The following is a 52,859-nucleotide window of genomic DNA, read 5'->3' as shown; positions in this document are numbered from 1 at the left end:
CCGCGACCAGCGTGCGCAGCGCCACCTCCTGCTCGCCCGCCATCCGGCCCAGCTCGGCCGCCTCACCGCCGATCTCCGCGCCCCGCCGCTGCACCATGGCGAGCACCTGGAGCACGCTGTCGTGGATGTCGCGGGCGAGCCGCTCCCGCTCCCGCGTCGCGGCCTCGACCTCCAGGGCCCGCGCGAGGGTGCGCTCACTGGCCCGGGCGACCTCGGTGACGTAGCCGATGGCGACGCTCGCTATCCAGACCAGCAGGACGTTGTGCACGGTGTCCTGGGCCGGGGCGCCGCGCTCGATCAGGTTCGCGACGCCGACGACGGCGGAGGTCACGGCGGCCCAGCGCCAGCCGAACTTGATGGCGAAGCCGAGCACCGCGCCCGCCGTCCAGATGGACGGCAGGGTGTGGCCGCCGGCCTCGATCCGCTCGGCGGTGTCGACGAGGGGCGTCAGCAGGATGCCGATGACGGCGATGGTGAGGTCGGTGACGAGGAAGCGCCTGGTGCAGCGCTCGGCCGAGCTGACGCTGCGCACCGTGACGAGCGTCCAGGCCGCGAGCACCGCCAGATAGGCGGCCGCGGCGAGCGGGCGGGTGTACTCGTCGTGGGAGTGGCCGAAGAGGGCGAGGGCGTAGACCGCGGTCAGCACCCGGTAGCCGGTGAGGGCCTGCCAGAGCGGTTGCTCGACGGACATCCGCAGCGGGCGGGCCCGGCGCTTCTCCTGTCCCGCGCGCCCTCCGGGTCCGCTCGCGCCGCCGGAACGTCCCCGCGTGTCCGTACGCGGTCCCGAACGCAGTCCCGAACGCAGTCCCGAACGCAGTCCTGAACCCAGTCCCGAACGCAGTGCCATGACCCCCACCCCTCGCCCGGACCGCCGCGGCGATCCGGGACCGGCCCTATCCGGCCTTGTCCGACTCCCCGGCCCTGTCCGACTCCCCGGCCTGCTTCGGCTCCACGGCCCGGTCCGGCCGGCCGGACTGCTGTGGCTGCCCGGCCTTCCGTGCCCGCTGTGCCTGCTCCTGCTTCGCCGCCTTCTCCTCCTCGGCGCGCCGCTTGGCCTCGTCCGCGATCTGCCGCTTGGCGACGGTCGCGTAGATGTCGACGTACTCCTGGCCTGACAGCTTCATGATCTCGTACATGACCTCGTCGGTCACCGAACGCAGGATGAACCGGTCGCCGTCCATGCCGTGATAGCGGCTGAAGTCGAGCGGTTTGCCGATCCGCATGCCGGGCCGCATCAGCTTCGGCAGCACCTTGCCGGGCGGCTGGATCTTCTCGGTGTCGATCATCGCGACGGGGATCACCGGCGCCCCGGTGGCCAGCGCGATCCGGGCCAGGCCGCCGGGCTTGCCGCGGTAGAGACGGCCGTCCGGCGAGCGGGTGCCCTCGGGGTAGATCCCGAACAGCTCGCCGCGCCGGATCACCTCGATGCCGCTCCTGATGGCCGCCTCGCCCGCGCCCCGGCCGCCGGAGCGGTCCACCGGCAGCTGCCCGACACCCTTGAAGAACGCGGCGGTGAGCCTGCCCTTCACCCCCGGGGAGTTGAAGTACTCCGCCTTCGCGATGAAGGTGACCTTCCGGTCCAGCATCGCGGGGAAGAAGAACGAGTCCGAGAAGGAGAGATGGTTGCTCGCGAGGATCGCCGGGCCGGACTCCGGGATGTTCTCCAGGCCCTCCGCCCACGGGCGGAAGGCGAGCTTCAGCGTCCCGCCGATGGACAGCTTCATTGCGCCGTAAAGCAACCGAGGACCTCCTGTGTTCCGGCCACCGACTTTAGCCTGCCGCCCCGCGGCCGGACGGTGCGGGCGGCGCGGGGCCCCGGGGGATCTACCCGGTGTCGGCGCCGTCGCGTACGGTGAAGTACGCTCCGCGCCGCAGCCGTACGCTCGCTCCCGGCCCCGGGTCCGGACCGGTCCCGGACGCCGGCGGACCGGCGCGAACACCCCGACCCCTCCGCGACGACTCGCGGGACCGACGAACAGGAGTCCCCGGTGCAGCTCCTCCCCGGAGCCGAGCCTTTCCGCCACGAGGGCGGCGAGGTCGGCGTCCTCCTCTGTCACGGTTTCACCGGCTCCCCGCAGTCCCTGCGCCCCTGGGCGGACCACCTCGCCGAGCGCGGCCTGACCGTCTCGCTGCCGCTGCTGCCGGGGCACGGCACGCGCTGGGAGGACATGCAGCTCACCGGCTGGCAGGACTGGTACGCCGAGGTGGACCGCGAGTTCCGGCAGCTCTCGGCCCGCTGCCGGCAGGTCTTCGTCTGCGGTCTCTCCATGGGCGGGGCGCTCGCGCTGCGCCTCGCCGCCCGGCACGGCGACGCGGTCTCCGGACTCGTCCTCGTCAATCCGGCGAACAAGGTGCACGGCCTGTCGGCGTACGCCCTTCCCGTCGCCCGCCATCTGGTCCGCACCACCAAGGGGCTGGCGAGCGACATCGCCAAGGAGGGCACCCAGGAGGCGGCCTACGACCGGGTCCCGCTGCACGGGGCGCACGCCGTGCGCCAGTTGTTCCGGATCGTCGACGCGGAGCTGCCGCGGGTCACCCGGCCGGTGCTGCTGATGCACAGCCGTCGCGACCATGTCGTGCCGCCCGCCGACTCGGCCCGCATCCTCGACCGGATCTCCTCCACCGACGTCACCGAGACGTGGCTGGAGCGCAGCTATCACGTGGCGACCCTGGACCACGACGCCGAGCGGATCTTCGCGGACTCGTACGCGTTCATCGGCCGGCTCGCGCCGAGCGCCGCCGACCGGGAAGGAACGACGACGGGTGGCTGAGCGGAACGCCGGGGCGGGGCGCGACGGGGAGAGCCCGGAGCCGTTCGACGAGGAGGCCGCGTGGGCGGCGATCGTCGCGGGCTACGGCGAGGAGCCGGTCTTCCCGGGCGAGGACACGGGCGGCGGGAGCGCGAAATCCGGCCGGGACCCGGGCAAGGGCTCGGAAGCGGATCCGGAAGCGGACTCGGGCTCCGGCTCGGGGACGGACTCGGGCTCGGGGACGGGCTCGGGTCCGAGGTCCGGCTCGGGCAGGGCCTCCGGCCCGGGGGCGGCCGAGGACTCGGGGAGCGGCGGCTCGCGGCCCGGCGACTCGGGTGCGGACGCGGGTACGGCCCGGGGCCCCGCCACGGGCTCCGGGGCGGACACGGGCGCAGGCGCGGGTGAGGGTCCGGGCGCGGCAGCGGCTGCGGAGCCGGGCGGCACCCGAGGTCCGGATGCCGGCGGCGCGGCACGGGGCGGCGGCGCGGTTTCCGGTGGCGACACGGATTCCGACAGCGGCGCGGTTTCCGGTGGCGGTTCGGACGGAGCAGGGTCGGGCGCCGACCCGTCCGGGAATTCCCCCGGGCCCGCCGCCACGGGCCCCGAGGCGTCCGACAAGACGTACAAGCCGCTCAAGCCGTCGCTCGGCGGCGGCGGGTCGGCGGACCGCAGCCCCGGCGCCACGAGCGCCCCCGCGGACCAGGGCACCAACAACGCCGGCGGCAGCGGCGACGCGTCCGGCGACGGCCGGGAGCCCGGTGCGGCGGACGGCGCGGGTCCCGCGGGCCGCCGTCCGCTGGGCTCCAGCGTCATCTTCCCCGCGGGGACGGGCCCGCGGGACTGGGTCCCCAGCGAGCCGCCCCCGGCGAACGCCGCCGAGGACGACGAGGACCACTTCGTACCTCCCGAGCCGCCGCCGCTTCCCTCGGCCGACCCCACGACGAAGTTCGCGTGGCTGGCGGTGCTGGGCGGGCCGCTGCTGCTGCTCGTCATGGTGCTGGCCCAGGAGCCGATCACCTGGTGGATCGCGACGCTCGGCGTCGGCGGCTTCCTGGGCGGCTTCGCGACGCTGGTCGCCCGGATGCGGGAGGACGACGACGACGAGTACGACGACCCGGGCCGCGGCGCGGTGGTCTGATCAGCGACGGCCCCCTTCCCGTTCGTGCTCCGGGGCGGATTCCCTTGCTCCGGGGCGGGCGCTTCGGGACGGGGCGCCTGTGGTGCGCGGTCCGGGCGACGGCGCGCGAGCCGGGGCCCCTCCCGGCCGGGACGTCCCCGTCACCGGGTCTGCGCGAATCGCCATCTGTGGAAATCGACGGCACTCGGCTCCGTCGACCCGGCCGTTCACCGGCGGGCTGAAGCGCTCAGTCACAGGCGCTCACCCACCAGTACGCTCGCCACCAGTACGCCCGGTCCCTTCGCCCCGGGCGGTCCCGCTACCGGCCGGGTCCGGGGTCCGCTGCCGGGATCCGCAGGGCGGCCAGGACCGGCAGATGGTCGGTGGCCGCCCGGAGGTCCGCGTCCGTCACGCCCGGGAGCCCGGCGGGCACCCCGCACCCCAGGACCTCGATGCCGTCCGTGGTGAGGATCGCGTCGATGCGCTGGTGCGGGTCCCCCGGTGTGGAGGTGTGCTCGCCTCCCCAGGGCGTGGCCGCCCAGGCGTCGCGGAGTTCTCCGGTGAGCCTGCGGAAGGCCCGTCCGCCGGGCCGCTCGTTGAGATCGCCGCCCACGACCGCGTGCGGCACCTGTGACCGGACCCGGTCCAGCCGCTCCAGCAGCAGGCCCGCCTGCGCGTAGCGCTCCGCGGCCGCCAGGCTCAGATGACAGCTGACCACCGCCAGGCGCGCACCGCCGACCCGTACGACCGCGGTCGCGAGGCCGCGCCGGTGCAGACCCGGAGTGTGCGGCAGCAGGACGTCCTCGGTCCGTTCGACCCGCACCCGGAGCGAGGAGAGGATCAGCGGGCCGGTGGCGGTGGCGCCGCCGGTGACGTACACCAGCCCGGAGGCGCGGGCGAGCCGGGCCGCGGCCTTGCGCCAGCGGAAGAACCGCGGCGCCTCCTGGATCAGCGCGAGGTCCGGGGCACAGGCCCGGACGACGCGGGCCAGCGCCGCCTCGTCGTCGCGCAGGGAACGGACGTTGTAGCTGAGGACCCGGACGACGGCGGAGCCGTCCGCCTCGGTACGGGAGGCGGGCAGCCCGGCCGGAGCCGTGCCGCCGGCCGGCTCGGCGCTTCCGGAAGCCCGCCGGTAAGTCTCCGCCGCTCCCCGGTCAGCCGCCCCGGGAGCCGGCCGGGATGTCTCCGCCATCGTCCGCCGACACCTTCCACTCGCGCCTTCGTCCGTCCGTCGCCCGCCCCGGCGGGCCCGGGTCCCTCCCGCCGGACGCCGCCGGTCCCCCGCACACGGGTGGCGGCGGGGAGGCCGGGCGTCGCGGGATGCCGTCCGGGGTCAGCCCTGGCGGGCCAGGTCCGCCGCGCCGACCAGTCCGGCCTTGCCGCCCAGCTGAGCGGCGAGCACCTGGGCGTGCGGCCGCCACTGGCTGCCGACGAGCCAGCGGCGGAAGGACTTCCGGATCGGGTCGAGGACGAGGTCCCCCTCGTCCGAGACACCGCCGCCGATGATGAACGCCGACGGGTCGAACAGCGAGGCCAGATCGGCGAGGCCCGAACCGGCCCAGCGGGCCAGCTCGCGGAAGGAGTCGACGGCGACCTTGTCGCCCTGCCGGGCGGCCTGGCTGACGTGCTTGCCCTCGATGGCCTCCGGGGTGCCGTCACCGAGGCCGAGCAGGATCTGGGCGTTCTCCGGCGTCGCCACGGCCCGCTGTCTCGCGTACCGCACGAGGGCGCGCCCGGAGGCGTACTGCTCCCAGCAGCCCTGGCTGCCGCAGCCGCACAGCAGGCCGTCCGGGACGACCCGGATGTGCCCGAACTCGCCCGCGACGCCGAAGCGGCCGCGCCGCAGCTTGTTGCCGATGATGATGCCGCCGCCGAGGCCGGTGCCGAGGGTGATGCAGATGACGTCCTCGTGGCCGGCGCCCGCACCGAACTTGTACTCGCCCCAGGCGGCGGCGTTGGCGTCGTTCTCCACGACGACGGGGAGACCGACGCGCTGTTCGACCTTGTCCTTGAGCGCCTCGTGCCGCCAGTTGATGTTGGGGGCGAACAGCACGGTGGCGCGCTTGTCGTCCACATAGCCCGCGGCTCCGATGCCGACCGCCTCGACGGAGTGGTCGGTGCTGACGGTGCGGACCGCTTCCGCGATGGCGTCCACGACGCCTTCAGGGGTCGGAGGCGTCGGCACCTTGCACGTCTCGAGAATCGAGCCCTCTTCGTCAACCACGCCAGCCGCGATCTTGGTGCCGCCGATGTCGACGCCGATGGTGAGTCCCATGTGTCCCTCAGTTGTCCGGTCGATCCCCGCTGCGACCAACCGTACCCGAGGGGTGGTCAGTCGAGGTCGATGTGTTCACTTCCCGAACAACCCTCGGGCCCATCGGTTCGTTTCTTGTCACCGGAGTCGCTCGCGGGACCACTCTTCCCGGCGTCACCGCCCGGGGAGTTGGCGCCTCGCGTCCAGTCGCGCTCGCGGCTCTCGACGGCCGAACGGTAGGCGGCCAGCAGCTCGGATCCGGCGGCTGCCAGGTGGTCGAAGACGTCCGGGTTGCGCTCGACGACCGGCTCGACGGCGGCCCGCGCCCGGTTCACGAACTGCTGCACGGCGCCCTGCGCCGCCATGCCGGCCAGCGGACCCTGGAGCGAGGCGAGCTTGTCGGTGACGGCGCCGGCGAGCCTGCGCAGTTCCTCGGCGGCGCTGCCGGGCGGCACACCGTACCGCTCACGACGGCGGGCCCGCTCCGCGGCCAAGTCCTCGGCACAGGCCGTGGCCCAGGCGTCGGCGTCGGTTGCGGCGGGTGCTCCGGCGCGGTCGGCGGCGGGGCGCTCGGTGGGATCGCTCATGGCGGACTCCTGCGGCGAGATCATGGCGGAAGCGCCTCGGCAGACGCCCCCGGTTCCGACGTTACCCGAACGGGCGCCCGGCGTTCAGACCGCTGCGGCCACGGGCCGGGCACCGCGCGATCCCCGGCCACCGGGCCCGCGGCCGTCCCGGCCGGGCCGTCCGGACAGAGCCGTCCGGACTGAACCGTCCGCACGAGGCCGTCCGGACCGAGTTCGTCAAGCCTGTCGTCGTCTGTCGTCGTCTGTCGTCGTCTGTCGTCGTCTGTCGTCGTCTGTCGTCGTCGGGCCTTCGGCCGTACGGCCCGCCGCCATCCGGTCCACGGTCGTCGAGTCCACCGCCGTCCGGCCCGCGGCCGTCCAGTCCGGTCCGGTCCACGGTCGTCCGACCGCCGCCGCCCGGTCCGGTCCGGTCCGGTCCAGTTCGGTCCAGTTCGGTCCAGTTCGGTGAAGTCCACCACCGTCCGGCCCGCCCCGACCGGTCCGGTCCGGTCCAGTCCACGGTCGTCCGGTCCGGCCCACGGTCGTCCGCCCCGCCGCCCCCGCCGTCCAGCTCTCAGCTGCCCGGCCCCAGCCGCCCGGTCCGCAACCTCCGGTCCGCCGTTACGACGTCCTCGGCCACAGCGCCGGGTCGGGCGTGAAGCGCACCCGCAGCTCACCGTCGGCCAGTGCCGCGCCCGAGACCGTGCAGCGGCGCAGCGCGGACGGCAGCGGCAGGATGCGGCGGAACGGCCCGACAGCGACGACGAGTTCGTCGCCGCGCCGGATCAGGTCGACCTCGCCGCGCTCGGCCGCGGGCAGCGGAATGTGCCACACCAGCGTGCCGTCGGCCTCCCGCCGGTCCGCCACGGCCGGCCCCGGACGGCTCCCGGCGGGCGCCGCCACCGGGGGCGCCCCGAGGGCCGCCAGGTCGGCCGTCCCGCGGGGGGCGCGGCCCAGGTGCGGCAGCTCGTACAGCGGAGCGGTGCCGGACCACTCCTCCCGCAGGGCCTTGAGCGCGGCCTGCTGCTCCCCCGACGCGGCCCCGAGCCACGGGTCGGCCGAGCCGGTCGGCAGCGTCCGGCCGGCGAGCACCGCGTCCACCCGGTGGCCGTAGAGGGCGACGGCGGGGCGGATCCGGCGCAGCGCCGCGCGACCCGCCGGGCCCGGTTCGGCGACCAGCCGGAGCGTGGTGGACTCCGCGCCGACCACGGCCTGTGCGGCGGCGAGTTCGCTCCGCGCCCGGTCGGCCGTCTCGTACAGCCAGCGGGCGGGCATCGGCACCCCGGCGAGCTGCGCGAGCAGCGGCCGCAGCGCGCGGGCCGCCTGCCGCTCGGGCGGCAGCAGCCGGTCGAGGTAGCGCAGCAGTTGTTCCGGCAGCGCGAGCAGGGCCAGGGCCTCCTGCGCGGGCGGCAGGTCGAGTACGACGAGGTCCCAGTCCCCGTCCGGCCCGGTGACCGTCTCGGACCCGGATCCGGACCCGGTGGCCGCCGCGGAGGCGGCCGGCAGGGTGTAGAGCGCGCTCAGCGTCCGCAGCAGGGCGAGTTCCGCGGCGCCGGGGAGCGGGGTCAGTTCCTCGCGTTCCAGCGGGGCGGCGCCGAGCAGGTCCAGGCCCGAGGAGGCCCGCTGCTGGAGGCCGAGAAAGGCGTCCCGCAGCCGCTCGCCGGAGTCGGCGCGGGCGGCCCGGAGGTTCCGCTCGACCCGGACCGGCGGGGTCCAGGGGGCTTCCGCCGCCCCCGCCCCGGCCGAGGCGGGTCCGGGGTCCCGCGGCGGGCCTGCCGGCCGGGACGGGAGGGCGACACCGAGGACCGCTTCCGGGGCGCCGGTCCGGTCGGCGGTCAGGAACAGCGTCCGCCGTCCCTCGCGGGCCGCGGTGAGCGCGGTGGCCGCCGCGGCGGTGGTCCGGCCGGAACCGCCCGGGCCGGTGACCAGGACCGTGCGTACGACAGCGCTCACGTCAGGCCTGCGCGCCGCTCTCGACGCGCTTCTTCAGCCCCGCGAGGGCCCGGTCGATGATGACCTTCTCGGCCTTGCGCTTGATCATGCCGAGCATCGGGATCTTGACGTCGACGGTCAGCTGGTAGGTGACCTCGGTGCGGCTGCCGTCGCCGGCCGGGGCCAGCCGGTACGAGCCGTCGAGGGCGCGCAGCATCTGCGACTTCACCAGGGTCCAGCTGACCTCGCGGTCACCGGTCCAGGTGTAGGCGAGGGTGTGGTCGTCCTTGATCGCACCGGCGTCGAGGAGCAGCCGCACCTGCTCGGCCCGGCCCTGGTCGTCCTTGGCCAGGACCTCGGCCTCCTTGACCTCGCCGGTCCACTCGGGATAGCGGTCGAAGTCGGCGATCACCGACATGACCTCGGCCGGTGCCGCCTCGATCGTGATGCTCGAGCTGGTGTGTTCCGCCATCGCGGTGGCTCCTCCACTACGGTCCGGTCCCCTGCTGTCCCCGCCGCTGAAGGCTACCGCGCGTGAGCGCCGCCTCCGACCGCGGCCTCCCGCGGGTGCGCCTGCCCGATGCCCGCGCTCACCACTCCAGCACCCAGGGCGTGCCGTGGGCCGCGAAGTGCCCGACGTTGACGCACTCGGTGGCGCCGACGCGCATCCGGCGGGACAGCGGCTGGTGGACGTGGCCGAAGAGGGCGTAGCGGGGCCGGGTGCTGCGGATGGCGTCCAGCAGCGCGGAGCTGCCGCGCTCGAAGCGGCGGGCCACGGTGTCGTAGCAGAGTTCGGGTACCTCGGGCGGGATGTGCGAGCAGAGCACGTCGACCTCGCCCAGGGCCGCCACCTTCTCCGCGTACGTCTCGTCGTCGATCTCGTACGGGGTGCGCATCGGGGTGCGCAGTCCGCCGCCGACGAAGCCGAAGACGCGGCCGCCCATCTCGACCCGCTGGCCGTCGAGGACGGTGGTGCCGGGCCGGGCGTACTCGGGCCAGAGCCGGGGGACGTCGACGTTGCCGTAGGTGGCGTACGTCGGCTGCGGGAAGGCCGCGAACAGCTCGGCGTACTGCTTGCGGACCGCTTCCTCGATCATCCGGTGCCGCGCCGCCCGCCGCCGTTCCTCCGCGTCACCGTCCGTGCCGCGCGCCCCGCCGGCGGCGCCCTCGGAGCCCCCTGGGGCCTCACCGGCCTCACCGAGGAGACGGTCCCACAGCCGGGCGCCGAACTCGCGGGCCTCCGCGAAGCGCCGCGCCGTGCGCAGCTCGACGAGGCGGCCGGCGTTCTCCGCCCCGAAGAGGTCCGGGAATATGCCGCGGCCGTGATCCGCGTAGTCGAGGAAAAGCACCAGGTCCCCGAGGCAGACCAGAGCGTCCGCGCCCTCCCCGGCCCGCGCGAGGTCGCGGCTGTTGCCGTGCACGTCACTGACCACATGGACTCGCATGGGTGGGACCCTACGCCGTCCCGCCCCGGTCCCGGGAGACGCCGCCGACCTGCGGTTACTTTCGTACCGGTCGGGAAGGGGACTACCCTGCTCCGTACGGCCCGGAGCCCGGCCAAGGATGTGTGACAGATAAAACATCTGGGCCGACCCCCTACCCGGAAGCGCTTACCGGTGGGTAACGTCCGGGCCGACCCCAGTGTCAACTCACACCGGCCCACCACCCCACCTCACCCCTGATCACGGACCGCAGCCGCCGCGGCACGCCGGACACGACGTCACTTGGCCCCGGCGCTCGATGAGGAGCAGCAGTCTTGCGCGAGTTCAGCCTTCCGGCCCTGTACGAGGTCCCCGCGGACGGCAATCTGACGGATCTCATCCACCGCAACGCGGCCCAGCACCCGGATGTCGCCGTCCTCGCCCGCAAGCGCGGCGGCCGCTGGGAGGACGTGACGGCGACCGACTTCCTCACCGAGGTCCGCGACGCCGCCAAGGGTCTCATCGCCGCCGGTGTGCGCCCCGGCGACCGGGTCGCCCTGATGTCCCGCACCCGTTACGAGTGGACGCTGCTGGACTTCGCGGTGTGGAGCGCCGGCGCCGTCACCGTCCCGGTGTACGAGACCAGCTCCCCCGAGCAGATCGCCTGGATCCTCGGCGACTCCGGCGCGGTCGGCGCGATCGTGGAGACCGAGGCGCACGAGGCCGCGGTCGAGTCCGTGCGCGGCCGGCTGCCGGAGCTGAGGAACATCTGGCAGATCGAGCGGGACGCCGTCGAACTGCTGCGCGCCAAGGGCTCGGACATCTCCGACGCCCAGGTCGACGAGCGGGGCTCGCTGGCCGACGCCGACTCCCCCGCGACCATCGTCTACACCTCCGGCACCACGGGCCGCCCCAAGGGCTGTGTGCTGACGCACCGCAACTTCTTCGCGGAGTGCGGCAACATCGTGGAGCGGCTGCGCCCGCTGTTCCGCGCCGGCGAGTGCTCCGTACTGCTCTTCCTGCCCGTCGCGCACGTCTTCGGCCGGCTGGTCGAGGTCGCCTCCGTGCTCGCGCCGATCAAACTCGGGCACGTCAGCGACATCAAGAACCTCACCGACGAACTCGCCGCCTTCCGGCCGACCATGGTCCTCGGCGTGCCGCGCGTGTTCGAGAAGGTCTACAACTCCGCCCGCGCCAAGGCCCAGGCCGACGGCAAGGGCAAGATCTTCGACAAGGCCGCGGACACCGCCATCGCCTACAGCCGCGCGCTGGACACCCCGTCCGGCCCCTCGCTCGGCCTGCGGATCAAGCACAAGACCTTCGACAAGCTGGTCTACAGCAAGCTGCGCGCGGTCCTCGGCGGCCGGGCCGAGCACGCGATCTCCGGCGGTGCCCCGCTCGGCGAGCGGCTCGGCCACTTCTACCGCGGCATCGGCTTCACGGTGCTGGAGGGCTACGGCCTCACCGAGTCCTGCGCGGCGACCGCCTTCAACCCGTGGGACCGGCAGAAGATCGGCACGGTCGGCCAGCCGCTGCCCGGCTCGGTGGTGCGGATCGCCGACGACGGCGAGGTGCTGCTGCACGGCGAGCACATCTTCACCGGCTACTGGAACAACGAGGCCGCGACCGCCGAGGCGCTCTCCGACGGCTGGTTCCACACCGGTGACGTCGGCACGCTGGACGAGGACGGCTATCTGGCGATCACCGGCCGCAAGAAGGAGATCATCGTGACGGCCGGCGGCAAGAACGTCGCCCCCGCCGTCATCGAGGACCGCATCCGCGGGCACGCCCTCGTCGCCGAGTGCATGGTCGTCGGCGACGCCCGGCCGTTCGTCGGCGCGCTCGTCACCCTGGACGAGGAGTTCCTGCCGCGCTGGCTGGAGGAGCACGGCAAGCCCGCGAGCAGCACGGCCGCGGACCTGCTGCACGACCCGGAGCTGCTGGCGGCGGTGCAGCAGGCGGTGGACGACGGCAACGCGGCGGTCTCCAAGGCGGAGTCGGTGCGCAAGTTCCGGATCCTGCCGGGACAGTTCACGGAGGAGTCCGGGCATGTCACGCCGTCCCTGAAGCTCAAGCGGAACGTCGTCGCGCGAGACTTCGCGAACGAGATCGAGGCGCTCTACGCCAAGTAGCGGCCCGCGGCCGCAAGACGGGTGTACGCGGCCCGCGGCCCGCACGACGGGTGTACGCGGCCACCGGCCCGCTCGACGGGTGTACGACGGCGGGGCGGTCCGGGAGTCCGGGGCCGCCCCGCGTTCCGTCAGAGCAGCGCTTTGAGGCGTTCGGCGAGCAGGTCCCAGCGCCAGCGCTCCTCGACCCAGGCGCGGCCCCGCCCGCCCATGCCGCGCCGCAGCTCCGGGTCCAGGAGCAGCGTCACGATCCGTTCGGCCGTCCCGGCGGCGTCACCGCCGCGCACCACCCAGCCCGTCTCGCCGTCCAGTACGGCGTCCGGCGCGCCGCCCGAGTCCCCCGCGACGACGGGCAGCCCGGTGGCCGAGGCCTCCAGGTAGACGATCCCCAGCCCTTCGACGTCCAGCCCGCCGCGGCGGGTGCGGCAGGGCATGGCGAACACGTCGCCCGCGCCGTGGTGCGCGGGCAGTTCCTCCCACGGCACCGGACCGGTGAAGCGGACCGAGCCGGCCACCCCGGTGCCGGCGGCCAGCTTCTCCAGGCCGGCGCGGTACGGTCCGCCGCCGACGATCAGCAGCACCGCGTCCGGCACGTCCGCGAGGATGCGCGGCATCGCGCGGATCAGCGTGTCCTGGCCCTTGCGGGGCACCAGCCGGGACACGCAGACCACGACCGGCCGTCCGGTGAGTCCGAGCCGCTCCCTGACCCGTTCTCCCCCGGAACCGGGGTGGAACGACTTCTCGTCGACCCCGGGCGGCAGCTGCACCATGCGCTCCGCGGCGGCCGGGGTGAGCGCGGCCGCGATCCGGGAACGGGTGTACTCACCGAGATAGGTGATCGTGTCGGTGCCCTCGCCGATCCGGCGCAGCAGCTGCCGGGACACCGGCAGCTGGGCCCAGCCCGCCTCGTGCCCGTGCGTGGTGGCGACGATGCGGCGCGCCCCGGCCCCGCGCAGCGCGGGGGCCATCAGGCCGAGCGGGGCCGCCGCCCCGAACCACACCGAGGAGCAGCCGTGCTCGCGCAGCAGTCCGGCGGCACGCCGGGTCACGCGCGGGGTCGGCAGCAGCATCCGGGCCCGGTCGCGGACGACGGGGAAGGGCTGCTCCGCGTCGAAGCGGGCCACCTCGGCGCCGTCCTTCCAGGTCGAGGCGTAGACGACCACCTGCGTGGGGTCCAGCCGCAGCGCCATGCTGTGCAGGAAGGACTGGATGCCACCGGGGCGGGGCGGGAAGTCGTTCGTGACGATCAGGGTCTTGTCCATCGCCGCCGACAGTACCGAACGCCCCGGCCCGGGCCCGCGGTCCGGGCCCCGGTGGCTCAGCGCAGTTGCGCGGTGACATAGGCGCGCCAGCGCTCGGTGAGGGCCGCCGTTCCGTCGACGTCCAGGACCTCGCGCAGGGCCCGGTCCAGGCTCCGGCGGCGGTCCGGCTCCCCGGCGGCGGCCGGTGAGCCGACGGCCCGGTAGAAGTCCACCAGCTTCCGCTCCCCCCACTCGTCGGCGATCATCCGGCAGGCCAGCCAGCCGCGTTCGTACGCCATCGCCAGCCGGTCGGAGTCCCCGGTGAAGCCGAAGTCCTCGTCCGCCGGCAGACCGCCCGGTGAGCGGCCCGCGGCCACCTGCCGGCGCAGGACCGGAGCGGCGGCGGCCGGTTCGCCGCCGGAGTCCCGGTAACCCGCCCAGTCGGCGAACCCCTCGGAGAGCCACAGCGGGGTGGCGCGCGAGGTGTGGGCGCGGGTCGCGACGTGCGCGGTCTCGTGGGTGAGCACGAAGCGCTGCCCGGACTCGCCCAGCGCCGCGTACGCCTCGGGGTTGACGATGACGCGGTCGGCGGGCGCGTCGCCCGGGCGGCCGGTCTTCCGCGGGGTGAAGCCCGTGGTGACGGCGGCGATGCCGCGGTAGTTCGCCGCCGGTTCGCCGAGGAGCCGGGCCATGTCGGCGAGCGAGCGGGGCACGAGCACGACGACCCGGCGGGCCCACTCCCCCCGCTGCCAGGCCGCGTCCACGGCGGGCACGGCCCGGTCGGTGGTTTCGGCGATGTCCCGCAGCCGCCCGGGGTCGTGCCCGACGCCCAGGACGAGGCTGCGGCTGCCGCGCACGGCCTCGACCTCGCCCTGCTCCCACAGCGGTTCGGGCGGCTCTCCGCCGCCCGCGGAGTCGTCGCGCGTCTCCCCCGCGGCCGGGTCCTGTTCGGCGGACACGTACCAGCGGCCGTCCCGCTCGACGACCGTCAGCCGGCGTTCCTCGGTGACGGGCCGGGGATCGTGGCCGTCGAGCCGGTAGCTGAGCCGCACCTCCGCCGCGACCCGGCGGGCGGATCCCCCGGAGGGTTCGCGCCCGGCCGCCGGCGCCGGGTCGAAACCGCCGGTGCCGGTCAGCCGGTAGCGCCAGGAGGAGAGCGGCACCTCGGCGAGGTTGCGCAGCAGCCGCCGCTGGTCCGCGCGGTACGCGCCGGCGGCCGGGTCCACGGTGGCCAGGAAGCGGCCCGCGTCCCGGTCGAGCAGGGCGTCCGCCCGCCGGTCCAGCATCCGCTGGATGTCCCGGACGCCCGGACCGGTGGCTCCCGGCGGGCCGGCCGGGCCGCAGCCGCACACGGCGGCGAGCAGCGCGAGGACCGGTGCCCACAGCGCGCCCACGCGCATCGCCTCGTGCCGCCGCGGAACCGCCACGCGGTCGATCGTACGGCGCACGGGTCCGAGCGGTGGAGAGCGCCCGGGTCAGACCCGCGTGGCGACGGCGCCCGGCATCATGCCGACCGGGTCGTACCGCACCGTCGCGCCGGGATACGGGGCGTGCAGCACCTGGCCGTTGCCGACGTACATCCCGACGTGGCTGGCGTCCGAACGGTAGGTGACGAGGTCCCCGGGGCGCGCCCGGTCCAGCGGCACCTGCCGGCCGGCGTGGCGCTGGGCCTGCGAGGTGCGCGGGATCGCGACCCCGGCCTGCCGGTACGCCCAGTAGGTGAGCCCGGAGCAGTCGAAGGCGAGCGGGCCCGACTGCCCCCAGATGTAGGGCCGTCCGACCGCCTGCCGGGCCGCGGCGACGGCCGCCGCCGCGTAACCGGAGGGGGCGGTGGCGGATCCGCCGGCCACCGGGGCTGCGGACGGGCGGGCCGCGTCGCGCGACGCGCGCTGCCGGTCCCGGTCGTAGGACGCGCGCTGCTCGCGGGTCAGCTTGCCCAGCAGCTGGCGGGCGCGGGCGAGTTTGGCCTCGACCGCCTTCTTGTGGCGGTTCACCGCGGCCCGGCTGCGCTCGGCCTCGGCGACCTTCTCCGCGGCCCGGGCCCGCTGCCCGTCCAGGGTGCGCTGCGCGGCGGCCAGGGCCCGCAGCTCGGCCGCCTGGCGGTCGCCGATCCTGCCGAGCGTCGAGGCCTTGGCGAGGTACCCGTCGGGGTCGGAGGACAGCAGCAGCGCCACCGCCGGGTCCACTCCGCCGGAACGGTACTGCGCCCCGGCGAGCGAACCGAGGGAACCGCGCAGCCGGTTGGCCTCCTGCTGGCCCCGGGCCACCCGGTCCCGGAGCCGGTCGGCCTGACCGGTGAGCCGGTCGTGCCGCTCACTCTCCGCGTTGTACTTCTCGGTGGCCCGCTCGACCTCCGTGTACAGCCGGTCGACCGCCGCCCGTACCTCCGCCGGGGTGTCCCGCGGCGCGGCGCCGGCGGGCGCGGGTGCCGCCGAGAACGCCGCTGCGGCCGTCGCGGCCAGCGCGGACACCGCCGGGATCCGGCCGGTGCTGGTGAGACGGGGCTTCGTGGAACGGCGATGAGACGCCACTTCGGGCCGCACTCCCTTCCGCTGGAGCGGTCCCGCCGCCGCCCGGGGATGGGCAGGGCTGGAACCGGCAGAACTGCGCGGCAGAGAGTAACCGTACGGTTGCCCTGAGTTCAAAGATCGCCATCGGGCACACACGCCGACGCCCCGCCCAAGACGCAGGTCACCGGCGGGGCGTACGGGTGGGCGCGGTCGCCCTGATTCGCTCGAACGGGCGCTTCCGCCGGGGCGCCGGGCGGTCGGGCCCGGCACCCCCGTCGGGTCGCGTCAGACGCGGACGCCGAACTGGAACGGCATGTTGTTGATCGACTCGTAGCGCACGTTGGCACCGGGCTTCGGGGCGTGCAGGATCTGCCCGTTGCCGGCGTAGAGGCCGACATGGTGCAGGTCGCCGTAGAAGAAGACCAGGTCACCGGGCTTGAGCGCGCTCTGGCCGATCCGGGTGCCGTTGTTCGCCTGCGCCTGCGAGGTGCGGTCGAGGCTGACCCCCGCCTGCGCGTAGGCCCACGAGGTGAGGCCCGAGCAGTCGAAGGAGCTGGGCCCGGTCGCGCCCCAGACGTACGGCGCGCCGATCTTCGCCTGGGCGGCGGCCAGCGCCGCTCCGGCGCGCTGCGACTCGGGGACGTCGCCGCCGAGATCCACCCGGCCGTTGTCCCGGTTGGCGCGCTCCTCCTTGGCGGCGAGTTCGGCGCGCTCCTCCGCCGTCAGGGTGTTGAGCAGGTCCCGGGCCTTGGAGAGCTTGCCCTGGATTTCCTTCTTCTTGTCGCCCAGCGCCTCACGGGTCTCGGCGAGGTCCTCGAGTTTCGTCTTCGCCTCGGCACGCTGCTGCTGGAGTGTGCGCTGCTTCTCGGCGATCTCGCCCAGGGCGTCGGCCTGCTTGCCGCTCAGCTGGTCGAGTGTCGAGGCGCGCTCGAGGTAGGAGTCCGGGTCGGAGGAGAGCAGCAGCTGCACGGACGGGTCGATGCCGCCGGAACGGTACTGGGCGGTGGCCATCGAACCGAGGCCGTTGCGCAGCTCGTTGAGGTCTTCCTGACCGCGGGCGACCTTGTCCTGGAGGTCGGAGACCTCTTCCTCCAGCTTGTCCTGCTTCTCCTTCGCCCCGTTGTAGTTCTCGGTGGCGACCTCGGCCTCTTCGTACAGCTTGTCGACCTTCGCCTTCACTTCCGTCTTGGAAGGCTTCGGGTCGGCCTGCGCGGCCTGGGACGTGAGAGCGACGGCTGCAGCAGCGGTGGCGGTGAGCACGCTCACGCGCGTGCGGCTGGGCTGCTTGGGTCGACGGTGGGACGCCACGAAGGCGAGCTCCTTCTTCCTCCAGCCGCCTACCGGGAGTGGGGGTATGAGGCCCCGGCTCCGCAGCCTCGGCTCCCCCGTCAAACAGGCCGTGCGCCGCGGACTCGGCGGTTCCTTCGCGGATATCCCGGATGGATGATCAACCGCGCGAAGGTTCGGAGCCTGACCTTAGTGACCTTCTTGTGATCGGTTCAAATCCCCATGAGTAAAAACTTCTGTCGGACATGTTTTCTTTACCAATATCACACAGGGAGTGACGGACATCTGACACTCCGCTGAGTTCAAACGCCCCAACCGGGTGAACGAACGGAGAGTCAGGACCTCGCGAACTCGCCCGTCAACGGCGGCGGATGCGGACATACACCACGCACCGGACACGGAACCACCGACACCCGGACGGCACGGAGAGCACAGAGGAACAGACGACACGGACACCACGGACGGCACGGAGGACACGGAAGAGACGGTTCCGGACGCGTACGCACACGGCCCGTACGCACACTGCCGGACGCACACCGGCTCGGGCCACCGCGGACGCACACCCGGCACAGAACTCGCACGTGCGGCACAGAACTCGCGCACGTGCCCGGAACTCGCGCGCGCGGCACGGCGCGGCGCGGCAGTCGCGCACGGCAACGGACAGGACAGGACACACCACCCCACCGGACGCGGGCGCCCCGCTTCCGCCCCGGCGGGACGTCAGGTGCGGGAGAGCCGCTTCAGCAGCAGCGTGGACGCCACCGGCCGCGCACCGGCCCGTGCCACACCGTCCGCTACCTCCCGGTCCGCGGAGACCACCACCACGGGGCGGCCCGGCGGTTCGGCCCGTACCAGACGCCGGATCAGTTCGTCCGCCGTCTGTCCCGGCTTGCTGAACAGCACCCGCACACCGCGCGGCGGCGCCAGCAGCACCGGGGCGGCCAGCTCGGCGCCGTCGAAGACACAGGTCATCTCGGCCCCGGTCTGCGCGGCCAGCACCGCCAGCCCGCCCAGCAGCCGCAGCCGCTGCTTCTCCAGCGGCATCGTCGGATAGCCGGTCTTGGTGACGTTGTACCCGTCCACCACCAGATGCGCCTGAGGCAGCGCCAGCAGCTGGTCCAGCAGTGCGGGATCGGTCTCCGACAGCGCCCGGGTCGCGATGTCCTTCGGTGTCATCCGGCCCGGCTCGACCGCGTCGACCGAGTCGGCCGGGTGCGAGGAGGCGGGCGGCAGCGCCAGCTCGCGGCGCAGCCCCTGTGCCGCGTCCAGCACCGTGTCCAGCAGCAGCCGCAGCCGCATGTCCTCGACGCTGCGGCCCTCGCGCACGGCACGCCGGCTCGCCTCCAGCGCCGACTCGGCCTCCGCGAGCCGCGCCTTGAGCCGCCGGGCCTCGCTGTCGGCGGTGGCCTTCTCCTGCGCCGCGTGGTTCCGTACGGACTCCAGCTCGGCCGCGGACTTGCGCAGCGCGGCCTCACCGCGGCGTATGTCGCTCACCGCGCTGCGCAGCTTGCGCTGCAGGACGTCGGACTCCTTGCGGGAGGCCTCCAGTTCGGCGCGGGCCCGCTCGGCCTCCCGGCGCGCGGTGGCCCGGGCCTCGGCCAGCTCCTCGCGGAGCGTGCGGACCTCGCGCGCGGCCTCCTCGTCGGCCTGCTCCGCCCGGACGCGCTGGGCCTCCTCCCCGGCGGCGGCGACCAGCTTGGCCCAGCCGGCCGGGCGCAGGACGTACGCGACGGCGGCCACGTCCACCGGGTTGGCGGCTGCGGGGACCGTGCCGCTCTCCACGGCCGCGGCGAGTTCCGGCTCGGCCTCCCGCAGCCGGTCGCCGACGCGCTGCCGGAAGAAGGTGTGGCTCTCCAGAGCTGCTGCCATGGCGTTCCCGGCGAAGCGGGCGCGGCGGGACGGCGTGAACCGGGCGTACTGCCGCAACTGCGGCGGCAGCTCGGCGACCGTCAGCCCGCCGAAGGCGTCGGCGACCAGCGCGACGACCCGGCGCCGGACCCCCTCCGGCAGCGGACGGTCGAGCACGTCGTCGGCGGCGGACTCGTCCGCGCCCGCGGACCCGCCCGCTCCCCCGACGCCGTCACCCGTCGGCTCCACCACCTGTCAGCGCTCCGTCTCTCAGGCGCTCGCGCCGGGGCGGTCCACCAGTTCGATCTGGTCCACCGCGTTGCACCAGCGGCAGCGCACCGACTCGATGCTCTCGCTGAGCACGTCCCGCTCCTCGACCTTCGGCTCGCCCGCCAGGTCCAGATGGACGTACTCCACCGCCCTGGTGGAGCGGGTCACGTCGAACCGGGTCAGATTGCCGCACAGGGTGCAGCGCCACCGGGTCTCGGCCGTCGGCTGGGGAACGCCCATCGTGTCGTCCTCGTCTTCCGCGATATCGCTGGGTCCGCTGTGCGCCGTCGAACTGCGGGTGTGCTCGTCGTCCTCACCGCAACCCTACGGCCTGACCGCCCCCGGGCGTGGCCTCCGGGGGCGCCCCCGGGCGGCGGCCGGACGGCTCCGGGCCCCGCTCGCACCGCGGCGACGGGGGCTAGAGTGAGGGGGCGCAGCCAGGCGACCGAGGGAGACAGCCAGCCGTGATCACCGCGATCGTGCTCATCAAGACCAGCGTCGACCGGATTCCCGAGATCGCCGAGACGATCGCGGCGCTGGACAGCGTCAGCGAGGTCTACTCCGTCACGGGCACCTACGACCTGGTCGCGATGGTCCGGGTCGCGCGCCACGACGACCTCGCCGATGTGATCCCGGGCCGGATCAGCAAGATCCCCGGCGTGGAGGGCACGGACACGCACGTGGCCTTCCGGACGTACTCGCAGCACGACCTGGAGGCGGCCTTCGCGATCGGGCTCGACGCCTAGCCGGCTCCGGCCGGCCGGCCGTTCGTCCGCGTCAAGCAGTCGGCCGGCGGGCGAGCCCGGCGGGCGGTGAGCTGCGGACTGCGGGCGGTGAGCGCGGATCGCGCCGCCGCTCCCCGGTCCGGAGTGCGAGGCGGGGTGCCCCCTGGCGGGTGGCGGGATTCCGTGAGCGGTTCGACGTGCCCCGCCCGCACGTTCCCGGCACCGGCAGCTGTGCGGGCTTCCCGGCCCCCGTGCCGCCGGAGGACGGAAGCGGCCCCGGACGGCGCGTGCGCGAGTCCCTAGGCGGGGCCGGGCGCCATGGCGCGGCGGACGCTCTCGCGGAGCAGGGTGCGGCGCCGGTCGTGCAGTTCGGGGGGTTCCTCCGCCGTCGCCGCGTAAACGTTGCTGACCGGTGACCACGCCATCGACATGGCGATCACCACGGCCATGAGGTCGAACGGGTCCCCCTCGCGCACCGAACCCGCGGCCTGGGCCTCGGCGATGGCGCGCAGTTTCCGGTCCTCGAGCCGGTCGGGATCGTCCACCAGGTGGCCGGCCGGACGCCGCTCCAGGCGCGCCCAGGTGGCCAGCCGGATGAGGTCGGGGCGGCGGAGATACTCGTCGTAGAGGCGTACGGCCCAGTCGGCGAGGTCGGCGGCGTCGATCGGGACGACATTCACGATGCGCTCCAGCGAGCCGAAGAAGATCGCGTCGAAGAGCCCTTCCTTGCTGCCGAAGTAGGCGTAGAGCTGCGCCTTGTTCGTGCGCGCCGCAGCCACGATCCGCTCGACGCGCGCCCCGGCGATCCCGTACTCGGCGAATTCCCGCGTCGCCACTTCGAGGATGCGCTGGTACGTCGCGGCTCCACGCGCGGTCAGGGGCTGATCGGCCATGCCCGGCAGATTACCAGACAGAACAGTTGGTTTGTTTTACGGCCGGAAGCGGCTACGGTAATAGACCGAACAGTCTGTCTATGGGAGGCGCCATGAGGAGCACCGTTGGCTGGCAGGTGGCGGACTCGTCGTCCACACTGCGCCGGACACCGCTGGAGCGACGCGATCTGCGCCCCGACGACCTCGCGGTCCGGGTCGACTACTGCGGTGTCTGCCACACCGATGTGCACGCCGTCGGCGCCCGGTCCGGCGAAGGAGACCGGCCGCTGGTGCCGGGACACGAGTTCACGGGCGTGGTGACCGCGACCGGGCACGCGGTCACCCGCTGCGCCGTCGGCGACCCCGTGGCGGTGGGCAACATCGTCGACTCGTGCGGCGAGTGCGCCATGTGCCGGGCCGGCCAGGAGAACTTCTGCCACACCTTCCCGACCCTGACCTACGGCGGCACCGACCGGCACGACGGATCGACCACCCTGGGGGGTTACTCCCGCGAGTACGTCGTCCGCGACCGCTTCGCCCATCCCCTGCCCGCCGGACTGGACCCGGCCGCCGCCGCCCCGCTGCTCTGTGCCGGGATCACCGTCTGGGAACCGCTGCACGCCCTCGGCGCGGGGCCGGGGACCCGCGTCGCCGTGGCCGGGCTGGGCGGGCTGGGCCATCTCGCGGTCAAGCTCGCCGTGGCGCTCGGCGCCGAGACGTCGGTCATCAGCCGCTCACCGGACAAGGCCGGCGACGCCCACCGTCTCGGCGCCCACGGGCTCGTCGTCTCCTCGGACCCGGAACAGATGGCTGACGCCCGCGACCGGTTCGACATCGTCATCGACACCATCTCCGCCCCGCACGACCTCGGCCCCTATCTGCGCCTGGTCGCCATGGACGGGACGCTCAGCCACCTCGGGCACCTCGGTCCCGTCACCGTGGAAACCCTCGACCTGCTCGTGGGACGCAAGAAGCTCAGCTCCGCGGGCAGCGGCGGCAGGCCCGCGACGGCCGCCATGCTGGACTTCTGCGCCCGGCACGGCATCACCGCCGACGTCGAGGTGCTCCCGTCGGCGCAGGTGAACGAGGCCCTCGACCGTCTCCGGCGCAACGACGTCCGCTACCGCCTCGTACTCGACCTGTCCGACCTGGACCTCCCGGAGAGCGGCGTCCGGACGGGCTGAGCGGCCGCCCCCGGAAGGCGGGTGCCGCGGCGCTGCGGCACCGGCCCTTCCGGGGGCGGAGACAGCAGGGACGCAGCCGCCGGGCGGGGCCGGGCCGGGCCGGGCCGGGTCCACGGCACAACCGGCGGACGACCGAGCCGGTCCGAACACCACCGCCCGGGGCCCCGCGGCACGAGCAGAACGAATGAACGAGCAGCATGAACATCAGCACGAACCCCGGCGCCCGTCGCCGCAGGCCGCTCGCGGCCGGGACGCTCTGCGCCGGGCGGCTCCCCGCCGGGACGCTCCCCGCCAGGTCGTTTGACGTCCTTTGCCCGACAACGGGGCCATCGGCTCCCGGGCCCGCCGCACCGGGTCGTCCGCCACCGGATCGTCTGCCACAGGGTCGCGCGACGCGGGGTGCTCGACGCCTGGGTGATCAGGGCCGGGTGTTCGGGGCCAGGGTGGTCGGCGCCGGGGTGATCGGGGTGGTCGGCGCAGGCGTGATCAGGACCGGGGTGATCCGGGTGGTCGGGGTGGTCGGGGCGGCCGGGATGCGAGGGGATCGGGGCCTGGGTGATCGGGGCCTGGTTGGTCGGCGCCGGGTCGGCACGGGGCCCGCGCCGCGTGACCGCTCTCGCCGTGTGCCCTCGTGCCGCCGCGGGCGCCCCCGCCGCGGACTTCTCTCGCCACAGGGCGACCCATCGGCCGTGCCCCGGGGCGCTCTTCCCACCGGCCGTACCCCGGCCACCCCATTCCACCGGCCGTACCCCGGCCACCCCCATTCCGCCGGTCGTGCCCCTCCCCGTCCGCTACCGGCGGCGCCCCTGCCCGCCGGCCCGGCGGGCCAGGGCGGCGACCGCGCCGGTGAAGCGGTCGATGTGCTCCTCCGGGGTGCCCGCGCCGAAGCTGACCCGCACCGCGCGCAGTTCCACGCCGCCCGGGGCGCCCGGGGCGTCCGCCGGGGCAGGGGCACCGCACTCCTCGCCCCGCCCGGCGGTGTCCCCGCCGAGCAGGGTCCGCACCAGCGGATGGGCGCAGAACAGCCCGTCCCGCACCCCGATCCCGTACTCCGCGGACAACGCCTCCGCCAGCTCCGAGCTGTGCAGGCCGTCCACCACGAACGACACCACCCCGACCCTGGGCGCGTCGTCGCCGAACAGGGACAGCTGCCGCACCCCGCGCACCGCGGCCAGCCCCTCCCGGAGCCGTGCCGTCAGCCGCTCCTCCCGCGCGACGAGCCGGTCGGGCCCGGCCTCGGTGAGCGCCCGGCAGGCGGAGGCGACGGCGTGGGCGCCGATGACGTTGGGCGAGCCCGCCTCGTGCCGGGCCTCCCCCGTGTGCCACCGCACGTCCAGCCCGCCCCCGGTGTTCCGGGCGACCGTGCGGACGGCACCGCCGCCCGCGAGATACGGCTCGGCGTCCCGGAGCCAGTCCGGGCGGCCGGCCAACACCCCGGTCCCGAAGGGCGCGTAGAGCTTGTGGCCGGAGAACGCGGCCCAGTCGACGTCCAGCTCCGCGATGTCGACCGGCCGGTGCGGCGCGAGCTGGGCCGCGTCCAGGACGATCCGCGCCCCGTGCGCGTGCGCGACCGCCGCCAGTTCCCGTACGGGCCAGAGTTCGCCCGTGACGTTCGACGCGCCGGTGACGCACACCAGGGCCGGGCCGCCGGGCCCGCCCGCAGACAGCGCCCGCTCCAGCGTGGCGACGGCCGCCGCCGGGCTCCGCGGCGCGTCGAGATACGTCACGTCGGCGTTCCGCCAGGGCAGCAGTGCGGCATGGTGCTCGGTCTCGAAGACGTACACCCGGGTGCCGGGTGGCAGCGCCGCCGCCAGCAGGTTGAGCGAGTCGGTGGTGGAACGGGTGAAGACGACCTGGTCGCCGGGCCGGCAGCCGAGGAAGCGCGCCACCTCGGCGCGGCTCTCCTCGTAGATCCGGGTGGAGAGCTGCGAGAGGTGGCCGGCACCGCGGTGGACGCTGCCGTAGCAGGGGGCGTAGGCGGCGACATCGTCCCAGACCCGGCGGAGCACCGGGGCGCTCGCGGCACAGTCGAGGGCCGCGTACGGCACCTCTCCGCCGTCCGCCAGGGGCACCAGAACGTCGTTGCCGAGCACGGGCAGCGGCCCGTCACACGCAGCGGGGACACCGGACGGGGCGGCGCCGGACGGGACAGGTCCGGCCGGAGCGGGTGCTGCCGGGACGGGTGCTGCCGGGGCGGGTCCGGTCATGGCGGCCGCGGGGGCCGTGGCGCGGGCGGAGGCGGTCGGCGCGGCGGAGGCAGAGGCATTGAGGGGCAAGGCGTTGAGGGCAGGGGTGTTGAGGGCAGCGGCGGGTGCGGACATGGCGGATCTCCCGGTGACAGGCGAAGTGGATGACGTCGCGCCGTGCCCGGGACCTGCGGAACGCGCGGTGCGGAGCGGGCGGCGCGGTGACTCCCCGGTGCCGGGGCGGCAGTGCGAGGCACACCGCCGCGCGCGACGCGGGGCACGGAGGACGGGCCTTGAGGCCCTAACGCATTCGCTTGCTCACGAGACCGCTCCCTCGACCACCAGGACCCCTGCCCGGTGCGCCCGGTGAAGGGGCGCGAGGGGTCCGCGCTTGCCACAGACCTTGCTGTCTGCGGCCCGGTCATCACCCGGGGCACCCCGCCACGGACGGAGGGTTGCCGGACAGCGGGCCGGGGCCTGTGTCGCTGTCACTCGTGACCTGGGCAGAAGTATGCCAGAGACGGCGCACGGCGCAACGCCCCCCGGCCCCCTCCGTGTACGGAACGGGCACGGCGTCCCACCGGGCCCCTGCGCGAACCGCGGCGGGTGCGCCGCCCCGGCGGCCGGTTCGCCTACGTGAGCGGCTCCGGAAGCGCTCCCCGGCCCGCCCGTTCGAACGGGCCCGGACGGACGGCCGGTGCAGCGGTCGGCGGGATGGCCGGTGGAGCGGCCGGTGGAGCGGCCGGCGGGACGGCGCGGGGCACGCGAGCGGGCCCCTGCCGCCGCCGCACGGGGGAAGTCACCCGTCACCCGGCGCCACAGCGGCGCGGGCCCGAGACGCCGGACCGGCGCGGATGCCGCCTCCCGGACCGGCACCGATGCCACCTCCGGGGCCGACCCGATCCCGCCTCGCGGACCGGCACCGATGCCGCCTCCCGGGCCGGTTCGAGCGACGCGGCCCGGCCGGAGCGCACCTGGGCTCCGGAGGAAGACTCCGGGGCTCCCGGGCTGGGATTCCCGGGCCCTGGGGCTCCCGGGCTTTCGGGCTTTCGGGCTTTCGGGCTTTCGAAGGCTCCCGAACCCGGGGCTGCGGGACTCCGGGGGTCTCGCAAACCCCGGGGCTTCCGGACGCCCCGGACCCTCACGGCTCCGCCCGGGAGAGGCGGAAAACGGCCCGCCGGTCAGTGGTTGCTGGCCCCGACCCAGCGCTCCAGCGTGCGCCGCGCCGCGCCCGAGTCGACCGCCTCGGCGGCCCTCGCCATGCCCGCCTTGATCCGCTCCGCGAGCGGCTCGTCCGTCGGTTCGAGGGCGGCCAGGGCGGCGGCCGAGTTCAGCAGCACGGCGTCCCGTACGGGACCCTCCTCACCCGCGAGCAGCCGACGGGCGACATCCGCGTTGTACGAGGCGTCGGCGCCCCGCAGCGCCTCCACGGGCACCATCTCGATGCCGACGTCACGCGGGTCGAAGGTCTCCCGCCGGACGGTGCCGTCGCGGACGGTCCACACCTGCGAGGTGGCCGTGGTGGTCAGCTCGTCGAGCCCGTCGTCACCGCGGAACACCAGCGCGGACGAGCCGCGCTCGGCGAGCACGCCCGCCATGATGGGGGCGATCCGGGCGTCCGCGCAGCCGGTGGCCTGGGCCGTGACGCGGGCCGGGTTGGTCAGCGGGCCGAGGAAGTTGAACGGGGTGGCCACGCCCAGCTCCCGGCGGGCCGCGGCGACATGGCGCAGCGCCGGGTGGAACTTCACGGCGAAGCAGAAGGTGATGCCCGCCTCCTCGGCGACCTCGACGACACGCTCCGGCGTGAGGTCGAGGTTGACGCCGAGCTTCTCCAGCACGTCGGAGGCCCCGCTCGCGGAGGAGGCCGCGCGGTTGCCGTGCTTGACGACCTTCACCCCGGTGCCGGCGACGACGATGGACGACATCGTCGAGATGTTGACCGTACGGGCCCGGTCGCCGCCGGTGCCGACGATGTCGACCGTCGCCCCGGGGACCTCGATCACCCGGGCGTGCTCGTACATCGTGCGCACCAGCCCGGAAACCTCGGCGACGGTCTCGCCCTTGGCCCGCAGGGCGACCGCGAAGCCGGCGATCTGCGCGTCGGTGGCCTCACCGCTCATGATCCGGTCCATCGCCCAGGCGCTGGCGTCGGCGCTGAGGTCGGTGCCGTTGATGAGGGAGGTCAGCACGTCCGGCCAGGAGTGGGCCGCCACGCTGTCGCCGCCTGCCGGGGTCTCAACGTTCATGGTCCGCTCCTGGGGTCCACAGTTCGAATGGGAAGAAGGGGGGCGGCACGCGGCGGCCCCGCGCGGCCAGCCTATCGCCGCCGGGCGGCGCGGACGGGAGGGTGCCCGCACTCCGGACAGCGGGCCGGAACACGACCGGGCCCCGGGTCCGCCCGCGAGGGCGGGGCCCGGGGCCCGGTCGGTGGCGTTCAGCCCGGCGCGCGGCCCCGGTGGAGGCCGCGTCCGGCCTCAGTGGTGGCCGTGTCCGCTGCTGATCTCCTTGAACTCCTCGGGAGTCGCCTTGGGGATCTGCGTGTTCTCGCCGTAGAAGCCGCGCGACAGCTTGGCCCGCAGCTTCTGGACCCGCGGGACCTTCCGCTTGACGCCGTTCTCGTCCACCTCGGGGCCGGCCTCGAGCGGCTTGCGCTGCTCGTGCTGGGTGAGCGTGTGCAGCTGCTCCTGCGAGAGCGGCTCGTGCACCTCGACGAACTCGCCGTGCGGCAGGCGCTTGATGATGCCGGACTCGCGCCCGTGCAGCACCTTGTCCCGGTCCCGGCGCTGGAGGCCGAGGCAGATCCGCTTGGTGGCGATGAACACCAGCACCGGCACCACGAAGAACGCGATGCGGACGAACCAGGTGACCGCGTTGATCGACAGATGGAAGTGGATCGCGAAGAGGTCGTTTCCACCGCCGATCAGCATCACCAGGTACCAGCTGATCCAGGCCGCGCCGATACCGGTGCGCACCGGGTGGTTCCGCGGCCGGTCCAGGATGTGGTGCTCGCGCTTGTCGCCGGTGACCCAGGACTCGATGAACGGATAGACCGCGATGGCCGCCAGCACCAGCGGGAAGACCATCAGGGGTACGAACACGCCCAGGGCGAGGGTGTAGCCGCCCGGCAGGACGACCTCCCAGCCGGGCATCGCCCGGATCAGGCCCTCGGAGAAGCCCATGTACCAGTCCGGCTGGGCGCCGGTGGACACCTGGTCCGCCCGGTAGGGGCCGAGCGCCCAGATCGGGTTGATGGTGAACAGCGCGGACAGCGCCGCGATCACACCGAAGACCAGGAAGAAGAAGCCTCCGGCCTTCGCCATGTAGACGGGCAGCAGCGGCATGCCGACGACGTTCTTGTTCGTCTTCCCGGCGCCCGGGAACTGCGTGTGCTTGTGGTAGAAGACCAGGATCAGGTGTGCCACCAGCAGGCCGAGCATGATGCCCGGCAGCAGCAGGACGTGGATGGAGAAGAACCTGGGGATCACATCGTGCCCCGGGAACTCCCCGCCGAACAGGAACATCGACAGATACGTGCCGACGACCGGCACGGACAGGATCGCGCCCTCCATGAACCGGACACCGGTGCCGGAGAGCAGGTCGTCCGGCAGCGAGTAACCGGTGAACCCGGTGAACATGCCGAGCACGAACAGCAGGAAGCCGAACAGCCAGTTGACCTCACGCGGCTTGCGGAACGCGCCGGTGAAGAACACCCGCATCATGTGCACGAACATGGCGGCCAGGAAGACCAGGGCGGCCCAGTGGTGGATCTGCCGGATCAGCAGACCGCCGCGCACGTCGAAGCTGATGTCCAGGGTCGAGGCGTACGCCTCCGACATCCGGATGCCGTGCATCGGGACGTAGGAGCCGTGGTACTCCACCTCGGACATGCTGGGCACGAAGAACAGCGTCAGATACACACCCGTGAGGATGATGATGATGAAGCTGTAGAGCGCGACCTCGCCCAGCATGAAGGACCAGTGGTCCGGGAAGATCTTGCGCATGTTGGTCTTGGCGAGGCTGTAGATGCCCAGCCGGCCGTCCGCCCAGTCGGCGACCCGCTCACCGCGGGGCGCCTTGCGCCGGTTGTCGGCGGCAGTCGTCGTACTCATCCGCGCTCCCAGAAGCTCGGTCCGACGGGCTCCGTGAAGTCACCGAGTGCCTCCAGGTAGCCGTCCTTGTTCACGCCGATCCGCAGCTGCGGCAGGGCGTGACCGGCCGGTCCGAAGATCACCCGGGCACCGTCGGTCAGGTCGAAGGTGGACTGGTGGCACGGGCACAGCACGTGGTGCGTCTGCTGCTCGTACAGGCTGACGGGGCAGCCGACGTGCGTGCAGATCTTCGAGAAGGCGACGATGCCCTCGTGCGACCAGTCGAGCTCGCGCTTGTCCTTGATGTCCTCCGGCTGGATCCGGACGATCATCAGGGCGGCCTTGGCAATCTCCGACTGGAAGTCGTGCGCGTCGTCCTCCAGGCCCTCGGGCTTGGCGAACGTCAGCGAACCGACGACCACGTCCTCCGGTCGCAGCGGCTCGTTGGTGTTCTGGTTGACCAGCAGCTTGCCCTTTTCCCACAGGGTGTGCCGCAGCTTGTCCTCCGGCAGCGGGCCGAGGTCGCGCAGCAGCACCACGCCGGAGAGCGGCACCATGGCCAGCGCGCCGAACATGGTGTTGCGGATCAGCTTGCGCCGGCCGATGGCGGACTCCGCGGCGCCCTGCCGGAAGTCGGCCATGACCTTGGCCTTGACCTCGGGCTCGGCCTCGATCGGGTGCCGCTCGTCGGCGACCTCGACGTCGGACATCAGGGTGCGGGCCCAGTGGACCGCGCCGGCGCCGATGCAGAACAGCGCGACGCCGAGGGTGAGCCCCAGCGAGAAGTTCAGCGCGCTGACGTGCCCGACCGGGAACACGTAGATGATCTTGTCGATCGGGAAGATCACATAGCTGGCGATGAAGGCGACCGTGGCCAGCATTGACACCGTGAACAGCAGGGCGACCGTACGCTCGGACCGCTTGGCGGCCCGCTCGTCGATGTCCTGGACACGGTGCTCGTGGGGCGGCAGCCCCGGATCGGCGAAGGGGTTGCCGGCGGCCTCTACCGTGCCGTCGTGCTCCGTCGCCCGCGCACTCGGCAGGTGTTCTTCGGACACGTCTTTGTTCGATCCAGTCTGACTCATGACTTCTTGGCCTTTGCGGTCCGCGCGGCGACCCAGATGGCGACCACGATCATGGCGCCCAGGCCGAAGGTCCAGGCGAACAGGCCCTCGGTCACCGGCCCGAAGCCGCCCAGGGCGAACCCGCCGGGAGTCTCCGAGTCCTCACTGTTGACCGTGTCGAGGTACGCGATGATGTCCTGCTTCTCCTGCTCCGGAAGCACCTGATCCGGGAAGGAGGGCATGTTCTGCGGGCCGGTCTGCATGGCCTCGTAGATGTGCTTGGGGTCCACATCCTCGAGGTCCGGGGCGTACTTGCCCTCGGTCAGGGCGCCGCCCTGGCCGGTGAAGTTGTGACACTGCGCGCAGTTGGTGCGGAACAGTTCACCGCCGTTCGCGATGTCGGCGCCTTCGGGGCTGTACTGCTCCTCGGTCGGCGTGACCGGGCCGGGGCCGAGCGAGGCGATGTACGCCGCCAGCTGGTCGATCTCGGCCTGCGTGTAGACGTTCGGCTTGTCCGGCGCCTGCGCGCCGGGCTGCTGCAGGGGCATCCGGCCGGTGCCGACCTGGAAGTCCACGGCGGCGGAGCCCACTCCGACGAGACTCGGCCCGTCGGTGGTCCCCTGGCCGCCGGTGCCGTGGCAGCTGGCGCAGCCGACGGCGTAGAGCTTCTTGCCCTCCTCGATGGCAAGGGACTGGGCCACGGGCTCGGCCTCGGCCTTGTCCGCGGGTGCGAACGCGGCGTACAGCCCCCCGGTGGCCGCCAGCGCGAAGAGTAGGACGACAAGCGCCGCCAGCGGATGGCGCCGTCGTGCGGAGAGCTTTTTCACGGATTACCCCGGTGTCAGGATCTTCTGCGTCGTTACGTCTGGCTGTGTGCGATGCGGTTCCCGCGGCGCGGGCCCCGGATCACTTGATCATGTAGATCGTGGCAAAGAGGCCGATCCAGACGACATCGACGAAGTGCCAGTAGTACGACACGACGATGGCCGCGGTGGCCTGCTCGTGGGTGAATCTCCTCGCCGCGTACGTCCGGGCCAGCACCAGCAGGAAGGCGAAGAGCCCGCCCAGCACGTGCAGTCCGTGGAAGCCGGTGGTCAGGTAGAACACCGAGCCGTACGGGTCGGACGAGAGCGAGAGGCCCTCGTGCTTGACCAGTTCGGTGTACTCCAGGACCTGGCCGCCGATGAAGACCGCGCCCATCATGAACGTGACCACGAACCACGCCCGGAGCTTCTTCACGTCACCGCGCTCGGCGGCGAAGACGCCGAGCTGGCAGGTGAGGGAGGAGAGCACCAGGATCGTGGTGTTCCCCGCCGAGAACGGGAAGTTCAGCGAGGACGCCATTTCCTTCCAGTGCTCGGCGCCGGTCACCGATCGCAGGGTGAAGTACATCGCGAAGAGGGCCGCGAAGAACATCAGCTCGGAACTCAGCCAGATGATGGTTCCGACGCTGGTGAGGTTCGGCCGATTGACCGACGGGTGCGCGTGCCCGGTTTCTACTGTCGTTGCTGTCGCCACGACCGACATTATGTCGGTCGCTTATCCGGCCCTCACCCCCGGGGGTCCCGTTCGGTGTGTCAGCGGCGTCTGCCCTGCACGGACGGCCCAGCGGGGCCGTCCCCCGATCGAGCGAACCCGCCTGGAACCGGGGCTTCCGGGGCGGCCGGAAGCGATCTTCTCTGCTGCCGAACCCTCCTCCGCGGGGCCCGGCGCGGAGTAGCATCCGCGCAACGGCTCCGACAGCCCGATCTCCGCCGTCCGCAAGCCTGGAGGAACGATGCAGCCGACCGCCACGGTGCTGGTCTACAGCGACAACGCGAGCACGCGCGAGCAGGTACGGCTGGCCGCCGGACGCCGGCCCGCCCCCGACGTACCGCCGGTGGAGCTCCTGGAGTGCGCGACGCTCCCGGCCGTGCTCTCCGCCCTGGAGCAGGGCGGGATCGACGCCTGCGTGCTGGACGGCGAGACGGCGCCCGCCGGTGGCATGGGCGTCTGCCGGCAGATCAAGGACGAGATCTTCGACTGCCCGCCGGTGCTGCTGCTCATCGGCCGCCCGCAGGACGCCTGGCTGGCCACCTGGAGCCGCGCCGAGGCCGCGGTGACCCACCCGGTCGATCCGGTCGAGTTCGCCGGTGCCCTGGCCGGGCTGCTGCGTTCCCGGCGGGCCGTCGAGGCCTGAGCGGCCCGGAAACCGCCGGGGCCGGTCCGGACGACGTGCCGTCCGGACCGGCCGCCGCCGGTCGTGTCCCCACGGGCCCGCCCGCTGTGCCGGGCCCGTGGGGACGTGCCGGTCCCGCCGCACCCGCGCGGGCCGGTCAGACCTGCGGCCTGAGCCGGGCCGGGGAGGCGGGGCCGTCGCCCTCGCGCGGGCCGGAGCCGGACAGGGCGCTGCCCTCGCGCCACTCCTCCCAGTTCAGGTTCCAGTCGCCGAAACCGTTGTCGAACGGTGTCATCGTCTCGCCGGCGCTGCCGACGACCTTGACGATGTCCCCGATCCGCACGGTCTCGAAGAACCATTTCGCGTCGGCCGTACTCATGCCCGTACAGCCGTGGCTGACGTTCGCGGAGCCCTGGGAGCCGACCGACCAGGGCGCGGCGTGCACGTACTCGCCGCTCCAGGTGACCCGGGCCGCCCAGTGGACGGGCAGGTCGTAGGACTCGGCGCTGCCCTCCGCGATCCCCACGCTGGTTCCGCGCATCCGGACGAATGCCTCTTTTGCGAGAATCGTCTTGACACCGTTCCGCGTGTCGAAGCCGGGCTTGCCGGTGGTCACGGGCAGTTTGCGGATGACCTTGCCGTCGCGTTTGACGGTCATGGTGTGGGTGCGGGCGTCGGTGACGGCCTCCAGCCGGGCGCCCGTTCGGATTCTGAGGGGCTTCGAGGAGCCTCCGTAGAGGCTGCCCTCGACCTTGACGCCCTCGAGTGCGCTGCGGACCTCCACGGTGGCGTGGGCGGGCCAGTAGGTGCGCGGACGGTAGTGCAGCGTCTTGTCGTCCACCCAGTGCCAGGCGCCCGCGACCCGGGGCTCGGAGGAGACCTTGAGGGAACTCTCCACCCGGCCGCGGGCCTCGCGGCTGCGGACCGGACGGCTCAGCTCCGCGGTGATGGGCTGGCCGACCCCGTAGGTGCCGGCGTCCGGGCCGAAGGTGACGCGCAGGAAGCCGTCCGCGGGCTTGGTCTCGAACTCGATGACCCGGAGACCGGGGGCTCCGTCCTCGTCCTCGGTGCTCACCCGGAGGGTGTAGCGCGCGCCCGCCGCGAGCGGGGAGGTGCTGCGCCAGCGGGTGCCCTCGGCGTTGAGGGCGCCGCGTATCCGGTGTCCGGCGGCGTCGGTGGCCGTCACGTCGGTGATCCGGCCGTCGCCGCCCCTGGCCGAGACCTCCAGGGGCTGGTCGGGGTCGAGCTTGCGGCCCTCCGCGCCGTCGCCGCTGAAGGCGATCTGGTCGGAGGCGTCGTAGGGCTTGGCGCTCAGGGGGTGGCCGTCGGCGTCGCCACAGGCGGCGGCTCCGGCCACCAGGCCGCCTATCAGCATGCCGCTGCCCAGCACCAGGCGTATTCGTTCGGAGCGTATGCGCGAAGTGTGACTCATGGTCACAAAGTACGGAAAAGGGGATGCTTCGGCGCGCCGGATGGGCCAAACGGGTCCGGGCCCGGAAGCGTGAGGCTTCCGGGCCCGGTTCAGTACCGCCGTACGGGGGTTACTGGTTCTGGTTCTCACCGCGGTAGTACTCGAACACCCAGCCGAAGAGGCCGATGAGGAGCAGCGGCGCGGAGAACCACACCAGCCACCAGCCCACCGCGATCCCCAGGAAGGCGAACGCGCCGCCGAGGGCGAGGGAGAGCGGCTGCCAGCTGTGCGGGCTGAAGAAGCCCAGCTCGCCGGCGTCGTCCGCGACGTCCGCCTCCTTGTTGTCCTGCGCACCGGTGTCCACCCGGCGCGCGGTGAACGCCAGGTAGTAGCCGATCATGATGCTCAGGCCGAAGGCGAGGAACAGCGCCGTGGTGCCGACCGGCTCCTTCGACCAGAAGCCGTACACGACGGCGACGGTCAGGATGAACGCGGCGAGCCAGATGAACAGACGTCCCTGGATCTTCACTTCCCGGCCTCCTTTTCACCGGCCAGGGCCTTGCCGGCCACCGCTTCCCGGGCTTCGAGCTGGTCGGCCTCGGCGATCTCCGGGTGGTGCAGGTCGAAGGCCGGGGATTCGGAGCGGATGCGCGGCAGGGTGAGGAAGTTGTGCCGCGGGGGCGGGCAGGACGTTGCCCACTCGAGCGAACGGCCGTAGCCCCAGGGGTCGTCGACCTCGACCTTCGGCGCGTACTTGGCCGTCTTCCAGACGTTGTAGAAGAACGGCAGGACGGACAGGCCGAGCAGGAACGAGGAGATGGTCGAGACCGTGTTCAGCGCGGTGAAGCCGTCCGCGTGCAGGTAGTCCGCGTAACGCCGCGGCATGCCCTCCGCGCCCAGCCAGTGCTGCACCAGGAACGTGCCGTGGAAGCCGATGAACAGCGTCCAGAACGTGATCTTGCCGAGCCGCTCGTCCAGCATCTTGCCGGTGAACTTCGGCCACCAGAAGTGGAAGCCGGCGAACATCGCGAAGACGACCGTGCCGAAGACCACGTAGTGGAAGTGCGCCACCACGAAGTACGAGTCGGAGACGTGGAAGTCCAGCGGCGGCGAGGCCAGGATGACACCGGTCAGACCGCCGAACAGGAAGGTGACCAGGAAGCCGACCGTCCAGAGCATCGGTGTCTCGAAGCTCAGACTGCCCTTCCACATGGTGCCGAGCCAGTTGAAGAACTTCACGCCGGTCGGCACCGCGATCAGGAAGGTCATGAACGAGAAGAACGGTAGGAGCACCCCGCCCGTCACGTACATGTGGTGCGCCCAGACGGTCACCGACAGGCCCGCGATGGAGATGGTCGCGGCGACCAGGCCGATGTAGCCGAACATCGGCTTGCGGCTGAAGACCGGGACGATCTCGGAGACGATGCCGAAGAACGGCAGCGCGATGATGTACACCTCCGGATGGCCGAAGAACCAGAAGAGGTGCTGCCACAGCAGCGCCCCGCCGTTCGCCGGGTCGAAGATGTGTGCCCCGAACTTGCGGTCCACCTCGAGCGCGAACAGCGCGGCGGCGAGCACCGGGAAGGCCAGCAGCACCAGCACACCGGTGAGCAGCACGTTCCAGGTGAAGATCGGCATCCGGAACATCGTCAGGCCGGGGGCCCGCATGCAGATGATCGTGGTGATGAAGTTGACCGAGCCCAGGATGGTGCCGAAGCCGGAGAAGGCCAGACCCATGATCCACATGTCCGCGCCGATGCCGGGCGAACGGATCGCGTCCGACAGCGGGGTGTAGGCGAACCAGCCGAAGTCGGCGGCGCCCTGCGGGGTGAGGAAGCCGGCCACCGCGATGATGGAGCCGAAGAGGTACAGCCAGTACGCGAACATGTTCAGCCGCGGGAACGCCACGTCGGGCGCGCCGATCTGCAGCGGCATGATCCAGTTGGCGAATCCGGCGAACAGCGGCGTCGCGAACATCAGCAGCATGATCGTGCCGTGCATCGTGAACGCCTGGTTGAACTGCTCGTTCGACATGATCTGCGTACCCGGCCGGGCCAGCTCGGCGCGCATGAAGAGCGCCAGCACACCGCCGATGCAGAAGAAGATGAACGACGTCGCGAGATAGAGCGTGCCGATCGTCTTGTGGTCTGTGGTCGTCAGCCACGACACCACGACGCTACCCGGCTGCTTCCGCCGCACGGGGGGTGCGGCCTCGGCCGTCGCGGCAGCACCCTGGGATTCGTTGAGGATGCTCATGGGTTGTTCGTCTCCGCATTCTTGGCGGCTTCGGCCTGGGTGATGCCCGCCGGGATGTACCCGTTCTGGCCCTTCTTCGCCAGGTCCTCCAGGTGCTGCTGGTAGCGCTCCGGGGAGACGACCTTGACGTTGAACAGCATCCGGGCGTGGTCGACGCCGCACAGCTCCGCGCACTTGCCCCTGAAGGTGCCCTCCTTGGTGGGGGTCACCTCGAAGACGTTGGTGTGTCCGGGGATGACGTCCTGCTTCATCAGGAACGGCAGCACCCAGAAGGAGTGGATGACGTCCCGCGAGGTCAGGATGAACTGGACCGACTCGCCCTTGGGCAGCCACAGGGTCGGGCCCGGGTTGCCGTTCTGCGGGTTGCGGTCGCCCGGGATGCCGGCGTCGTGGACGCCGTCGGCACCCTCGGGAACGGACTCGAGGTAGCGGTCCGGGATGGACGCGACCTCGGCGGGCAGCTTCGCGGGCCTGGCCGCGTCGCCGTCCATGTCCTCCATGTAGTTGAAGCCCCAGCTCCACTGGTAGCCCACCACGTTGATGACGTGGTCGGGCTTCTCGGAGGTCTCCAGCAGCTTCGATTCATCGCGCGCGGTGAAGTAGAACAGCACCGAGACGATGATCAGCGGCACGATCGTGTAGAGGGCCTCCAGCGGCATGTTGTACCGCGTCTGGCGGGGGATCTCGACCTTGGTCCTGCTGCGCCGGTGGAACACGACGCTCCACAGGATCAGGCCCCAGACGAGCGCACCCGTGGCGAGTGCCGCGGCCCACGAGCCCTGCCACAGGGAGAGGATTCGCGGCGCCTCCTCCGTGATGGGCGTGGGCATTCCGAGGCGGGGGAAATCCTCGTAGGTGCAACCGGTGGCGGTCGCCAGGACCAGGCCCGCGGCAAGCGCCTGCGGCAGCTTCCGCCGCATCGGGCGCCGCGACATGGGGGTACCGCCCACGCCCTTCAGGCGGTGGGGGAGGTCGGAGCCGTTGGGACTCACGTAGCGCCTTCCCGAGAGTCTCGCCCGCCGACCTGCGGCCGTCTTGTCGTTCGGTCGCCGGGCCATATCGCGGGCAGGGGTTTGGATGTTTATGCGGACCAAACCCTACTGGACTCGTTTTGGCGTCGCGCGGGGAGGGTGCCCAACGCGCCGCGGCCCTCCCCGAAGGTGTGGAACGAGGGCCTCCGGCGGCTTGCCGGGGCGGGCTGACGGGGTGTCGGTGAAGGCTCCGGCCGCCGTGTGCGGGCCCGGGCGTGGCGCGCGCCGGGGACCCGGCCCGGTGGGGCCGGGGCGCCGGGCCGGGTGCGGGGTTAGCGTTCGGTGTGGCCTATTTCGATTCCGCTTCGTCCGCCCCGCTGCACCCCGTCGCCCGCCAGGCGCTGCTGGCCGCCTTCGACGAGGGCTGGGCCGACCCGGCACGCCTGCACCGGGAGGGACGGCGGGCCCGGATGCTGCTCGACGCCGCGCGGGAGGCCGCCGCCGAGGCGGTCGGCTGCCGTCCCGACGAGCTGGTCTTCACCCCTTCCGGCACCCGTGCCGTGCACGACGGGATCGCCGGGGCCCTCGCCGGGCGCCGGCGCGCCGGCCGCCGTCTGGTCGTGTCCGCCGTCGAGCACTCCTCGGTGCTGCACGCCGCCGAGGCCCACGAGGCGGACGGCGGCGCGTACGAGGAGGTCGGCGTCGACCGCACGGGCCGGGTGGACCCGGACGCGTTCGCCGCGGCGCTGGGCCCGGGGACCGCGCTCGCCTGTCTGCAGTCCGCCAACCACGAGGTGGGTACGGAGCAGCCGGTCGCCGAGGTCGCGGAGTCCTGCCGGGCGGCGGGGGTGCCGCTGTTCGTGGACGCCGCGCAGTCGCTGGCCTGGGGGCCGGTCGAGGCCGGCTGGTCGTTGCTGGCCGGCAGCGCGCACAAGTGGGGCGGGCCGCCCGGGGTCGGCCTGCTCGCGGTGCGCAAGGGGACCCGGTTCGCGCCGCGCGGGCCGGTGGACGACCGGGAGTCGGGCCGCTCCCCCGGCTTCGAGAACGTGCCCGCGGTCGTCGCGGCGGCGGCCGCCCTGCGGGCCGTACGGCAGGAGGCGGCCGCGGAGGCGGAGCGGCTGCGGGCGCTGGTGGACCGGATCCGGACGCGCGCGCCGCGGGTGGTGCCCGATGTGGAGGTGGTCGGCGACCCGGTGCGGCGGCTGCCGCACCTGGTCACCCTGTCGTGTCTCTATGTCGACGGGGAGGCCCTGCTGCACGAGCTGGACCGGCACGGGTTCTCCGTGTCCTCCGGTTCGTCCTGCACGTCGAGCACGCTGGTGCCGAGTCATGTGCTGCGGGCAATGGGTGCGCTCTCGGAGGGGAATCTCCGGGTGTCGCTGCCGGTGGGGGCCGAGGACACGGCGGCGGAGGTCGAACGGTTCCTGGAGGTGCTGCCGGAGGTGGTGCGGGAGGTCCGCGAGCGGTTCGGCGCACCGGCCGGGGAGCGGGCCGCGGCCACGGGGCCCGAGCCGCGGACGTCCGGGGCGCGGCCCGCGTCCGAGCAGGCGTCCGGGGCGCGGCCCACGCCAGAGCAGGTGACCGGGGCACGGGCGCCCGAGCCCGTGTCCGAGCAGGCGTCCGAGCAGTCGCCCGAGCGGCAGACGTCCGGGCCTCCTTCCGAGCAGACATCCGGGCAGACGTCCGGGGACTTCTCGCCGGCGGCGGACTCGGCGGCACCGGCCGGAGACGCACCGGCGCTGACCGTGGACTCGCTCGGCAAGCGGTGCCCGATCCCGGTGATCGAGCTGGCGAAGGTGATCGGTGACGTGCCGGTCGGCTCGCTGGTGTCGGTGCTCTCCGACGACGAGGCCGCGCGGCTCGACATCCCGGCCTGGTGCGAGATGCGCGGGCAGGAGTACGCGGGCGAGCGCCCGGCGGGCCCGGGCGGGGGCACCTCTTATCTGGTGCGCCGCCGCTCCTGAGCGGCGGCGGCCCGGGGGCCGTTGCCCCGCGGTCCGGACCGGGGTCCGCGGAACCGGAGGCAGGTCCGCGGAGTACCGGAGGCGGGTCCTGCGGAGTCCCGGGGGCGGGAGAGGAAGAGCCGGACGGCGGGGTGGCGGCACGGCCCGCCGGGGCCGGGCGGGCTCTCCGAACGGTTCACCGGCCCGCACGGTCCACCGGCCCGAACGGTCCACCGGCCCGAACGGTCCACCGGCCTCGTACGGTCCACCGGCCCGCACGGTCCACCGGCCCGAACGGTCCACCAGCCTCGTACGGTCCACCGGCCCGCACGGTCCACCGGCCTCGTACGCCACCCGGGCGCCATACGGGTCCCGGCCGCCCCACGGGGACGTGAAACCGCGCGCGGCCGGTCCCGCCAGGCCTCCCGGCCCGCGAAGCCGCCGCCCGCGAAGCCCGGACCGGCCGGGTCCCGTACGAACCGGTCCCGGCCGACCCCCGCCCCGCACCACCGCGAACCGATCCGTACGGCCCCGAACCTCTCCGTAATGCCGCCCCGGACCCGTGTTCAGGCGAGGTGGGCGCGGACCTCCGCCGCCGCGTCGTCCCCGTACGTCTTCGTGAAGCGCTCCATGAAGTGGGTGCGGCTCAGCTCGTACTCCTGCGTGCCCACCGTCTCGATCACCAGCGTGGCCAGCATGCAGCCGAGCTGCGCCGCCCGCTCCAGGCTCACCTGCCAGGCGAGGCCCGCCAGGAAGCCCGCGCGGAACGCGTCGCCGACGCCCGTCGGGTCCGCCTTCGTGTCCTCCTCCGGGCAGCCGACCTCGATCACCGGCTCACCGGTCCGCTCGATGCGGACGCCCCGGGCGCCGAGCGTGGTGACCCGGGTGCCGACCCTGTCCAGGATCTCGTCGGCGGTCCAGCCGGTCTTGGACTCGATGAGGCCCTTCTCGTACTCGTTGGAGAAGAGGTACGCCGCCCCGTCCAGCAGGACCCGGATGTCGTCGCCGTCCATGCGGGCGATCTGCTGCGAGAAGTCGGCGGCGAAGGGGATGCCGCGGTTCCGGCACTCCTCCGTGTGGCGGAGCATCGCCTCCGGGTCGTCCGCGCCGATGAGGACCAGGTCGAGCCCGCCGACCCGGTCGGCGACCGCCTTCAGCTCGATCAGCCGCGCCTCGCTCATCGCGCCGGTGTAGAAGGAGCCGATCTGGTTGTGGTCGGCGTCGGTCGTGCAGACGAAGCGGGCGGTGTGCAGCACCTCGGAGATCCGTACGGAGGCGGTGTCGACGCCGTGCCGGTCGAGCCAGGCGCGGTACTCGCCGAAGTCGGGCCCCGCGGCGCCGACCAGGATCGGCCGGACCCCGAGCTGGCCCATGCCGAAGGAGATGTTCGCCCCCACGCCTCCGCGCCGCACGTCGAGGGTGTCGACCAGGAAGGAGAGCGAGACCGTGTGCAGCTGGTCGGCGACGAGCTGGTCGGCGAAGCGGCCGGGGAAGGACATCAGGTGGTCGGTGGCGATGGAGCCGGTGACTGCGATATGCACGGCGGGGGCTCTCCTGGGCGGATGCGGCTGATGGAAAGGGGGACAGCTCACGCTACCCGTTTCCGGGTGCTCCCCCGACCCGCCAAAACTACCCGATAGTAGGGCTTTTTTTCGCCGGACCCGGGGTACATACGGTGCCTGAAGAAGGGTGCCGTACCGATACGGCACCACTCCGGACCAGGAGGCCCCATGCCGAAGACCGCGGGATCCCCCGCTTGGCCGCTCACCGCCGAGACCACCCCGCTGGAGCTCGACGGCGGCCTCGCGGAGCTGCGCGGTGACTGCGCGCGGATGGTTCCGCACTGGCGGGCGGGCGTTCCGGCCGCCGCGGAGCCCGTGCCGGCGTCCCGGCTGCACGGCATCGTGGTACCCCCGGCGTCCGCGCGGCTGCTGGACGGCATGTCCGAATACGGCGACTGAGCGTCCGCAGAGGGAACCACTCGCTCCCCCGCCCCGTCCCATCCGCGTCCCCGGCCGAAGGGGGCACGGCATCCCGCCGGTGCGCAGCGTGAGGAGCGAAGCGGTGACCACCGAGAACCCCCCGGACAACACGCCCGAGCAGGCCGACGCCGGTCGGCAGACCTCCGGACGCCCCCGCAGGCGCTCCTCGGTCGTCGCCGCCTCCGTCGCCGCGGCCGTGCTGCTCGCCGGGGGCGGCGGGGCCTACTGGGCCTCGACCGCCTCGGACGGCGACAGCGGCGGCAGCGCCGCGTCGGACGGCGGGGACCCGCCCCCGCTGCGCCTCGACGGCTACGGCGAGCGGGCGGAGGACGGCGGACCGGGTGTCGCGCCCGGCGAGCCCGACCCGTCCGGCGCGCGGTACGTCGCGGAGGGCGAGCTGCCCCGCGGACCGCGGACGGCTCCCGTGTACCGGCCGGGCGGCGAGGTCTCGCGGGAGCGTGCCGAGCAGCTGGCGAAGGCCCTGGACGTGCCGGGCAAGGCCCGGTCGGACGGTGACACCTGGAAGTTCGGCGCCCCCAAGGACGGCTCCGGGCCGGTGCTGGAGGTGGGCACGAAGGCGCCCGGCAACTGGACGTACCACCGTTACGGCCCCGGCGGCTCCGACAACTGCGCGCAGCAGGACGGCAAGGGCGGCGGCGGGCCCGCGGCCCGCTGCCCGGCGCCCGGCGGCACAGCCGGCGGTGGCGGCAGTGACGGCGAACCCGTCACCGAGCGCGAGGCGGAGCAGGCCGCCGGGCCGGTGCTGGACGCGATCGGGCTGAGCGACGCGAAACTGGACGCGAGCCGGGCGCTGGGGGCCGTACGGACGGTGAACGCGGAGCCGGTGCTCGGCGGGCTGCCCAGTTACGGCTGGCAGACCGGTCTCCAGGTGGGCTCGGACGGGCAGCTCGTGGGCGGCAGCGGACGCCTGGCGGAGCTGGTGAAGGGTCCGGAGTATCCGTTGATGAGCGCGGAACAGGCGCTGAAGCGGCTGAACGCGGAGCGCGGCGGCGGCGGGGTCGGCATCGGCGGCTGCGCCTCGGCGGTGCCGCACGGGGACGGCGACGGGGCCGCGCGGTCGCAGCCGTGCACCCTTCCGTCGAAGGAGGACGGGCCCGGCACGGTGAAGCCCGCTCCCTCGAAGATCAGCGACGCGGTGCCGGGCCAGGCGGTGCACTTCGTGGACGGCGAGCCGGCGCTCGTGCCGTCGTGGCTGTTCGAGGTGGAGCTGCCCGGCTCGGAGAACACCTCGACGGTCACCCATCCGGCGGTGCGGGACGAGCACATCGCGCGCGGCGGCGAGGACACCGGCGCCCCGCCGGAGTCGCGCCCGGGCGCGCCCGGCGAGGGGGACGGCGCCGGGGAGGCCGTCAACATCGTCTCGTACCAGGTCGACGGCCGGACCCTGACGCTGCACTTCTGGGGCGGGGTGTGCACGGACTACTCGGCCTCCGCCGAGGTGTCCGGTGACACGGTGCGGGCCCGGGTCACCGGGGTCGAGAAGAACCCGGGGCAGCCCTGCATCAAGGTCGCCAAGATGTTCGAGGAGAAGGTGGAGCTGAAGGAGTCGCCGGGCGACCGCGAGGTGGTCGACGCGGCGGACGGCAAGGCGCTGCCGGACAAGGCGCCGGAACTGAAATGAGCGCGGGTCCCCGGCGGTCCGCCGGGGACGGGAGCGACGAGAAGGCGGCGGGACCCGTGNTCTTGTCGGCCGGCGCCGCCACGAGCGCCCGGCGGGGCTCAGCTGAAGGAGTCGCCGCAGGCGCAGGAGCCGCTGGCGTTCGGGTTGTCGATCGTGAAGCCCTGCTTCTCGATGGTGTCGACGAAGTCGATGGACGCACCGCCCAGGTACGGGGCGCTCATCCGGTCGGTGACGACCTTGACCCCGTCGAAGTCCTTCACGACGTCGCCGTCGAGCGAACGCTCGTCGAAGAAGAGCTGGTAGCGCAGGCCGGAACAGCCGCCGGGCTGGACGGCGACGCGCAGAGCCAGGTCGTCCCGGCCCTCCTGCTCCAGCAGGGCCTTGACCTTGGCCGCGGCGGCGTCGGACAGGAGGATGCCGTCGCTCGCGGTGGTCTTCTCGTCCTGAACGGACATCTGCTTCTCTCCCGGGTTGTACGGATCGCTTGCCGTCGGCTGCAACCCACGGCTCCCCGGATTCATTCCGGGCCACGACGTCGGTTTCCGTCTTTCATGCTCGCACACCGCCGCGCGGGGACACACCCGTCGCCCTCGGGAGGCGGATGCGTCACATCGACACGATGGCCATCGTCAACGTGACGCAAAGCAGTTATCATAGATAACGTCATTCAGACGAAAAGGGTGTCTGTAGAAACCAGAAAGGGTGCGTGCAGTGACCACGGCCCAACCTCTCGATGTCCAGCCGACGCCGCTCGCGCTCCTCCTGCTCGGCCGTGAGGCCGACCCGAAGAGCGAGCGCGGCGTGGAGTGCCCCGGCGATCTGCCCGCCCCGTCCGCCCCGGACCTGGTCGAGCGCGCCCGAGCCGCCAAGGAGGCGCTCGGCGACAAGGTGTTCGTGCTCGGGCACCACTACCAGCGCGACGAGGTGATCCAGTTCGCCGACGTCACCGGCGACTCCTTCAAGCTCGCGCGCGAGGCCGCGGCCCGGCCCGGGTCGGAGTACATCGTCTTCTGCGGTGTGCACTTCATGGCCGAGTCCGCGGACATCCTCACCGCCGACAGCCAGCAGGTCGTCCTGCCCGACCTGGCCGCCGGCTGCTCCATGGCCGACATGGCCACCGCCGAGCAGGTCGCCGAGTGCTGGGACGTGCTCACCGACGCGGGCGTGGCCGGCTCCACCGTGCCCGTGTCGTACATGAACTCCTCCGCCGACATCAAGGCCTTCACCGGCCGGCACGGCGGCACCATCTGCACCTCCTCCAACGCCAAGCGGGCCCTGGACTGGGCCTTCGGGCAGGGCGGCCCGGACACCAGGGTGCTCTTCCTCCCGGACCAGCACCTCGGCCGCAACACCGCCGTGCGCGACATGGGCCTCTCGCTGGACGACTGCGTCGTCTACAACCCGCACAAGCCGGGCGGCGGGCTGACCGCCGAGGAGCTGCGCGCGGCCAAGATGATCCTGTGGCGCGGCCACTGCTCGGTGCACGGGCGGTTCTCGCTGGAGTCCGTACGGGACGTCCGGGAGCGCATCCCCGGCGTGAACGTGCTCGTCCACCCCGAGTGCAAGCACGAGGTGGTCTCGGCGGCGGACCAGGTCGGGTCCACCGAGCACATCATCAGGACCCTGGAGAACGCCCCGGCGGGCTCCAAGTGGGCGATCGGCACCGAGCTGAACCTGGTGCGCCGGCTCGCCAACCGGTTCGCGGCCGAGGACAAGGAGGTCGTCTTCCTCGACAAGACGGTCTGCTTCTGCTCGACGATGAACCGGATCGACCTGCCGCACCTGGTCTGGGCGCTGGAGTCGCTGGTGGACGGCAAGGTCGTCAACCGGATCCAGGTCGAGCCGGAGACGGAGAAGTACGCGAAGCTCGCGCTGGAGCGCATGCTGGCGCTGCCGTAACGGACGCGCCGCGACGGGCCGCGCCGCGGGCGCGGACAGCGCGGGCAGCCGGCTGCCGCCGCCACGGACAGCGGCGGCGCGGCGTGCGTCAAGGGCTTCGCAGGGGCCCCGTGCGGATCCTCGTACGGGGCCCCTCGTATGGATACGCACGGGGCCTCGCGCGGCGTCCGGAACGCCTACCGGCGCCGCGCCTCGTACGGGCGGCGCTGTACGGCCCGCGCCGCCCCCGGCGGCGCGGGCGCCGGCACACGACAGCGGCCGGGGCCGCACCCCCCAGTGGTGCGGCCCCGGCCGTCCGGCGTTGTCAGACCCCGGCCGGTTCCGGGGTGCGGTCCTCCTCCGCGGTGCCGGGCCCGTCGCCCCCGGTGTCACCGGACTGCCCGGCGTCCCCGCCGGAGCCGCCCCGCTTCGCGGCGCGCTTCGCGGCCCGCCGCTCCTTGCGCAGCTCGACCATCGCGTACAGCGTCGGCACCAGCAGCAGCGTGAGCAGCGTCGACGTGATCAGACCGCCGATCACCACCACCGCGAGCGGCTGCGAGATGAAACCGCCGTCCCCGGTGATCGCGAGCGCCATCGGCAGCAGCGCGAAGATCGTGGCGAGCGCCGTCATCAGGATGGGCCGCAGCCGGTGCCGGCCGCCCTCGACGACCGCCTCGACGATGCCGTAGCCCTTCGCCCGGTACTGGTTGATGAGGTCGATCAGCACGATGGCGTTGGTGACCACGATGCCGATCAGCATCAGCATGCCGATCATCGCCGGTACGCCCATCGGCGTGCCGGTCGCGACCAGCAGCCCCAGCGCGCCGGTCGCCGCGAACGGGATCGACACCAGCAGGATCAGCGGCTGCACCAGCGACCGGAAGGTGCCGACGAGGAGCATGAAGACGATCGCGACGGCCGCCAGCATGGCGAGCCCCAGCGCCGTGAACGCCTCGTCCTGGTCCTCCGAGACACCGCCGATGGCGGCCGTGGCGCCCTCCGGCAGGTCCAGCGCGTCCAGCTTGGTCTGCAGCTCCAGGCCGATGGCCCCGGTGTTGTCCCCGGTGGGCTTGGCCGTGACCGTCGCGGCCCGTGCCCCGTCGATGCGGGTGGTCTGCACCGGCCCGGGCACCGTCTCGACCTCGGCGACCTCGGCGAGCTTCACCGGCCCGGCGGGCGTGGTGAGGGTGAGCCGCTTCAGCTGTGCCTCGGTCTCGGCGGGCTTCGCCGAGCGGACGACGACGTCCCGCTCGGTGTCGTCGATGACCGCCGTGCCGGAGGTGGTGCCGCGCACCGCCTGGGTGACGGCCTGGCCGAGCGTGGTGTCGTTCAGCCCGTGGGCCGCCGCCTCCGGTCCGGCCGTGACCGAGATCCGCGGCACGCTCTCGGACAGGTCGCTGCTGACGTCGGTGACGTCCTCCAGCTTCGCGACCTCGCCGCGCACCTGCTCGGCGGCCTTCTTCAGGGTCTCGGCGTCACCGGCCTTCACCACGACGCTCAGGTCCTGGCTCGCGAAGCCGTCGCCGGCGGAGACCGTGGTGTCCCCGACGCCCTCGCCGAGGTCCGCGAGGCCGTCGCGGACCTTCTCGACGACGGCCGCCGAGTCGCCCGCGTCGGCGAGCTTCACCTGGTACGAGGCCTGGTTGGCGCCCGTACCGCCGCCGAAGGCCGCCATGATGCCGGACGAGCCGACGGTGACCTGGTAGTCCTCGACCTCGTCCAGCCCGTCCAGCAGCTCCTCGATCCGCCGCGCGGACCGGTCCGCGGCGGCCAGCCCGGTGCCGGGCTCCAGCTCCTGCTTGACGGAGACGGTGTCCGTCTCGCCGGCGTCGAGGAAGTTGGTCTTCAGCATCGGCGCCATGCCGATGGTGGCGACCAGCACCAGCACGGCGATGACCACGCTGGTGAACCGGCGGCGGGTGGCGAACCGGAGCACCGGTACGTACATCCGCTGCAGGACGCTCTTCGCCTCCTTCTCCTCGGCGGCGCGGCGCATGTCCTCCGGCCCGGTGCCGGCGGCGGGGGCCGGGGTGCGCAGGAACCAGTACGACAGCACCGGCACGACGGTCAGCGAGACCAGCAGCGAGGCCAGCAGCGCCACCGAGACGGTCAGCGAGAAGTCGCCGAACAGGGCGCCGACCATGCCGCCCACGACACCGATGGGCAGGAACACCGCGACGGTGGTCAGCGTCGAGGAGGTGATCGCGCCGGACACCTCGCGGACCGCGGCGAGAATGGCCCGCTGCCGCTCCTCGCCGTAGGACAGGTGCCGCTTGATGTTCTCCAGCACGACGATCGAGTCGTCCACGACCCGGCCGATGGCGATCGTCAGCGCGCCCAGGGTCAGCATGTTGAGCGACAGGTCGCGGGTCCACAGCACGATCAGGGTGATCACCACGGACAGCGGGATCGACACCGCGGTCACCAGCGTGGAGCGCAGCGACACCAGGAAGACCAGGATCACGACGACGGCCATGACCAGTCCGAGAAGGCCCTCGGTGGTCAGCGACTCGATCGACTTGGAGACCGCGGGCCCCTGGTCGCTGACGACGGTCAGCTCGGCGCCGTCGCCGAGGGTCGCGCGGAGCTGCGGCAGCTCGTCCCGGACGGCCTCGGAGATGTCGACGGCGCTGCCGTCCTGCCCCATGGTCATGACGATGCCGAGGCTCGGCTCGCCGTTGGTGCGGGTGAGCGAGGTCGCTTCGGCGTCCTGCTCCCGCACGGTCGCCACGTCGCCCAGGCGGACCGGCTTCGCGGCCTTCGGGGCCTCGGCGCCGGGCGCGGCGGCCGGTGCGACCCGCAGCTCCTCGATCTCCTTCAGCGAGGTGTAGCCGCCGCCGACCTGGACGGTCCTGCTCTTGCCGTCCTCGGTGAGCGCGCCGGCGGGCACCGAGGCACCGCCCGCGCGCAGCGCCTCGGCGACGGCGGCGGCGTTCAGTCCGGCCCGCGCCAGCTTCGCGTCGTCCGGGGTGACGGCGACGACCCGCTCGCGCACGCCGTCCAGGGTGACCTGGCCGACGCCCTCGATGTCCTCCAGGGCGGGCAGCACGGAGCGCTCCAGCCGGCCGGCCAGGGCCTGCTGGTCGTCGTCGGACGTGGCGGCGAGGACGACCGTCGGGATGTCGTCCGTGGAGCCGGCGACCACCTGCGGGTCCACGTCGTCGGGGAGCGCGGCGCGGGCGCGGTTCACGGCCTGCTGGACGTCGGTGACGATCCGGTCGGTGTTGTCGCCGTAGTCGAACTGGGCCATGACGACGGCGGAGCCCTCGCTCGCCGTCGCGGTGACGCCGGTGATCCCGTCGACCGCCTGGATGCCGTCCTCGAGCGGCTCGACCACCTGCTTCTCGACCACATCGGGCGAGGCACCCTGGTACGGCGCGATGACCGACACCATCGGCAGTTCGAGGGAGGGCAGCAGCTGCTGCTTGAGCTGGGGTATCGCGATGGCGCCGAACACCACCGCGACGATCGCCGACAGGGCGATCAGCGCCCGTTGCGCGAGGCTGATTCTGGACAGCCAGGACATGGGTGAAGGTCTCTCTTTCCGGGGCGGTCCGGTCGGTTTCCCGGACGGGCGGAGTCGGCCGCCGGGAGGGCACAGTCGTCCCGTCCCTACGATCAACCATCCCCGGGCGGCGATTCCTCGCCCTCAGGTCGGTTCCGTGTCCGCCGCGTACCGCAGCCGCAGTACGCCCCGCCGGGCCCTCACTCCACCCTTGGGCGTACCAGCCCCGACTCGTAGGCGATGACGACCAGCTGGGCGCGGTCCCGGGCGCCGAGCTTCGCCATGGCGCGGTTCACATGGGTCTTCACCGTCAGCGGGCTGACGGTGAGCCGCTCGCCGATCTCGTCGTTCGACAGGCCCGCCGCGACCTGCGCCAGGACCTCCCGTTCGCGGCCGGTGAGCGCGTCCAGCCGGCCGGCGCCCGGTACGCCGGCCCCGGCCGGGCCGTCGTCGGCGGGCGCGGGGCTCTGGGCGAGGAAGGCGGAGATGAGCCCGGTCGTCGCGACCGGGGACAGCAGCGACTCGCCGGACGCCACGGTCCGGATCGCCGCCAGGAGTTCGTCGGGCTCGGCGCCCTTGCCGAGGAAGCCGGAGGCGCCCGCCCGCAGGGCCTCGACGACGTACGTGTCGACCTCGAAGGTCGTCAGGATCAGCACGCGGACGCCCGCGAGGGCGGGATCGGCGCCGATCGTGCGGGTGGCGGCGAGACCGTCCGTGCCGGGCATGCGGATGTCCATCAGCACGACGTCGGCCCGCTGTTCGGCGGCCAGCCGGACGGCGTCCGCGCCGTCGGCGGCCTCTCCGACGACCTCCATGCCGGGTTCGGAGTCGACCAGGATCCGGAAGGCGCTGCGCAGCAGGGCCTGGTCGTCGGCGAGCAGTACCCGGATGGTCACGTGGTTCCCCCTGTTTTCCGGCCGCGGCACCGGGCGGCACCCGCGGGCGCCGTCCCGGCCCTGCCGCCGGCGCTGTCGTCGGCTCTGTCCTCGGCCTGGTCTTCGGCTCGGTCTTCGGCTCGGTCTTCGGCCCGTTCCCGGGCCCGGTCTCCGGCCGTCGTTCCGGGGGCGGTTCCGGTCCTTGTTCCCGTCGTTCCGGCCGCGGTTCCCGTCGTTCCGGCCGTCGTTCCCGCCGTCGCCGCGGTCGAGGCCGCGGCCTTGGTGGCGCCCGTGCCGGCGGCTCGTCCGCCGGGCGCCGTCCCCGCCGTGCCCGCCGTCCCCGCCGTGCCCCCGGCACCCACGTCACCGGCACCACCCGCGTCACCGGCACCCGCGTCCGCCCCGGTACCGGCGCCCGGCCCGGTACCGGCGCCCGGCCCGGCGTTCGTCCCGGCTCCGGCACCCGTTCCGGCTCCGGCTCCGGCCCGGGAGCCCGTCCCGGCTCCGATGCCCGCCACGGTCCCGGTCCCAATGCCCCTCCCGGTCCCGGCCCCCGTCCCGGCGCCGGTACCCGATCCCGCCCCGGCCACCGCCGCCCCGGTCAGCGGCAGCCGTACGTGGACCCGGAACCCGCGCGGGCGGCGCGGCCCCGCCTCGCAGTCCCCGCCCAGCGCCGCCGCGCGCTCCCGCATGCCGATCAGCCCGTGCCCGCCCGGCAGCGGCCCCGTGGAGCTGCCGCAGCCCGCCCCGTCGTCCAGCACGGAGATCTCCAGCAGATCCCGGTCCCGGCCGATGCGCACCACGGCCGACGCCCCGTCACCGGCGTGCTTCCGTACGTTGGTCAGCGCCTCCTGCACCACCCGGTACGCCGTCAGGTCGACCGCCGACGGCAGTTCCCCGGCGACCTCGGCGGCCCGGGCCGCGTCGCGGCTGTGCCAGGGGCCGCGTCCGCCGTCCGAGGAGACCTCCACGTCCACCGGCAGCCCGGCACGGACGAAGCCGTCCACGAGCTGGTCCAGCACACCGAGCCCCGGCGCGGGCTCGGTGGGCGCGGCCGGGTCGCCGTACTGGCGGAGCAGGCCGACGGTGGCCCGCAGCTCGTTCAGCGCCGACCGGCTGGCCTCGCGTACGTGCGCGAGCGCCTCCTTGGCCTGGTCCGGGCGGTTGTCCATGACGTGCGCGGCGACCCCGGCCTGCACGTTGACCAGGGCGATGTTGTGCGCGACCACGTCGTGCAGCTCGCGGGCGATCCGCAGCCGTTCCTCGGCGACCCGGCGCCGGGCCTCCTCCTCGCGGGTGGCCTCCGCCCGGTCGGCGCGCTCCCGGATGGCGTCGATGAACGCGCGCCGGCTGCGCACCGCGTCCCCGGCGGCGGCGGACATGCCGAGCCAGCCGGCGATGCCCAGATTCCGCTGGTCGTACCAGGGTGTGGCGCCGAACAGCATGGCCGCCGCGGTGAGCCCGGCGACGGTGACGGCGCCGACGCGCCAGGTCGTCGAGCGGTCGGTGCGGGAGGCGACGGTGTAGAGCGCGACGGCCACGGTCGCCGCGACCGGGGCACCCTCCTCACCGGGGCCCGTCACCAGTTGCAGCACGGTCAGGGCGCCGGTGCAGGCCAGCACTTGGGCGGGCCTGCGCCTGCGCAGCACCAGGGCCACGCAGGCCAGCACGGCGATCAGCACACTGAGCGGCTCCGGCGGCTCCCCGAACCGCGGCCGCGCGTGCGGTCTGCCCTCGACCGCCAGATTGATCAGTACGACGACGAGCAGCGCACCCGCGAGCGCGGTGTCGAGCGCGAGCGGGTGGGCCCGCAGCCGGCGCCGGAGGCGGGCCGGGCTCACAGCTCCGGGATCAGCCCGCTGTCGCCCAGCATCTCCCGGACCTCCTCGAGCGAGGCGTCCGGGGACGGCAGGATCAGCTCGGACGGCTCCAGGGAGTCGGCGGGCAGCGGCTCGCCGAGTTCGCGCACCGCGCCGAGGAGAGCGCCGAAGGTGCGGCGGAAGCCCGCGCCGTCACCGCTCTCCAGCTCCTGGAGCAGTTCGTCGTCCAGTTTGTTGAGCTCGGCGAAGTGGCTGTCGGCCAGCTTCACCTGCCCCTCCCCCATGATCCGTACGATCACGACGACCTCCAATCGGGGACCCGGCCGCGCCAGGATCCGGGGGTTACTGCTTGCGGAAGTCCGGTCCGCTCTGCTGCTGGTCCTGCGGCTGCTGCGGGGCGGGGGCGCTCTCGCCCTGCCCCGGCTGCCCGCCTTCCAGGGCCTGCTGGGAGCCGGCGCCGCCGCCGGCCAGCTCGGCCTTCATGCGCTGCAGCTCCAGCTCGACGTCCGTACCGCCGGACAGCCGGTCCAGCTCGGCCGCGATGTCGTCCTTGGCCATGCCGGACGGGTCGTCCAGCGCGCCGGACGCCATCAGCTCGTCGATCGCCCCGGCCCGCGCCTGCAACTGCGCGGTGCGGTCCTCGGCCCGCTGGATCGCCAGGCCGACGTCGCCCATCTCCTCGGAGATGCCGGAGAAGGCCTCGCCGATCCGGGTCTGCGCCTGCGCGGCCGTGTAGGTGGCCTTGATGGTCTCCTTCTTCGTACGGAAGGCGTCCACCTTGGCCTGGAGGCGCTGCGCGGCGAGCGTCAGCTTCTCCTCCTCGCCCTGGAGCGTCTGGTGCTGCGTCTCCAGGTCGGTGACCTGCTGCTGGAGCGCGGCCCGGCGGGACAGCGCCTCGCGGGCGAGGTCCTCCCGGCCGAGGGCGAGGGCCTTGCGGCCCTGGTCCTCCAGCTTGCTCGACTGGCCCTGCAACTGGCCGAGCTGCAATTCGAGCCGCTTGCGGGAGGTCGCGACGTCCGCGACCCCGCGCCGGACCTTCTGCAGCAGTTCGAGCTGCTTCTGGTACGAGTAGTCAAGGGTCTCGCGCGGGTCCTCCGCCCGGTCCAGGGCTTTGTTGGCCTTCGCGCGGAAAAGCATCCCCATCCGCTTCATGACACCGCTCATGGGCCTCGCGCGCCCCCTTCTCCGGGCTTGAGCTCCAGCACTTCCTCGGACCCACATTACGGGGCCTGCTTCCATTACCGCACTGATCCGCCGCGGATGCGCTCATCCTCCAGGACGATCACGTGCGGGTCTTCTCCGGCGCAGGGAGTAGGTGGGGGCCGGACGGAGGACGAGCCCGTCCGCTGTGTCCCGATACCGCCCCGGTTTCCGGGGCGAGCCGTTGCGGGATCGTTCCCCGCCGGGCTGGGGTCCACACCCGCGACCGGCGTACCCTTGGGCTTTGTGTTCCGAAGCCGATCCAAGGACGAGCAGTCCGCGCCCTCCAGGGTGACCGCGGACCAGCCGAAGCAGCCCCGCGACCCGCAGGCGCCCAAGGGCCGCCCCACGCCGAAGCGTGCCGTCGCCCAGTCCCAGCGCCGCAGCGTCGCCGTGACGCCCGCGAACCGCAAGGAGGCCGCCAAGCGCCAGCGCGAGGCGCGCCGTGCGGACCTCGCGAAGCAGCGCGAGGCGCTGGCGGGCGGTGACGAGCGCTATCTGCCGCTGCGCGACAAGGGCCCGGTCCGGCGCTTCGCGCGCGACTATGTCGACTCCCGGTTCGCCGTCGCCGAGTACTTCCTGCCGCTGGCCGTGATCATCCTGGTGATGAGCATGCTGCCGGGGCAGATCAAGAACATCTCGCTGGTGCTCTGGATGGGCGTCATCGTGATGATCGTCATCGACTCGATCGGCACGTCGATCCGGCTGAAGAAGCAGCTGCGCAGCCGCTTCCCCGACGAGAACCTCCGCGGCGCGGTCCCGTACGCCCTGATGCGGACCCTGCAGATGCGGCGGCTCCGGCTGCCGAAGCCGCAGGTCAAGCGCGGAGAGCGGCCCTGAGTACGGCCGGTTCCGCAGGAGCCGGCCCCAGCCCTGCCGGATTTCACCCGGGCTCCGCCACGAGCTGGCTGGGCGGCCTGGAGGGGATACGCATCAGCGTGCGCCGGGAGATCGTCGCCCGGCAGCTGGAGGAACAGCTCGCGGCGCGCTTCCCGTTCGGGCAGCGGCTGCGCGTCCTCGACGTCGGTGTCGGCCCGGGCCCGCTGCCTGCTTCCGGGAGGACCGGCGCGGCGCCGGGGCCCGACGGGGAGCACCCCGGGCCGGAGGTCCGTGACGGCACCCAGGCGCTGCGGCTGGCCCGCGCCGGGCACCGGGTGACCCTGCTGGAGTCCGACCCGGCGATACAGAAGGCCGTGCGCACCACGCTGGCCGCCGAGCCGGAGGGCATCCGCGAGCGGTTCCAGCTGGTGGAGGGCGACGCCCGGGAGACGGGCGCGCACTTCACGCCGGGCAGTTTCGACGTGGTCCTCTGCCACGGCGTGCTGATGTACGTGGCGGAGCCGGACCCGATCCTCGCGGGCCTGGCCCGGGTGCTGGCGCCGGGCGGGCTGCTGTCGCTGCTCGTGCGGAACGCCGACGCGCTGGCCATGCGGCCGGGCCTCGCCGGGGACTGGCAGACGGCGCACACCGCGTTCGACTCACCGGTGTACGTCAACCGCGCCGGCGCCCCGGGCCGCGCCCTGAGCCTGTCCGCGCTCAGCGACACGCTCACCGGCATCGGCACCCCGCTGCACGCCTGGTACGGCGTGCGGGTCTTCACCGACCAGGCGGCCGACGACGCGCAGCCCGCGGACGTGCGGGAGCTGGAACGGATGCTGGCCGCGGAGGAGCGGGCCGGGCGCACCGACCCGTACCGTGCGGTGGCCGCCCTGCTGCACCTGTGCGGTGTCCGCGGCGCCCCGCGCGAGGCCTGAGACGCCGCCGCGCTGTCGCG

The 52,859-nt window shown here is 73.3% G+C and carries 43 protein-coding genes, 1 pseudogene and 1 riboswitch; of the genes and pseudogenes, 12 read left to right on the top strand and 32 right to left on the bottom strand.

Annotated features, from left to right (window positions below):
• Together GCU69_RS24640 and GCU69_RS24635 are read right to left on the bottom strand one after the other, a co-directional pair.
• The coding region (locus GCU69_RS24640; RefSeq protein WP_235978682.1) for a DUF5931 domain-containing protein at window positions 1-691 on the bottom strand (691 nt) is incomplete at its 3' end.
• Window positions 692-893: 202 nt separating this feature from the next.
• On the bottom strand, window positions 894-1,739 hold the full coding sequence (locus GCU69_RS24635; RefSeq protein WP_235978681.1) for a lysophospholipid acyltransferase family protein: 846 nt from the start codon (window positions 1,737-1,739) through the stop codon (window positions 894-896).
• A gap of 249 nt (window positions 1,740-1,988) precedes the next feature.
• On the opposite strand from GCU69_RS24635, the gene GCU69_RS24630 reads away from it, so the two are divergent.
• On the top strand, window positions 1,989-2,771 hold the full coding sequence (locus tag GCU69_RS24630; protein WP_098751521.1) for an alpha/beta hydrolase: 783 nt from the start codon (window positions 1,989-1,991) through the stop codon (window positions 2,769-2,771).
• Window positions 2,764-3,888, top strand: a complete 1,125-nt coding sequence (locus GCU69_RS34835; RefSeq protein WP_156207202.1) for a hypothetical protein — start codon at window positions 2,764-2,766, stop codon at window positions 3,886-3,888. The genes GCU69_RS24630 and GCU69_RS34835 overlap by 8 nt, the downstream gene beginning before the upstream one ends.
• 298 nt (window positions 3,889-4,186) lie before the next feature.
• On the opposite strand, the gene GCU69_RS24620 is transcribed toward GCU69_RS34835, so the two are convergent.
• From GCU69_RS24620 to GCU69_RS24595, 6 genes are all read right to left on the bottom strand, one after another.
• Window positions 4,187-5,059 carry an endonuclease/exonuclease/phosphatase family protein gene (locus GCU69_RS24620; RefSeq protein WP_170315923.1) on the bottom strand — a complete coding sequence of 291 codons (873 nt, stop codon included), beginning with the start codon at window positions 5,057-5,059 and terminating at the stop codon, window positions 4,187-4,189.
• A gap of 141 nt (window positions 5,060-5,200) precedes the next feature.
• Window positions 5,201-6,142 (bottom strand): ROK family glucokinase, encoded by a 942-nt coding sequence (locus GCU69_RS24615; protein ID WP_098751522.1) that lies wholly within the window; start codon window positions 6,140-6,142, stop codon window positions 5,201-5,203.
• Window positions 6,143-6,198: 56 nt separating this feature from the next.
• A complete protein-coding gene (locus GCU69_RS24610; RefSeq protein ID WP_098751537.1) occupies window positions 6,199-6,708 on the bottom strand; it encodes a DUF5304 domain-containing protein in 510 nt (169 codons plus the stop codon).
• A gap of 600 nt (window positions 6,709-7,308) precedes the next feature.
• Entirely contained in the window at window positions 7,309-8,640 is a 1,332-nt protein-coding gene (locus tag GCU69_RS24605) for an ArsA family ATPase (RefSeq protein ID WP_156207201.1), read from the bottom strand.
• A gap of 1 nt (window position 8,641) precedes the next feature.
• Window positions 8,642-9,091, bottom strand: a complete 450-nt coding sequence (locus GCU69_RS24600; protein WP_098751524.1) for an SRPBCC family protein — start codon at window positions 9,089-9,091, stop codon at window positions 8,642-8,644.
• A gap of 118 nt (window positions 9,092-9,209) precedes the next feature.
• Window positions 9,210-10,064 (bottom strand): metallophosphoesterase family protein, encoded by an 855-nt coding sequence (locus GCU69_RS24595; protein ID WP_156207200.1) that lies wholly within the window; start codon window positions 10,062-10,064, stop codon window positions 9,210-9,212.
• Between the two features lie 311 nt (window positions 10,065-10,375).
• Between GCU69_RS24595 and GCU69_RS24590 the strand changes: the two genes are divergently transcribed.
• Window positions 10,376-12,172 carry an AMP-dependent synthetase/ligase gene (locus GCU69_RS24590; RefSeq protein WP_098751526.1) on the top strand — a complete coding sequence of 599 codons (1,797 nt, stop codon included), beginning with the start codon at window positions 10,376-10,378 and terminating at the stop codon, window positions 12,170-12,172.
• Window positions 12,173-12,300: 128 nt separating this feature from the next.
• On the opposite strand, the gene GCU69_RS24585 is transcribed toward GCU69_RS24590, so the two are convergent.
• The 6 genes from GCU69_RS24585 to GCU69_RS24560 all read right to left on the bottom strand — a co-directional run bounded on the left by GCU69_RS24585 (window position 12,301) and on the right by GCU69_RS24560 (window position 19,565).
• Window positions 12,301-13,431, bottom strand: coding sequence for a glycosyltransferase family 4 protein (locus GCU69_RS24585; protein ID WP_156207199.1), 1,131 nt, complete (start codon window positions 13,429-13,431; stop codon window positions 12,301-12,303).
• A gap of 56 nt (window positions 13,432-13,487) precedes the next feature.
• Window positions 13,488-14,837, bottom strand: coding sequence for a gluzincin family metallopeptidase (locus GCU69_RS24580; protein ID WP_235978680.1), 1,350 nt, complete (start codon window positions 14,835-14,837; stop codon window positions 13,488-13,490).
• A 48-nt stretch (window positions 14,838-14,885) separates the two neighbouring features.
• On the bottom strand, window positions 14,886-15,941 hold the full coding sequence (locus GCU69_RS24575) for a C40 family peptidase (protein ID WP_098751528.1): 1,056 nt from the start codon (window positions 15,939-15,941) through the stop codon (window positions 14,886-14,888).
• A 264-nt stretch (window positions 15,942-16,205) separates the two neighbouring features.
• Window positions 16,206-17,228: a C40 family peptidase gene (locus GCU69_RS24570; RefSeq protein ID WP_098751529.1), complete on the bottom strand. Its 1,023-nt coding sequence runs from the start codon at window positions 17,226-17,228 to the stop codon at window positions 16,206-16,208.
• A gap of 699 nt (window positions 17,229-17,927) precedes the next feature.
• Entirely contained in the window at window positions 17,928-19,232 is a 1,305-nt protein-coding gene (locus GCU69_RS24565; protein WP_235978684.1) for an NYN domain-containing protein, read from the bottom strand.
• Window positions 19,233-19,325: 93 nt separating this feature from the next.
• A complete protein-coding gene (locus tag GCU69_RS24560; protein WP_098751530.1) occupies window positions 19,326-19,565 on the bottom strand; it encodes a hypothetical protein in 240 nt (79 codons plus the stop codon).
• Between the two features lie 224 nt (window positions 19,566-19,789).
• Here GCU69_RS24560 and GCU69_RS24555 point away from each other — a divergent pair, with 224 nt between their 5' ends.
• Window positions 19,790-20,071 carry an Lrp/AsnC family transcriptional regulator gene (locus GCU69_RS24555; RefSeq protein WP_098751531.1) on the top strand — a complete coding sequence of 94 codons (282 nt, stop codon included), beginning with the start codon at window positions 19,790-19,792 and terminating at the stop codon, window positions 20,069-20,071.
• Window positions 20,072-20,349: 278 nt separating this feature from the next.
• On the opposite strand, the gene GCU69_RS24550 is transcribed toward GCU69_RS24555, so the two are convergent.
• Window positions 20,350-20,943 carry a TetR family transcriptional regulator gene (locus GCU69_RS24550; RefSeq protein WP_156207198.1) on the bottom strand — a complete coding sequence of 198 codons (594 nt, stop codon included), beginning with the start codon at window positions 20,941-20,943 and terminating at the stop codon, window positions 20,350-20,352.
• A 92-nt stretch (window positions 20,944-21,035) separates the two neighbouring features.
• Between GCU69_RS24550 and GCU69_RS24545 the strand changes: the two genes are divergently transcribed.
• Window positions 21,036-22,106: an NAD(P)-dependent alcohol dehydrogenase gene (locus GCU69_RS24545; RefSeq protein WP_156207197.1), complete on the top strand. Its 1,071-nt coding sequence runs from the start codon at window positions 21,036-21,038 to the stop codon at window positions 22,104-22,106.
• A 791-nt stretch (window positions 22,107-22,897) separates the two neighbouring features.
• On the opposite strand, the gene GCU69_RS24540 is transcribed toward GCU69_RS24545, so the two are convergent.
• From GCU69_RS24540 to ctaE, 6 genes are all read right to left on the bottom strand, one after another.
• Window positions 22,898-24,313, bottom strand: a complete 1,416-nt coding sequence (locus tag GCU69_RS24540; RefSeq protein ID WP_156207203.1) for an aminotransferase class V-fold PLP-dependent enzyme — start codon at window positions 24,311-24,313, stop codon at window positions 22,898-22,900.
• Window positions 24,314-24,674: 361 nt separating this feature from the next.
• Window positions 24,675-24,792: riboswitch (SAM riboswitch) on the bottom strand.
• A 681-nt stretch (window positions 24,793-25,473) separates the two neighbouring features.
• Window positions 25,474-26,538 carry an anthranilate phosphoribosyltransferase gene (gene trpD / locus GCU69_RS24535; RefSeq protein WP_098751542.1) on the bottom strand — a complete coding sequence of 355 codons (1,065 nt, stop codon included), beginning with the start codon at window positions 26,536-26,538 and terminating at the stop codon, window positions 25,474-25,476.
• A gap of 228 nt (window positions 26,539-26,766) precedes the next feature.
• Window positions 26,767-28,401, bottom strand: a complete 1,635-nt coding sequence (gene qcrB, locus GCU69_RS24530; protein WP_098751543.1) for a cytochrome bc1 complex cytochrome b subunit — start codon at window positions 28,399-28,401, stop codon at window positions 26,767-26,769.
• A complete protein-coding gene (gene qcrA, locus GCU69_RS24525; RefSeq protein ID WP_098751544.1) occupies window positions 28,398-29,465 on the bottom strand; it encodes a cytochrome bc1 complex Rieske iron-sulfur subunit in 1,068 nt (355 codons plus the stop codon). The genes qcrB and qcrA overlap by 4 nt, the downstream gene beginning before the upstream one ends.
• Window positions 29,462-30,271, bottom strand: a complete 810-nt coding sequence (qcrC, locus tag GCU69_RS24520) for a cytochrome bc1 complex diheme cytochrome c subunit (protein WP_098751545.1) — start codon at window positions 30,269-30,271, stop codon at window positions 29,462-29,464. The genes qcrA and qcrC overlap by 4 nt, the downstream gene beginning before the upstream one ends.
• 79 nt (window positions 30,272-30,350) lie before the next feature.
• On the bottom strand, window positions 30,351-30,971 hold the full coding sequence (gene ctaE / locus GCU69_RS24515) for an aa3-type cytochrome oxidase subunit III (protein ID WP_098751546.1): 621 nt from the start codon (window positions 30,969-30,971) through the stop codon (window positions 30,351-30,353).
• A 250-nt stretch (window positions 30,972-31,221) separates the two neighbouring features.
• On the opposite strand from ctaE, the gene GCU69_RS24510 reads away from it, so the two are divergent.
• Window positions 31,222-31,623 (top strand): hypothetical protein, encoded by a 402-nt coding sequence (locus GCU69_RS24510; RefSeq protein ID WP_098751547.1) that lies wholly within the window; start codon window positions 31,222-31,224, stop codon window positions 31,621-31,623.
• 136 nt (window positions 31,624-31,759) lie between these two features.
• Here GCU69_RS24510 and GCU69_RS24505 read toward each other — a convergent pair whose 3' ends face one another.
• The 4 genes from GCU69_RS24505 to ctaC all read right to left on the bottom strand — a co-directional run bounded on the left by GCU69_RS24505 (window position 31,760) and on the right by ctaC (window position 36,261).
• Window positions 31,760-33,034 carry a L,D-transpeptidase gene (locus tag GCU69_RS24505; protein WP_098751548.1) on the bottom strand — a complete coding sequence of 425 codons (1,275 nt, stop codon included), beginning with the start codon at window positions 33,032-33,034 and terminating at the stop codon, window positions 31,760-31,762.
• Window positions 33,035-33,143: 109 nt separating this feature from the next.
• Window positions 33,144-33,542, bottom strand: coding sequence for a cytochrome c oxidase subunit 4 (locus GCU69_RS24500; protein ID WP_098751549.1), 399 nt, complete (start codon window positions 33,540-33,542; stop codon window positions 33,144-33,146).
• Window positions 33,539-35,269, bottom strand: a complete 1,731-nt coding sequence (gene ctaD, locus GCU69_RS24495; RefSeq protein WP_098751550.1) for an aa3-type cytochrome oxidase subunit I — start codon at window positions 35,267-35,269, stop codon at window positions 33,539-33,541. The genes GCU69_RS24500 and ctaD overlap by 4 nt, the downstream gene beginning before the upstream one ends.
• Window positions 35,266-36,261 (bottom strand): aa3-type cytochrome oxidase subunit II, encoded by a 996-nt coding sequence (gene ctaC / locus GCU69_RS24490; protein ID WP_098751551.1) that lies wholly within the window; start codon window positions 36,259-36,261, stop codon window positions 35,266-35,268. The genes ctaD and ctaC overlap by 4 nt, the downstream gene beginning before the upstream one ends.
• 323 nt (window positions 36,262-36,584) lie before the next feature.
• Here ctaC and GCU69_RS24485 point away from each other — a divergent pair, with 323 nt between their 5' ends.
• A complete protein-coding gene (locus GCU69_RS24485) occupies window positions 36,585-38,204 on the top strand; it encodes a cysteine desulfurase/sulfurtransferase TusA family protein (protein ID WP_235978678.1) in 1,620 nt (539 codons plus the stop codon).
• Between the two features lie 545 nt (window positions 38,205-38,749).
• Here GCU69_RS24485 and GCU69_RS24475 read toward each other — a convergent pair.
• A complete protein-coding gene (locus GCU69_RS24475) occupies window positions 38,750-39,724 on the bottom strand; it encodes a carbohydrate kinase family protein (protein WP_098751552.1) in 975 nt (324 codons plus the stop codon).
• A gap of 189 nt (window positions 39,725-39,913) precedes the next feature.
• On the opposite strand from GCU69_RS24475, the gene GCU69_RS24470 reads away from it, so the two are divergent.
• On the top strand, window positions 39,914-40,144 hold the full coding sequence (locus tag GCU69_RS24470; RefSeq protein WP_098751553.1) for a hypothetical protein: 231 nt from the start codon (window positions 39,914-39,916) through the stop codon (window positions 40,142-40,144).
• A 103-nt stretch (window positions 40,145-40,247) separates the two neighbouring features.
• Window positions 40,248-41,807 carry a hypothetical protein gene (locus GCU69_RS24465; protein ID WP_156207196.1) on the top strand — a complete coding sequence of 520 codons (1,560 nt, stop codon included), beginning with the start codon at window positions 40,248-40,250 and terminating at the stop codon, window positions 41,805-41,807.
• Between the two features lie 98 nt (window positions 41,808-41,905).
• Here the strand turns inward: GCU69_RS24465 and GCU69_RS24460 are convergent, their stop codons facing one another.
• On the bottom strand, window positions 41,906-42,262 hold the full coding sequence (locus tag GCU69_RS24460; RefSeq protein ID WP_098751555.1) for a HesB/IscA family protein: 357 nt from the start codon (window positions 42,260-42,262) through the stop codon (window positions 41,906-41,908).
• 256 nt (window positions 42,263-42,518) lie between these two features.
• Here GCU69_RS24460 and nadA point away from each other — a divergent pair, with 256 nt between their 5' ends.
• Complete coding sequence (gene nadA / locus GCU69_RS24455) at window positions 42,519-43,706, top strand: quinolinate synthase NadA (protein ID WP_176604642.1); 1,188 nt, start codon at window positions 42,519-42,521, stop codon at window positions 43,704-43,706.
• Between the two features lie 304 nt (window positions 43,707-44,010).
• Here the strand turns inward: nadA and GCU69_RS24450 are convergent, their stop codons facing one another.
• The 5 genes and pseudogenes from GCU69_RS24450 to GCU69_RS24430 form a co-directional block, all read right to left on the bottom strand.
• The gene (locus GCU69_RS24450) at window positions 44,011-47,211 is read right to left on the bottom strand and encodes an efflux RND transporter permease subunit (RefSeq protein WP_156207195.1); all 3,201 of its coding nucleotides are present in this window, start codon (window positions 47,209-47,211) and stop codon (window positions 44,011-44,013) included.
• Window positions 47,212-47,390: 179 nt separating this feature from the next.
• Window positions 47,391-48,086, bottom strand: coding sequence for a response regulator (locus GCU69_RS24445; protein ID WP_098751558.1), 696 nt, complete (start codon window positions 48,084-48,086; stop codon window positions 47,391-47,393).
• 530 nt (window positions 48,087-48,616) lie between these two features.
• A pseudogene (locus GCU69_RS24440) lies at window positions 48,617-49,906 on the bottom strand (sensor histidine kinase); the annotation flags it as partial.
• Window positions 49,903-50,184: a PspA-associated protein PspAA gene (gene pspAA / locus GCU69_RS24435; RefSeq protein ID WP_156207193.1), complete on the bottom strand. Its 282-nt coding sequence runs from the start codon at window positions 50,182-50,184 to the stop codon at window positions 49,903-49,905. The pseudogene GCU69_RS24440 and the gene pspAA, both read right to left, overlap by 4 nt.
• Window positions 50,185-50,227: 43 nt before the next feature.
• Window positions 50,228-51,049 carry a PspA/IM30 family protein gene (locus GCU69_RS24430; protein ID WP_156207192.1) on the bottom strand — a complete coding sequence of 274 codons (822 nt, stop codon included), beginning with the start codon at window positions 51,047-51,049 and terminating at the stop codon, window positions 50,228-50,230.
• 282 nt (window positions 51,050-51,331) lie between these two features.
• Between GCU69_RS24430 and GCU69_RS24425 the strand changes: the two genes are divergently transcribed.
• Together GCU69_RS24425 and GCU69_RS24420 are read left to right on the top strand one after the other, a co-directional pair.
• Window positions 51,332-51,925, top strand: a complete 594-nt coding sequence (locus tag GCU69_RS24425) for a DUF3043 domain-containing protein (RefSeq protein WP_098751560.1) — start codon at window positions 51,332-51,334, stop codon at window positions 51,923-51,925.
• 98 nt (window positions 51,926-52,023) lie between these two features.
• Window positions 52,024-52,839: a methyltransferase domain-containing protein gene (locus tag GCU69_RS24420; RefSeq protein ID WP_235978677.1), complete on the top strand. Its 816-nt coding sequence runs from the start codon at window positions 52,024-52,026 to the stop codon at window positions 52,837-52,839.
• The last annotated feature ends 20 nt before the right edge of the window (window positions 52,840-52,859 follow it).

This window comes from Streptomyces lycii (genome assembly GCF_009735685.1).
Lineage (GTDB): Bacteria > Actinomycetota > Actinomycetes > Streptomycetales > Streptomycetaceae > Streptomyces > Streptomyces lycii.
This window is presented reverse-complemented; position numbering and strand designations above follow the sequence as displayed.

Bases quoted from the DNA above. Each gene is read 5' to 3' on its own strand.
- GCU69_RS24430 (WP_156207192.1), bottom strand. From the start codon at position 51,049: ATGAGCGGTGTCATGAAGCGGATGGGGATGCTTTTCCGCGCGAAGGCC.
- GCU69_RS24560 (WP_098751530.1), bottom strand. From the start codon at position 19,565: ATGGGCGTTCCCCAGCCGACGGCCGAGACCCGGTGGCGCTGCACCCTG.
- ctaD (WP_098751550.1), bottom strand. From the start codon at position 35,269: ATGAGCATCCTCAACGAATCCCAGGGTGCTGCCGCGACGGCCGAGGCC.
- GCU69_RS24460 (WP_098751555.1), bottom strand. From the start codon at position 42,262: ATGTCCGTTCAGGACGAGAAGACCACCGCGAGCGACGGCATCCTCCTG.
- GCU69_RS24510 (WP_098751547.1), top strand. From the start codon at position 31,222: ATGCAGCCGACCGCCACGGTGCTGGTCTACAGCGACAACGCGAGCACG.
- GCU69_RS24620 (WP_170315923.1), bottom strand. From the start codon at position 5,059: ATGGCGGAGACATCCCGGCCGGCTCCCGGGGCGGCTGACCGGGGAGCG.
- trpD (WP_098751542.1), bottom strand. From the start codon at position 26,538: ATGAACGTTGAGACCCCGGCAGGCGGCGACAGCGTGGCGGCCCACTCC.
- ctaE (WP_098751546.1), bottom strand. From the start codon at position 30,971: ATGTCGGTCGTGGCGACAGCAACGACAGTAGAAACCGGGCACGCGCAC.
- GCU69_RS24595 (WP_156207200.1), bottom strand. From the start codon at position 10,064: ATGCGAGTCCATGTGGTCAGTGACGTGCACGGCAACAGCCGCGACCTC.
- GCU69_RS24450 (WP_156207195.1), bottom strand. From the start codon at position 47,211: ATGTCCTGGCTGTCCAGAATCAGCCTCGCGCAACGGGCGCTGATCGCC.
- qcrA (WP_098751544.1), bottom strand. From the start codon at position 29,465: ATGAGTCAGACTGGATCGAACAAAGACGTGTCCGAAGAACACCTGCCG.
- GCU69_RS24505 (WP_098751548.1), bottom strand. From the start codon at position 33,034: ATGAGTCACACTTCGCGCATACGCTCCGAACGAATACGCCTGGTGCTG.
- GCU69_RS24545 (WP_156207197.1), top strand. From the start codon at position 21,036: ATGAGGAGCACCGTTGGCTGGCAGGTGGCGGACTCGTCGTCCACACTG.
- qcrB (WP_098751543.1), bottom strand. From the start codon at position 28,401: ATGAGTACGACGACTGCCGCCGACAACCGGCGCAAGGCGCCCCGCGGT.
- GCU69_RS24540 (WP_156207203.1), bottom strand. From the start codon at position 24,313: ATGACCGGACCCGCCCCGGCAGCACCCGTCCCGGCAGCACCCGCTCCG.
- GCU69_RS24610 (WP_098751537.1), bottom strand. From the start codon at position 6,708: ATGAGCGATCCCACCGAGCGCCCCGCCGCCGACCGCGCCGGAGCACCC.
- GCU69_RS24600 (WP_098751524.1), bottom strand. From the start codon at position 9,091: ATGGCGGAACACACCAGCTCGAGCATCACGATCGAGGCGGCACCGGCC.
- GCU69_RS24585 (WP_156207199.1), bottom strand. From the start codon at position 13,431: ATGGACAAGACCCTGATCGTCACGAACGACTTCCCGCCCCGCCCCGGT.
- GCU69_RS24615 (WP_098751522.1), bottom strand. From the start codon at position 6,142: ATGGGACTCACCATCGGCGTCGACATCGGCGGCACCAAGATCGCGGCT.
- GCU69_RS24550 (WP_156207198.1), bottom strand. From the start codon at position 20,943: ATGGCCGATCAGCCCCTGACCGCGCGTGGAGCCGCGACGTACCAGCGC.
- GCU69_RS24470 (WP_098751553.1), top strand. From the start codon at position 39,914: ATGCCGAAGACCGCGGGATCCCCCGCTTGGCCGCTCACCGCCGAGACC.